The sequence below is a fragment of the Pseudomonas sp. ASL3 genome, assembly GCF_056680425.1.
In genome coordinates this window covers 4600001-4657671 of sequence record NZ_CM155281.1, presented here as the reverse complement: position 1 = coordinate 4657671, position 57671 = coordinate 4600001, and the positions used below count along the sequence as shown (strand labels likewise).

Genomic DNA, 57671 nt, shown 5'->3' with positions numbered 1-57671 from the left:
CAGGTACCGCCAAGCTGATTGAAGCTGCGGGCCTGAAAGTGCGCCGCGTGAACAAGGTGACGGAAGGTCGTCCGCACGTCGTCGACATGATCAAGAATGACGAAGTCACGCTGATCATCAACACCACGGAAGGTCGTCAGTCGATCGCTGACTCCTACTCTATTCGTCGTAATGCCTTGCAGCACAAAATTTACTGCACGACCACCATCGCTGCGGGCGAGGCCATCTGTGAAGCGCTCAAGTTCGGTCCAGAGAAGACTGTGCGTCGCTTGCAGGATCTACATGCAGGATTGAAGGTATGATCAAATATCCAATGACCGTTCAGGGCGCTCGCGCCCTGGAAGAAGAACTGACCCACCTGACAAAGGTGATTCGTCCCAAGCTCAGCCAGGACATCGGCACTGCACGTGAGCTGGGTGACCTCAAGGAAAACGCTGAGTACCATGCCGCTCGTGAGCAGCAGGGCATGGTGGAAGCGCGCGTTCGTGATATCGAGGGCCGACTGCAGAACGCAGTGGTCATCGACGTCAAGACGATTGCGCATACAGGCAAAGTGATTTTCGGCACGACTGTCGAGATTGCTAACGTCGAAACCGATGAGCGCGTGAAGTATCAGATCGTTGGTGAAGACGAAGCTGATATCAAGCAGGGCAAGCTTTCGGTCGGCTCACCCATCGCTCGCGCCTTGATTGCCAAGGAAGAAGGTGATGTGGTTACCGTCAAAACGCCAGGTGGCGTGATCGAGTACGAGATTGTCGAAGTCAGCCACCTTTAACAAGCGTCGCCCGTTTCGTGCGGGCGCCATTATCTGGCAGATCGCTCAAACGCTTTGGGTGGGCGGTCTGGTATTGCTGCATCTGGCAATGTTGACGGTGCTCGAACAAACGGGGCTGGCGCCATTGCTGATCGATGAAGTTGCCAGTCTGTCGGGGGCGTTGCTGGTGGGATTTGCGGCGTTCTGCGTAGCTTTGCAGATGGTGGTCCTGGTACAGGTCGAGCGTCTGTCGAGTCTTTGGCTTGATTTGCGTGGGCAATTGCTATTGATAGCGATGCTGGCTTCAGCGAGCCATTACGTGCTGTATCGCTGGCTACCGGGTGCAATGCGCTGGCAGTTGTTGAGTTATCTGGTGTTGGCGTTGTCCGGGCTTCTGCTGGTCATCCAGCCTGTGCCGGGTGGAAGCGGCAGGGCGCGCGATGCGCGCCCCTGACCGATTTTTTTATACGACAGCGCGGTGTACGTTGGACAGTAGCTTGTTTACCTTGGCATTTTTGCGGTAGATCAACGCCATTTTGCCGATGACTTGCACCAAATCCGCTTTGCCGGCCTTGCACAGTTCTGCAATGGCCCCTAAGCGGCTTTCGCGGTCGAGGATGTTGAGTTTGATTTTAATCAGCTCGTGATCGCTCAATGCGCGTTCAAATTCGGCTAACACACCTTCAGTCAAACCATTGTCAGCCACAATCAATACCGGTTTCAGATGGTGGCCAATAGATTTGTACTGTTTCTTCTGCTCCTGAGTGAGCGGCATAATCTGACCCCTGCGTCTGATCTTGTAAAAAGCGGCGGCCAGTTTACCCGAGCGAGTCCGGGACCGCCCAGTTAATCACGACTCGTTTATTTTTGAGGTGCCCTGTGGCCCGTTCCAAAACAAGCCATAACTGGTTGAGAGAACACTTCGACGACCCCTACGTCAAAATGGCGCAGAAAGATGGGTATCGTTCGCGAGCCAGCTACAAGCTGCTGGAGATCCAGGAAAAGGACAAATTAATCCGCCCTGGCATGACCGTGATCGACCTTGGCGCAGCGCCGGGCGGGTGGTCACAGGTCACCAGCCGTCTGATTGGTGGGCAGGGGCGTCTGATCGCTTCCGACATCCTGGAAATGGACAGTATCCCCGACGTGACCTTCATTCAGGGCGACTTCACCCAGGATGCGGTGCTGACACAAATCCTTGAGGCTGTCGGTAATACTCAAGTAGACCTTGTGATTTCCGATATGGCCCCCAATATGAGTGGTCTGGCAGCAGTGGATATGCCACGCGCCATGTTCCTCTGTGAGTTGGCTCTTGATCTGGCTGGACGGGTTTTACGCCCGGGTGGCGATTTTCTGATCAAGGTCTTCCAGGGCGAAGGTTTCGACGTGTTCCACAAGGACATCCGCAAGCTGTTCGACAAGGTGCAGATGCGCAAGCCTTCGGCTTCTCGTGATCGGTCCCGTGAGCAGTATCTGCTGGGTCGCGGTTTTCGCGGGATTGCAGGCTCTGAAAGCGACGAGCGGCTTTGATGCGAGTCGATAGGTTTTTTTAAATAGTCTTGCCAACGAAGCATAAACGAACATTATGTAGTTAAGGTTTCACAAAGGGTTACAGACGGCACCTGCCACACCTGTAGGTTATGTAGTAGTTTAGGCCGGTGAATATCATGCGAGGCACGCTCCTGCGTGGAGCTTGCTTCAGAGGGTAGCTAATTGAACGATATGGCAAAGAATTTGATCCTGTGGTTGATCATCGCCGCTGTCCTGGTGACAGTGATGAACAACTTCTCCAGCCCAAACGAGCCGCAAACCCTCAACTATTCCGAGTTCATCCAGCAGGTTAAGGATGGCAAGGTCGAGAAGGTTGCCGTCGACGGCTATGTCATCACCGGCAAGCGCGCCGATGGCGACACCTTCAAGACCATTCGTCCGGCGATTCAGGATAATGGCCTGATCGGCGACCTGGTCGACAACCATGTGGTCATCGAAGGCAAGCAACCAGAGCAGCAGAGCATCTGGACTCAGCTGCTGGTCGCAAGCTTCCCGATTCTGGTGATCATCGCTGTCTTCATGTTCTTCATGCGCCAGATGCAAGGCGGTGCCGGTGGTAAAGGTGGGCCGATGAGCTTTGGCAAGAGCAAGGCGCGGCTGCTGTCCGAGGACCAGGTCAAGACTACGCTGGGCGACGTCGCCGGTTGTGATGAAGCCAAGGAAGAGGTGGGTGAGCTCGTCGAGTTCCTCCGCGATCCGGGCAAGTTTCAGCGTCTGGGTGGGCGAATCCCGCGCGGCGTGCTGATGGTGGGCCCGCCAGGTACCGGTAAAACCCTGCTGGCCAAGGCCATTGCGGGTGAAGCCAAGGTACCGTTCTTTACGATTTCCGGTTCCGACTTCGTTGAAATGTTCGTGGGTGTCGGTGCTAGCCGCGTCCGTGACATGTTCGAACAAGCCAAGAAACACGCACCTTGCATCATATTCATCGACGAAATCGATGCCGTCGGTCGCCATCGTGGTGCTGGCATGGGGGGTGGTCACGACGAGCGTGAACAGACTCTCAACCAGTTGCTGGTCGAGATGGATGGCTTCGAAGTGAATGACGGTATCATCGTCATTGCGGCCACCAACCGTCCAGACGTACTCGACCCTGCGCTGCTGCGTCCGGGCCGTTTCGACCGTCAGGTTGTGGTCGGCCTGCCGGATATTCGTGGTCGTGAGCAGATTCTCAAAGTCCATATGCGCAAAGTGCCGATGGGCGAAGACGTCAACCCGGGCGTGATCGCTCGTGGTACGCCGGGCTTCTCCGGTGCTGACCTGGCTAACCTGGTCAACGAGGCTTCTCTGTTCGCTGCTCGCACGGGTAAACGCATCGTCGAGATGAAAGAGTTCGAGCTGGCCAAAGACAAGATCATGATGGGCGCTGAGCGCAAATCCATGGTCATGTCCGAGAAAGAGAAGCAGAACACGGCTTATCACGAAGCGGGTCACGCCATCGTGGGTCGGGTAGTGCCTGAGCACGACCCGGTGTACAAGGTGTCGATCATCCCGCGCGGTCGTGCGCTGGGTGTGACCATGTTCCTGCCTGAAGAAGATCGTTACAGCCTGTCCAAGCGCGCCTTGATCAGCCAGATCTGCTCGCTGTACGGCGGCCGGATCGCCGAAGAGATGACCCTTGGCTTCGACGGTGTGACCACTGGCGCCTCCAACGACATCATGCGTGCAAGTCAAATTGCCCGGAACATGGTGACCAAGTGGGGGTTGTCGGAGAAGCTCGGTCCGCTGATGTATGCCGAAGATGAAGGTGAAATGTTCCTCGGTCGCGGCGGTAGTCAGCATTCCAGTGTGTCTGCTGAAACGGCAAGGCTTATCGATTCGGAAGTTCGCAGCATCATTGACCAGTGCTACGGCACGGCCAAACAGATCCTGACGGACAACCGTGACAAGCTTGATGCCATGGCAGATGCTCTGATGAAGTATGAAACCATCGATGCTGAACAGATCGATGACATCATGGCTGGTCGCGCTCCTCGCGAGCCGCGTGATTGGGCAGGTGGTTCCGGCACTCCGGTTGCACCTCTGGACCCACGTCCAGAAACCCCTATCGGCGGTCCAGCTGCTGAACACTAAGGCCTGACATGACTTCTCCGCTGTGCCCAACCCGGTTGCCTTGCGGCAACCGGGTTCTTGATTTGGCCCATACGCACGTCATGGGCATTCTGAATATCACGCCAGACTCCTTCTCTGATGGCGGTCGTTTCAGCCAGCGTGACGCAGCATTGCGTCACGCCGAGGCGATGGTGGCCGCAGGCGCGACATTGATCGACGTCGGCGGCGAGTCCACCCGGCCCGGCGCGCGCGTGGTTTCTCCTATTGAAGAGCTGGAGCGTGTGGCCCCCATTGTCGAGGCGTTGAACCGGGAACTGGATGTCATCATCTCGGTTGATACCTCTACGCCAGCGGTTATTCGTGAGGCGGCGCGCCTGGGGGCTGGTCTTATCAATGATGTGCGCTCGCTGCGCCGTGAGGGTGCCCTGGACGCCGCGGCAGCTACGGGTTTGCCGGTGTGTCTAATGCACATGCGTGGCGAACCGGGCGATATGCAGGACAATCCGCAGTATCAGGATCTGGTGGGTGAGGTCGGCGCGTTTTTGCTTGAGCGTATGGAACAGTGCGCGGCGGCCGGTATACCTCGAGAGCGTATCGTTCTGGACCCTGGATTTGGGTTTGCTAAAAACCTTCAGCATAACCTGAGCCTGTTCAAGCACATGGAGGCCTTGCATGCGCTTGGCAGGCCGTTGTTGGTGGGTGTCTCGCGCAAGAGCATGATTGGTCAGGTACTTGCGCGTCCGGTTGCCGAGAGGCTTTCTGGTGGTCTGGCTCTGGCGGCCATGGCCGTAATCAAGGGCGCACGAATTCTGCGTGTTCATGATGTTGCCGAAACTGTCGACGTGGTGCGAATGATCGCCGCTGTCGAGTCGGCTGAATAAGAATGATGGAGCATCCATGACTAGAAAATATTTTGGTACCGACGGTATTCGTGGTCGGGTCGGCCAATTCCCGATCACCCCGGATTTCATGCTCAAGCTCGGCTGGGCAGCCGGGATGGCTTTCCGTCGTCTGGGTGCTTGTCGGGTATTGGTCGGTAAAGACACGCGGATCTCTGGCTACATGTTCGAGTCGGCTCTGGAAGCCGGCCTTTCGGCGGCGGGCGCTGACGTCATGCTGTTGGGGCCGATGCCTACCCCGGCCATCGCCTATCTGACGCGGACCTTCCATGCCGAAGCCGGCATTGTGATCAGTGCTTCGCACAATCCTCATCATGACAACGGCATCAAGTTTTTCTCCGGTCAGGGCACCAAGCTGCCTGATGAAGTGGAGAAGATGATCGAAGAGCTGCTCGATGCGCCGATGACGGTGGTCGAGTCCGAGAAGCTCGGAAAGGTGTCGCGTATCAACGACGCTGCCGGGCGTTACATCGAATTCTGTAAAAGCAGTGTTCCGACCAGTACTGACTTCGCCGGCTTGAGGCTGGTCATTGATTGTGCTCATGGCGCCACGTACAAAGTCGCCCCCAATGTTTTTCGTGAGTTGGGTGCGCAGGTGACGGTGCTGTCGGCTCAACCCAACGGCCTGAACATCAATGACGACTGCGGTTCGACCCATATGGGTAACTTGCAGGCTGCGGTACTGGCAGAGCAGGCCGACCTCGGCATCGGCTTCGATGGTGACGGTGATCGGGTGCTGATGGTCGATCACACCGGCGCGATCGTCGATGGTGATGAGCTGTTATTCATCATCGCGCGTGATCTGCAGGAGCGAGGCAAGTTGCAGGGTGGTGTCGTCGGCACGCTGATGACCAATCTTGGCGTTGAGCTGGCGTTCGCTGATTTGAACATCCCGTTCGTGCGGGCCAACGTGGGCGATCGCTACGTGACTGCGGAATTGCTTGAGCGCAATTGGCAGCTCGGTGGTGAGGGTTCAGGTCATCTCGTTTGCTTCCAGCACACGACTACCGGTGATGCGATTATTGCGGCGCTGCAGGTCTTGCTGTCGCTGCGTCGTCGTGACGAAAGCCTGGCTCTGGCGCGGCAAGCATTGCGCAAGTGTCCTCAGGTGCTGGTTAACGTGCGTTTTGCGGGCGGTATTGATCCGGTCGAGCATCCTGCTGTGAAAGAGGCTTGCGAGCGGGTCACCGTCGCTATGGGCGGCCGTGGTCGCGTGCTGCTGCGCAAGTCTGGCACCGAGCCGCTGGTTCGCGTCATGGTCGAAGGTGAGGACGAGGTTCTGGTTCGCGGTTACGCCGATGAGCTGGCAAAACTGGTTACTGAAGTTTGCGCCTGATTTCGGCTTGCCAGTGTTGATGTGGTTGGGTAACATCTGCGCCCACTTTGATCGACGAGGTACAGCATGCGTCGCCTGATGGTAGCTGGTAACTGGAAAATGCACGGTACCCGCGCCAGCGTCGCTGAGCTGATTAAAGGCCTTCGTAATCAGGCCTTGCCAGGCGGTGTTGATGTTGCGGTTTTTCCGCCTTGCTTGTACATCAATGAAGTGGTTGACGGGCTCCAGGGCAAGTCAATCGCTGTAGGTGCGCAGAATTCTGCGGTAGAGCCAATGCAAGGTGCACTGACCGGTGAAATTGCACCGAGTCAACTGGCTGATGCGGGCTGTACCCTGGTGCTGGTAGGGCACTCTGAGCGTCGCCTGATCATGGGCGAGCGTGATGGTGTCCTTAATCGCAAGTTTGCAGCAGCCCAGGCGTGCGGTTTGACGCCGGTGTTGTGTGTAGGGGAAACCCTGGAGCAGCGCGAAGCAGGCAAGACGCTTGAGGTTGTAGGGCGTCAGCTTGGCAGTATCATCGAAGAGCTGGGCGTCGGTGCTTTTGTAAATGCAGTCATCGCTTACGAGCCAGTCTGGGCCATAGGTACCGGGTTGACTGCATCGCCCCAACAGGCGCAGGAAGTGCACGCAGCCATTCGTGCGCAGTTGGCGGCAGAGAATGCTGAAGTCGCGCGCGGTGTGCGGCTTCTTTATGGCGGCAGCGTGAAGGCGGCCAATGCGGCTGAACTGTTCGGCATGCCGGATATCGATGGGGGGCTCATTGGTGGGGCTTCCCTGAATGCAGATGAGTTCGGTGCGATTTGTCGTGCCGCGGGAAACTGAAAAAATGCTGGAAACAGTCGTAGTCGTTTTTCATCTGTTGGGCGCTCTGGGCGTTGTCGCTCTGGTATTGCTGCAGCAGGGTAAAGGTGCGGATGCTGGTGCGTCTTTCGGTGCAGGTGCTTCAAATACTGTGTTCGGAAGCCAAGGTTCCTCTACCTTTCTTAGTAAGTTTACTGCTATACTTGCCGCAGGTTTTTTCATAACCAGCTTAGGGTTAGGTTACTTTGCTAAAGAGAAAGCTCATCAGCTGACTCAAGTAGGTTTGCCTAATCCAGCAGCATTGGAAGTACCACAGCAGAAGCCGGCGGCAAGTGATGTGCCGGTGCTCGAAGCGCAAAAGCCAGCGGTTAATCCTGCTGACGTACCTCAAGCGCCAGAGCAGAAGTAAGACGGGATTGAGCGGTTGATGTTGAGCCGCTAAAGAGTTGTATTGCCGAGGTGGTGGAATTGGTAGACACGCAACCTTGAGGTGGTTGTGCCCATAGGGTGTAGGGGTTCGAGTCCCCTTCTCGGTACCAATTATCAGGACAGCCCGCAGTAGCGGGCTTTCTTGTAGGTGGAGGTTTGATTGACCCTGAAAGGGATCGGTCGTATACTTCCGCCCCAGCTTTGTCGCGGGGTGGAGCAGTCTGGTAGCTCGTCGGGCTCATAACCCGAAGGTCGTTGGTTCAAATCCAGCCCCCGCAACCAGTTTTAGCGGAGCCCCTTTTTAGGGGCTTTTTGTTAGCTGGACAGTTTATAACGCCGCTATTCAACGGCGTTTTCAGGGATGGGCGCTTCGCCCATTTTTTATTTGCATAGCATGCACGAGGGGGTTCAGGTGTCGAGCAAGCTAGAACAGTTGCAGGCCTTGTTGGCCCCGGTGGTCGTGGCCCTTGGCTATGAATGCTGGGGAATTGAGTTTTCGGCTCAAGGTCGCCATTCACTGTTGCGTATTTATATCGATAAAGAAGGCGGCGTTTTGGTGGATGACTGCGCCATAGTCAGCCGTCAAATCAGCGGTGTTCTGGATGTTGAAGATCCGATAGCTGTTGAATACACCCTTGAAGTCTCTTCTCCTGGCATGGAGCGCCCACTGTTCACTCTTGAACAGTTTGCTTTACACGCCGGTGAACAAGTGAAAATAAAGCTGCGCTCGCCCTTCGATGGTCGTCGCAACTTTCAGGGCCTTCTCCGCGGGGTGGAGGAGCAGGATATCGTGGTGCAGGTAGATGATCACGAATACTTGTTGCCGATCGACTTGATCGACAAAGCCAACATTATTCCCAGTTTTGACTGAGACGCGGATCCCGCGGATCCAATGGCTTGCGAAAGGCGAGGCGTACGATGAGCAAAGAAGTACTGCTGGTTGTTGAGTCGGTGTCCAATGAAAAGGGCGTTCCGGCAGGTGTGATTTTTGAAGCGCTTGAGCTGGCTCTTGCCACTGCTACCAAGAAACGTTTCGAAGATGAAGTTGAACTGCGTGTGGAGATCAATCGCCAGACCGGTAACTACGAGACCTTTCGTCGCTGGACAGTGGTCGAAGACGAAGATCTGGACGATCCAGCATTCGAGTTGGCTGTAGATCAGGCCCAGGAGAAACAGCCAGGCGCCGTAGCCGGCGATGTTGTCGAAGTTAAAATCGACTCCATCGAATTCGGTCGGATCGCTGCGCAGACTGCTAAACAGGTCATCGTGCAGAAAGTTCGCGAAGCCGAGCGTGCTCAAGTCGTTGATGCCTACCGCGAGCGTCTGGGTGAAATCATCTCTGGCACCGTTAAAAAGGTTACGCGTGACAATGTCATCGTCGACCTGGGTAACAATGCTGAAGCGTTGCTGGCGCGTGAAGACATCATTTCGCGGGAGACTTTCCGTGTAGGTGTCCGCGTTCGTGCATTGCTCAAAGAAATTCGCACTGAAAACCGTGGCCCTCAGTTGATCCTGTCGCGTACTGCGCCAGAGATGCTGATCGAGCTGTTCCGGATCGAAGTACCGGAAATCTCCGAAGGTCTCATCGAGGTGATGGCTGCCTCTCGTGACCCGGGTTCGCGTGCAAAAATCGCTGTTCGTTCCAAGGACAAACGAATCGATCCGCAAGGCGCTTGTATCGGCATGCGTGGTTCGCGCGTTCAAGCTGTTTCCGGCGAATTGGGCGGCGAGCGTGTGGATATCGTGCTGTGGGACGACAACCCGGCGCAGTTCGTGATCAACGCCATGTCGCCAGCTGAAGTGGCGGCAATTATCGTCGATGAAGATGCCCATGCAATGGACATCGCCGTTGGCGCAGACAACCTGGCTCAGGCCATTGGTCGCGGCGGTCAGAACGTGCGTCTGGCCAGCCAGTTGACTGGTTGGACCCTGAACGTGATGACCGAATCGGACATCCAGGCTAAGCAGCAAGCAGAAACCGGTGACATCCTGCGCAACTTCATCGACGAGCTGGAAGTCGACGAAGATCTGGCACAGGTGCTGGTCGATGAAGGCTTCACCAGCCTGGAAGAGATTGCCTACGTACCGTTGGAAGAAATGCTCAACATCGATGGCTTTGACGAAGATACCGTCAACGAGCTTCGCGCTCGGGCCAAGGATCGTTTGTTGACTAAAGCCATCGCTACTGAGGAAAAGCTGGCAGACGCCCATCCGGCCGAAGACCTGCTCTCGCTTGAGGGTATGGACAAGGATTTGGCGATGGAACTGGCGGTGCGCGGCGTAATTACCCGCGAAGACCTGGCCGAGCAGTCTATTGACGACCTGCTCGACATCGACGGCATTGACGATATTCGTGCCGGCAAGTTGATCATGGCCGCCCGAGCCCATTGGTTCGAGTAAGTAGGCGCGGCCTGAGGAGAGAAGTGCATGACGCAAGTCACGGTGAAAGAACTGGCCACAGTGGTCGACACACCGGTAGAGCGCCTGTTACAGCAGATGCGTGAGGCAGGTCTGCCGCACACCGCCGCCGAGCAAGTTGTGACCGATATAGAGAAACAAGCCCTGTTGACGCATTTGAAAAGCGGTCACAAGGCTAAAGTGGAAGAGCCGCGCAAGATCACTTTGCAGCGCAAAACCACCAGTACCCTGCGCGTTGCTGGCAGCAAAAGCATCAGCGTTGAAGTGCGCAAGAAGAAAGTGTTCGTACAACGCAGCCCGGAAGAAATCGAAGCCGAGCGCAAGCGCGAGCTGGATGAACGTCGTGCTGTAGAAAATGCCGCACGTCAAAAGGCTGAAGAAGAAGCCAAGCGTCGCGCCGAAGAACAGGCGCGTAACCAGCCTGCTGCTGCGCAATCGACTGCTCCTGCTGCCGTTGCCGCTCCTGTTGCTTTTGTCGAACCTGTGCGAGAAGTGCCGGTTGTGGCTGCAGCACCCGTTGCTGACGCACGCAAGAAAGACGAACAGCGCCGTCCGGACAAACCACGCAGCGATGACAACAGTCGTCGTGGCAGTGGTGATGGTGATCGCAAGAACGCTCCGCATCGCGCTTCTGTTAAAGAGAAAGCGCCAGCGCCACGCGTCGCGCCTCGTACTACCGACGAAGAAAGCGACAGCTTCCGTCGTGGTGGTCGCGGCAAGGCCAAGCTGAAAAAGCGCAATGCTCACGGTTTCCAGAGCCCAACCGGCCCTGTAGTCCGCGACGTTGCCATCGGCGAGACTATCACTGTCGGCGAGTTGTCGGCACAGATGTCGGTCAAAGCGGCTGAAGTGATCAAGTTCATGTTCAAGATGGGCACCCCGGTGACCATCAACCAGGTACTGGATCAGGAAACTGCCCAGTTGATCGCCGAAGAGTTGGGCCACAAGGTCAAACTGGTCAGCGACAACGCCCTGGAAGATTCCCTGGCCGAATCGTTGAAGTTCGAAGGTGAAGAGTTCTCTCGTGCTCCAGTCGTGACCGTAATGGGCCACGTTGACCACGGTAAAACCTCGCTGCTCGACTACATCCGTCGCGCCAAGGTTGCAGCTGGCGAAGCCGGTGGCATCACTCAGCACATCGGTGCGTACCACGTTGAAACTGACCGTGGCATGGTGACGTTCCTCGACACCCCTGGTCACGCTGCGTTTACCGCAATGCGTGCTCGTGGTGCCAAGGCGACCGACATCGTGATTCTGGTTGTTGCTGCGGACGACGGCGTCATGCCGCAGACCATCGAAGCTGTTCAACATGCCAAGGCTGCCGGTGTCCCGCTGGTCGTAGCAGTGAACAAAATCGACAAGCCGGGTGCCGATCTCGATCGCATCAGGAGCGAACTGTCTGTTCACGGTGTGACCTCCGAAGAATGGGGCGGCGATACTCCGTTCGTTTCGGTTTCCGCGAAAGTGGGTACCGGCGTTGACGAACTGCTTGAAGCCGTCCTGTTGCAAGCCGAAGTTCTGGAACTGAAAGCGACCCCGTCCGCTCCTGGTCGTGGTGTCGTGGTTGAATCGCGTCTCGACAAAGGTCGTGGTCCGGTTGCAACCGTTCTGGTTCAAGACGGTACGCTGCGCCAAGGCGACATGGTGTTGGTCGGCTCGAACTATGGCCGCATCCGCGCCATGCTCGACGAGAACGGCAAGTCGATCAAGGAAGCCGGTCCTTCCATCCCTGTCGAGATTCTCGGCCTGGACGGTACTCCGGATGCTGGCGATGAGCTGAGCGTACTGACTGACGAGAAGAAAGCCCGTGAAGTGGCTCTGTTCCGTCAGGGCAAGTTCCGCGAAGTCAAACTGGCTCGTGCTCACGCTGGCAAGCTGGAAAACATCTTCGAGAACATGGGTCAGGAAGAGAAGAAGACGCTTAACATCGTCCTCAAATCTGACGTCCGTGGTTCGTTGGAAGCCTTGAATGGCGCTTTGAATGGCCTGGGCAACGACGAAGTGCAAGTGCGCGTGGTCGGCGGCGGTGTCGGTGGTATCACCGAGAGCGACGCCAACCTGGCACTGGCCTCCAACGCTGTACTGTTCGGCTTCAACGTGCGTGCCGATGCCGGCGCTCGCAAGATCGTCGAGCAGGAAGGTCTGGATATGCGTTACTACAACGTAATCTACGACATCATCGAAGACGTCAAGAAAGCCCTCACCGGTATGCTTGGCAGCGACGTCCGGGAGAACATCCTGGGTATCGCTGAAGTCCGCGACGTGTTCCGTTCGCCGAAGTTTGGCGCGATCGCCGGTTGCATGGTTACCGAAGGTGTTGTTCACCGTAACCGTCCAATCCGTGTACTGCGTGAAGACATCGTTATCTTCGAAGGCGAGCTGGAATCCCTGCGCCGCTTCAAGGATGACGCTTCCGAAGTACGTGCCGGCATGGAATGCGGTATCGGCGTGAAGAGCTACAACGACGTTAAAGTCGGTGACAAGATCGAAGTGTTCGAGAAAGTCCAAGTGGCTCGCAGCCTCTAAGTCGCGAGCTGTAAGAGCCATGGCGGGTCGTCGCATGCAAATGCATCACGATCCGTCATGGGCTCTAAACGCAACGCCCGGTCCGGCATTTTGTCAGGCCGGGCGTTTGCCGCTTTCAGACCGTGCGGGTTTCGCCCCAGGTCAGTGACAGGTAGTAATACATGGCAAAAGAATATAGCCGTACCCAACGTATTGGCGATCAGATGCAGCGCGAGCTGGCACAGCTGATCCGCCGTGAAATCAAAGACCCGCGCGTCGGCCTGGTCACCATCACCGCTGTCGACGTCAGCCGTGACGTCGGTCATGCGAAGATTTTCATGACCGTGATGGGCCAGGACAGCGCTGAAGACATCGCGCAGACCATCAAGGTGCTCAACTCGGCGGCAGGTTTCCTGCGCATGCAGCTGGCCCGCGAAATGAAACTGCGCAGTGTGCCGCAGCTGCACTTCCACTACGACGAAAGCGTCGTGCGTGGCGCTCATCTTTCGGCTCTGATCGAGCGTGCGGTGGCCGAGGATGGTAATCACCCGGAAGACGCTCAGTCAGAAAACACGCCAGAAAGCTCTTTGCCAGAAAACAGCAAGGAGTAGCGCGGGTGGCTCAGGTCAAGCGTATACGCCGCAACGTCAGCGGGATCATCCTGCTCGACAAACCGCTGGGCTTTACATCCAACGCGGCCTTGCAGAAGGTGCGTTGGTTGCTCAATGCGGAAAAGGCCGGGCATACCGGCAGCCTCGATCCGCTCGCGACGGGTGTCTTGCCGTTGTGCTTCGGTGAAGCGACAAAGTTTTCCCAGTACTTGCTCGATTCGGACAAGGCGTACGAAACCAAGATGCAATTGGGTAAAACCACCACCACGGCGGACGCCGAAGGTGAAGTTTTACAGACGCGCCCGGTGACCGTTGGTCGTGCCGATATCGAAGCGGTTTTGCCGGCTTTTCGCGGTGAAATCAGTCAGATACCGCCAATGTACTCAGCGCTCAAGCGTGATGGCCAGCCGCTGTACAAGCTGGCCCGAGCGGGGGAAGTGGTGGAGCGTGAACCGCGTTCTGTTACTATTGCGCGCCTGGAATTGCTGGAGTGCGAAGCCGATACAGCGCGCCTGGCGGTTGACTGCAGCAAAGGCACCTATATTCGTACCCTGGTCGAAGATATCGGTGAAAAGCTCGGTTGTGGCGCCTACGTTGCTGAGTTGCGCCGCACCCAGGCCGGACCTTTCAGCCTGGCCCAGACGGTTACGCTGGAAGAGTTGGAGCAGGTACACGCCGACGGCGGCAACGAAGCGGTAGATCGCTTCCTGATGCCATCGGACAGCGGTTTGCTGCACTGGCCGCTGTTGCAGTTCTCGGAACACAGTTCGTTCTACTGGTTGCATGGTCAACCAGTCAGAGCACCGGACGCGCCGCAGTTCGGCATGGTTCGAGTGCAAGATCATGAAGGCCGCTTCATCGGTATCGGTGAAGTGAGTGAAGACGGGCGGATCGCGCCACGTCGATTGATTCGGTCAGAATGATCGAACGAGGGTGGCTGTCAGTAGGCACGGTCACTACTCATTTTAAAATACGAGGGTTTGCCCTCGGCCTATTGAAGCTGTCTCTTCGGAGCGGTTTCCTGAAAAAAGGATTGCCCACATGGCACTCAGCGTTGAAGAAAAAGCTCAAATCGTAACCGACTACCAGCAAGCTGTTGGTGATACTGGTTCTCCAGAAGTGCAAGTTGCACTGCTGACCCACAACATCAACAAACTGCAAGGCCACTTCAAGGCCAACGGTAAAGATCACCACTCGCGTCGTGGTCTGATCCGTATGGTAAACCAGCGTCGCAAGCTGCTGGATTACCTGAAAGGTAAGGACGTTAGCCGTTACAGCGCTCTGATCGCTCGTCTGGGTCTGCGTCGCTAATAACGATGTGCTAGAGGTTGGTTGTTTGTCACGACTCGTCGGGTTTACTCGACGGATCGGGGCAGGCTTCCAGCCTCAAGTTTTATCTGGACGGTCGATGGGTCCGAACCCTGTCACTGCCCAAGAATTCGCAAGAAACCAGTTCCCCAAGAGCCACAAAGAAGGTAGGAAACCGTGAACCCGGTAATCAAGAAATTTCAGTTCGGTCAATCGACCGTCACCCTCGAGACAGGCCGTATCGCCCGTCAAGCTTCCGGCGCAGTATTGGTCACCGTTGACGACGATGTCAGCGTATTAGTGACTGTGGTCGGTGCCAAGCAAGCTGACGCAGGTAAAGGCTTCTTCCCACTTTCCGTTCACTACCAGGAAAAAACCTACGCTGCGGGCAAGATCCCCGGTGGTTTCTTCAAGCGTGAAGGCCGTCCTTCCGAAAAAGAAACCCTGACTTCGCGTCTGATCGACCGTCCGATCCGTCCGTTGTTTCCAGAAGGTTTCATGAACGAAGTGCAGGTTGTCTGCACCGTTCTGTCCACCAGCAAAAAGACTGATCCAGACGTCGCTGCCATGATCGGTACTTCGGCTGCATTGGCGATCTCCGGTATTCCTTTCGACGGCCCTATCGGTGCCGCGCGCGTTGCTTTCCACGAAAGCACCGGCTACCTGTTGAACCCGACTTACGAACAACTCAAGGCTTCGAGCCTGGACATGGTTGTTGCCGGTACTTCGGAAGCCGTATTGATGGTTGAATCGGAAGCCAAAGAGCTGACCGAAGACCAGATGTTGGGCGCTGTTCTGTTCGCTCACGACGAATTCCAGGTTGTGATCCAGGCTATCAAAGAGCTGGCCGCCGAAACCGCCAAGCCTACTTGGGACTGGCAGCCAAAGGCTGAAGCCACCGCTCTGCTGGGTGCTATCCGCTCCGAGTTCGGCGACGCGATTTCCCAGGCTTACACCATCACCGTCAAGCACGAGCGTTATGCCCGTCTGGGTGAATTGCGCGACCAGATCGTTGCCAAGCTGTCCGGTGAAGAAGGCCAGCCGTCTTCGTCCGAAGTCAAAGCTGCTTTCGGCGAAATCGAATACCGCACCGTGCGCGAGAACATCGTCAACGGCAAGCCGCGTATCGATGGCCGTGACACCCGTACCGTACGTCCTCTGAACATCGAAGTCGGTGTTCTGCCGAAGACTCACGGTTCGGCGCTGTTCACCCGTGGCGAGACTCAGGCTCTGGTTGTAGCTACCCTGGGTACCGCGCGTGACGCACAACTGCTCGACACCCTTGAAGGCGAACGCAAAGACCCGTTCATGCTGCACTACAACTTCCCTCCGTTCTCGGTAGGTGAGTGTGGTCGCATGGGTGGCGCTGGTCGTCGCGAAATCGGTCACGGCCGTCTGGCTCGTCGCAGCGTACAGGCCATGCTGCCTGCTGCTGACGTGTTCCCGTACACCATCCGTGTCGTATCGGAAATCACCGAGTCCAACGGCTCCAGCTCCATGGCTTCGGTCTGCGGCGCTTCCCTGGCTCTGATGGACGCTGGTGTTCCGATGAAGGCGCCAGTTGCCGGTATCGCCATGGGTCTGGTTAAAGAAGGCGAGAAGTTCGCCATCCTGACCGACATCCTCGGTGACGAAGATCACCTGGGCGACATGGACTTCAAAGTAGCCGGTACCGCCAAAGGTGTTACCGCGCTGCAGATGGACATCAAGATCAAAGGCATCACCGAAGAAATCATGGAAATCGCTCTGGGCCAAGCCCTGGAAGCGCGCCTGAACATCCTCGGTCAGATGAACAAGATCATTGGCCAGTCGCGTACCGAGCTGTCGGAAAACGCTCCGACCATGATCGCGATGAAAATCGACACCGACAAAATCCGTGATGTCATCGGTAAAGGCGGCGCGACCATCCGTGCGATCTGTGAAGAGACCAAGGCTTCGATCGATATCGAAGACGACGGCACGATCAAGATCTTCGGCGAAACCAAGGAAGCGGCTGAAGCAGCACGTCAGCGCGTTCTGGGTATCACCGCTGAAGCAGAGATCGGCAAGATCTATGTCGGTAAGGTTGAGCGCATCGTCGACTTCGGCGCATTCGTCAACATCCTGCCTGGCAAAGACGGCCTGGTTCACATCTCCATGCTGAGCGATGCACGCGTTGAGAAAGTGACCGACGTTCTGCAAGAAGGTCAGGAAGTTGAAGTTCTGGTATTGGACGTGGACAACCGCGGCCGTATCAAGCTGTCGATCAAAGACGTCGCAGCAGCAAAAGCATCCGGCGTGTAATTCGCCCGATTGCTGAACGCGGAATGAAAGGACCCTTCGGGGTCCTTTTTTATGAGTGCTTTTAAGGGTTTATGCGTTCAGCCAATAATTTAGCTGCGCAAAACATGCATCTTGCATGTGGTGGACAGGGTCGAACGTGCAATCTGCACGAAGCGCAATAGTTCATTAATATCTAACTAATTGTTTTATAAGAATTTTATTGTGTAGCGGCGATTGGCACAGCACTTGCGATATCACCTGTAACCCTGCCGCCATGACACCGGCGCAGATTTTGAGAAAAACAGGAGTGACCCGTATGAATATGAATAAGTTCGCTATTGCCGCTGCTACTGCCACTGCACTGACGTTCACCATGGCCAACGCGGCATTCGCTCAACAATCCACTCAAGCGCCGATGGTTGTTGCTGCTGGCGAAATGACTCAAGTCGAAGGCGCCACCTCTGATACCTGGATCACCAGCAAGGTCAAAGCCGATCTGCTCACTGAAAAAGGCATCCCTGCCACCAAGATCAAGGTAGAAACCAACAAAGGCGTGGTTTCCCTGTCTTCGACCGTCGCTGTGACCGCTGCCCAGAAAAAAATGGCAGTCGATATCGCCACGAAAATCAAAGGCGTTAAAGCAGTTTCGGCCGATGGCCTGAGGTCTGAGTAACGCTTGACCCACGCGCTATGAGTGTTGATAAGCACCCAGCTGGGCACTACGGAAGGTTTCGGCTGACTCATTGAAGGTTCATGCGAAAGACCATAAGGATGTGGTCATTACAGGCCCCCGGCGTTTGAGTCGGGGGCCTGTTCTATTGTGGACACAGGTTTTATTTGAGGAGGTGGGGCGAGGCGCCGCGGTTACTTGCCGCGCTTGCTGTCGATCCCAATCAGACGGCCGCCTTCGAAACGCAGGTATTGATACATGCCGTTATTGGGTCCGTAGATCCACTCGTCGATCTGCACTTCTTCGCGTCTGTTAGCGCTGCGTTTGTAGCCGATAAGGTTTCGAGCTATTGGCTCACCGCATTTCTGCTGCACCTCAAACTCCCGATCACCCACGCTGATCAATTGACTGCCGCAACGCAAGGTGTCGGCCTGCACCTGGCTCGTCAGGCAAGCCAATACCAGTACTACCAAGCCACTCGTTCGCATGGATTATTCACTGTCCAGATGCAGTGGACTGACGACACGGCCATCAGCTTCAGCCTGACCCAGGCTGGCATCGATGAAATACACCCGATCATCAGTCAGGTGGCCTTTGTCGACCAGATAATCCTTGATGCTACTGGCGCGCGCCTGGCCCAGTTGGCGCAGCAACGGCTCGTTGGAGCTCCAGGATTTGATCACCTCTGCACGCATCTTCGCGGCCCGTTCTTCCTTACTCAGATTGGCCCATTCGGCCGGCGGTTGTTGTTTCAGGCGGTCGCGATAGATGCCTTCGAGCATCGGATTTTTTTCGGTTTCCGGTACTTGCAGCAGTGAAGCCTGTGCAGGGACTTTGTCGCCACGGCGCTGCAGAATCTTGTAGTAAGTGCTCTGGTATTCACGATCCAGGCGCTGCTGGGCAATCAATCCCCCGTCACTGCTTTCGGCGGCGGTGCCTTCGATCTCCAGACGTAACGCCGGACGCGCCTTGAGGGCGGCTGAGAGCTTGTCAAGGGAGGATTGGGCGTTACTGCTCAAGTCACTCGAGCCTGGGGCGAACGCCACGCTGCCGAGGTCCTGGGCGTCGCCGCCGCTGATCAAACCACCGATGAATTTGAAGGGCGCTTCAGCCGCGCGCAACACCAAATTGCGGAGCGTCTGCCAGATAATCGGCATCACACTGAATTGCGGGCTGTTCAAGTCGCCGGATACCGGCAGTTCGATGGAAATCTTGCCATCGGTGTCCTTGAGCAAGGCAACGGCCAGACGAATCGGCAAATCGACTGCATTCGGGCTGTCGACTTTTTCACCCAGTTGCAGTTGCTCGATCACCACTTTGTTTTCAGCCTTGAGCTGGCCCTTGGTGATCAGGTAATGCAGATCGAGATTGAGGCGCCCTTTGCGAATGCGAAAGCCTGCAAACTTACCGGAGTAGGGCGTCAGTGTGGTCAGCTCGACGCGTTTGAAGCTGGTGGCGATGTCGAGGCTGGCCAGCGGGTCGAAGGGGTTAAGGCTGCCCTTGATGGTCACCGGTGCATAACGATCGACCTTGCCGTTGATATCGACCGTCGCAGGTTTTGGTTGACGGTTGTCGAGGGTGCCGATTTTGCCGTTGAGCTGCTGAATCGCGGTGGAGAAGTGGGGCGTGAGGCTGAGGTCGGCGAAGTTGGCTGAGCCGTCATTGATATCCACTTCACCGATGCGAATTCCCATCGGTTTTCCACCGTTTGCAGAGGCCTTGCCAGCCGCCGGTTTAGTCGTTGGCTTACTGCTGTCGGCAGATTGCGGAATCAACAGGTCATCGATGTTGGTGGTGCGGTCATCGTTGATGATGAAACGGGCGTACGGCTTTTGCAGATTGACCTTGGCAATCGTCAGGCTGTTGCCGTGCTCGTAGTCCAGCCCTTCGAGTACCAACTGCTGCCACTTGAGGAAGTCGCGCTGCTTGAGGGTGTCGAGGGTATCCAGTTGGTCGACCTGCGCCTTGCCGGTGACGCTGAACGCCAGCGGCTCGGTACTTTTCAGGTTGACCGCCAGATCGCTGCCCAGCATGCCGCTGCGCATTTCAAGGCGGATAAACGGGCTGATATAAGACTGGGCCAGGCGCAGGTCGATGTCTTTGGTGGTGACCTGCAATTTGGCGCTGACCGGGCTTAGATTGACGTCGCCGGCGGCTGTGATATGCCCTTGTTTGCCCAGCCCGGTGTCGAGCTTGAGGCTGAAAGGTGACTGGTTGAGGCTGTCGAAATTCTGCAGATCCAGGTTCAGCGGGCCGATGTCCAGTTTCACCGGCTCCTCGGGTACCCGGTCAGCCAGATGGACCTGATAATCACGCAACTGCACATCACTCAGCAGCACCTGCCACGGTTTACTTGGGGCGATGGGTTGTTGGGCGACTTCAGGCGCATTGCCTGCCGCGGCCGCCGGCGCTTTGATGGCAGCGGCGGGGACCGGTTTTTTCGGCTGGCTGGCGAAGAGCTTCTGCCAGTCAAGCTGGCCATCCGCTTCACGCGCAGCCCAGGTTTCCAGTTTGGTGCTACGGATCTTGCCCACGGTCACCCGTTGTTTGGCCATATCGACCGAGGTCTCGCTCACGTCCAGGCGTTCGAGGCGGACCAGCGGTCGACCATCCGGGGCATTGATCGAGAGGGGCGCAACGCTCAACGACGTATTGGTCAGTTGCAGTTCTGTTCCGTTGGTCAGACTGAACTGGTAGTCGGTGCTTAAGTTCAGAACGCCGTCTTGCAGTACCAACGGCAGTGCATCGCGTACGTAGGGCCACCAGACCTTCATCTTGCCGTCAGTGACTTTGATCTTGCCTACGGAGGCGATGGGAACCAGGCTGATCCGCCCGACCCAATCGAGCTGGCCACCTTCAGGGCCCACCGCGATAAGGGTCATGTCGGCATTGTCTTGGGGCAGGGTGCTGAGGTTTTTCAGTTCGAAATTGAGCTCGTTATAAAGAAACTCGATCGGCTCACTGGGGCGTAGGTCCTGGAAATGGACATACCCGTCGGCCAGTTTGATCTGATCGATACGCAGCGGGAACGGCTTGCTGGGCGGCACATCCTTGGCGGGCTCGCTGGGCGGCAGCTTGAACAACTGCGCCAGGTTCAGCGCGCCGTCCTTGCTGAACAGCAGCTCGGTCTTGGGTTTGTCCAACTCCACAGCGGCCAGATGCAGGGCGCCGGTCCACAGGCTGTCAATCTGCAGCTTGGTGTACAACCGCTCGAAGCCGACCTGTTCTTGACCCGGCGTGCCGATGTTCAGGCCCCACAAGGTGACTTCCAGGCTGTAGGGGTTGAGCTCCAGGCGATCAAGCTTTGCCGGGACCGTGGAGTAGTTGGCCAGTTGTTGATTGACGATACGCAATGCGATGCCGGGCAGAATCAAGAACCCCAGCAAGCTATAAAGTGCGATGACGGTCAGCAAGGCGCCAATAGCGCGTTTCAATCCTTTGGGCATGTGAGGCGTCGTCTCTCTATTGGAGGTGCTTGGAGTATGGCACGCGAATCTAGTTCAGAAAAAATAGCCTCAATACGTGTGGGAGATTTCCTTGGTTGTGAGGGGCTTCAGAGTTGCAAAATCAGCGTTTTGAGTGGTGGTTGTTGATCCTGGGACGGGAAGTCGCTCCCCGGCGTCAGTACCTGCCAGTCGCGCACCGGGCGCCCGGCCTTGGTGGCGCAGCGCAGTACCTGTTCGCGCCAATCATCCATGCTGACCTTCGCCAGATTGTTGCAGCAGATCAGCACGCCGTCGGGGGCGGTGGCGAGCACGGCAGGCTTGAGCAGACTCTGATAGTCGCGCAGCAAATCGACGGTGCCGAATGCACTTTTCGCCCAAGCGGGTGGATCAAGGAACACCAGATCGTATTGCCGTTGTTCCAGGCGCACGTAATCCGGCAGTTTATTCCCGCGACGTGGGGCGATGGGCAGGCCTGCCAGTTGACGGATTGCCGGGAAGTAATCGGATTGCACAAACTTCATGGGCTTCAATTGAGGGTTGAGGAGGCCATTCTCGCGACCGACCGCCAGATTGCCTTCGGCAAAGTCCAGGTTGCACACTTCCCGCGCGCCACCCGCCGCTGCGCTTAAGCCAACCCCACAGGTATAGGAGAACAGGTTCAGCACGCTTTTGCCGGCGCTGTGTTGTTTTATCCAGCCGCGGGTGTTGCGCAAGTCGAGAAACAGCAGCGGATCCTGCCCGGCATGACGCCCGCGTACCCGGTAGTTCAAGCCCCACTCATGGCCGATCAGATCGTCCAGAGCGGCCTCTTCGGCTTTGTATACCGAGTCGTTACGGTCTATGCGCGAGTTGCCTTGAGAGCGGTCGTTGTAGACCAGCAGCGTATCGAGCCCCAGACGAGCATTGACGGCGGCGTGCAGCTCCAGCAACACCTCGCGTTCCAGTGCGTGATGGAAGCTTTGCACCAGTAATTGCGGGCCGTAACGGTCGATGGTCAGGCCGCTGGCGCCTTCCTGGCTGCCATGGAACAGCCGATAGCAATCCGTACCTTGCTGATGCAGCTCGGCGAGCAGTTGCTGACGGTTATCGAGGGCGACGCTTAGCGCCTGATTCAAGGAAGACATGCACAGCGCCTTGGGTTGGAAATGGGCGCGGCAGTTTATCAGTTAAGTGAAAGTGCTTCCCGAGCGATCATAGGTAACGCGCAGTTCAGTTGTAGGAGCTGCCGAAGGCTGCGATCGACCGGGAACCGGTCGCGATCTTTAAATCATTGAAGGTCGTTCCGACCTTATCGCAGCCTTCGGCAGCTCCTACAGGTGTGAATGTTGCAAGTTTGTGATCAGCGCGAAATAGCCAACGCCACACCCTGACCACCACCAATGCACAAGGTCGCCAGGCCTTTTTTCGCATCGCGCTTGATCATCTCGTGCAGCAGGGTCACCAGTATGCGGCAACCTGAGGCGCCAATCGGGTGGCCAAGGGCGATGGCGCCGCCGTTGACGTTGACTTTGCTGGCATCCCAACCCAATTCCTTACCTACCGACAACGCTTGAGCGGCAAAGGCTTCGTTGGCTTCGATCAGGTCGAGTTGCTCCAGCGACCAGCCGGCTTTGGCCAGGCAGCGGCGAGTAGCGCTGACCGGACCAATGCCCATGATCGCCGGGTCGACACCGGCGTTGGCGTAAGCGGCGATGCGTGCGAGAACCGGCAGCCCGAGCTTCTGGGCTTTGGCTGCGCTCATCAGGATCACGGCGGCGGCGCCGTCATTGAGCGACGAAGCGTTGCCAGCGGTGACCGTACCGTCCTTCTTGAACGCAGGTTTGAGTTTGCTCAGGGATTCGGCGGTGGTGCCGGCACGCGGTTGTTCGTCAGTGGCGAACGACAGTGGATCACCTTTGCGTTGCGGGATCAGGATCGGGGTGATTTCGTCGACAAAACGCCCGGCTTCAATGGCCGCAACGGCTTTCTGTTGCGACGCGGCGGCGAAAGTATCTTGTGCTTCGCGGGTGATGCCGTATTTATCCACCAGATTTTCGGCAGTGATGCCCATGTGGTAGTCGTTGAACGCATCCCACAGGCCGTCGCTGATCATGGTGTCGATCAGGGTGCTGTGGCCCATGCGCAGGCCGGTACGTGCGCCGGGCATGACGTAATTGGACAGGCTCATGTTTTCCTGGCCGCCAGCGATGATGACTTCCGCGTCACCGCAACGAATCGCTTGAGTCGCCAAATGCAGTGCCTTCAAGCCCGAGCCGCAGACCTTGTTCAGGGTCATTGCCGGGACTGCGTATGGCAGGCCAGCCTTGATCGCGGCTTGACGGGCAGGGTTCTGCCCGGCTCCAGCGGTCAGCACCTGGCCCATGATCACTTCATCGACTTCGGTGACATCCAGGCCGGTCTGAGCCAGCAATTGGCGAATGACCGCAGCACCAAGATCGACTGCGGAAATATTCGCCAGGGCACCCTGGAATGTACCGACAGCGGTACGGGTGGCGGCAACGATAACGACGTCTTGCATGGCGAAGGTCCTCACTATTATTGGGTTTTGCGGCGGGCCACATTCAGTTGGCCCAATTCGCTGCGGCAGTGGCTATGACAAAGGGGCACATGTTGTCACACATAGCGGCACGGGTTCCAACTGCGAACCGACCAGGCGCATTTTTGTCACGACAGGCCCATCCGTCGGTGGGCGCGCTGGGCTGAGCCGTCGCGCACCGCCCAGCGCAACAATGGCGTGCTGCGTTTGATACCGGCGCGAATCAATGTGCGTTGCAGCGGGCTCTGATACACCTCGAACAGGTCGCAGGCCCAGCTGGGCAACAGGTCGATACCGGCCTTCATCATCAACGCACCGAACGGTTTGGCCAGCCGACTCGGGGCGGGGGCATTCAGTAATAAGCGCAGCACTTCGCGGCTGCGTTCATCGCAGATCAGCTGCGGGCGCATCCGTTCGAGGTAATCACTGATCGCTTGCCGCGAGCGCGGCACATCACGGGCACCGAGCCGTTCGGCGATGGTGGCGACTTCCGCGTAATACGCATCCTGCGCCGCCCCCGACAAACCTGGATTGCGATAACGCAGATGGGCCGCCAGAAAGCTGCTGACCTCGGCCACATGCACCCATGTCAGCAAGTCCGGGTCACTGGCGGCATAGGGCCGCCCATCGGGTGCGGTGCCGGTCACTTGCAGGTGGATGGTGCGCACCTTTTCGATCAACCAGTTGGCGTCCCGGGTCGAGCCGAAGGTGGTGCCGGAAATAAACTGTCCGGTACGACGCAGGCGCCCGAGCATGTCCTGACGAAAGGTCGAATGATCCCAAACCCCGGCCAGTGCCAACGGGTGCAACGCCTGCAGCATCAGCGCGCTGATACCTCCGATCAGCATGCTGCCGAAGTCGGCATGCACTTGCCAGCAGATGGCCTGTGGACCGAACAGGCCGGGATCGCCTTTGGGGTTCTCCAGGTCCAGCTGACCCAAAGACAGCCCGGTCAGGCTCATGACTTGGGTTTCGATACGGCTACGAATGAATTCCATGGGCTCTCACGTTCGGGTCGGGCGCAGGGATGGCTGCGCCCGGTGCTTTTAACGGTTCAGACGCTTATCGATCAGGCCCTCGACCACGCTCGGGTCTGCCAGGGTCGAAGTATCGCCCAGGCTGTCCAGTTCATTGCAGGCAATCTTGCGCAAAATCCGCCGCATGATCTTGCCTGAGCGGGTTTTTGGCAGCGCGGGCGCCCATTGGATCAATTCAGGTTTGGCGAAGCTGCCGATTTCCTTGGTGACGTGAGCCAGGAGTTCCTTCTTCAAGGCTTCATCCGGCTCTACGCCATTCATGGGTGTGACGAATGCATAAATGCCCATGCCTTTGACGTCATGGGGGTAACCGACCACCGCCGCTTCGGCGATGCTATCGTGCAGCACCAGCGCGCTTTCAACTTCAGCGGTACCGATACGGTGCCCGGAAACGTTAAGTACGTCGTCCACACGGCCAGTGATCCAGTAGTCGCCATCTTCGTCGCGGCGGGCACCGTCGCCGGTGAAGTAGTAGCCAGGGTAGGGCTTGAAATAGGTGTCGACCATGCGCTGCTGATCGCCATACACGCTGCGGATCTGCCCCGGCCAGCTGGCCTTGATCGCCAGAATGCCGCTGCCGGCACCGCTGATTTCCTTACCATGTTCGTCCAGCAACACCGGCTGTACGCCGAACAACGGACGCGTCGCGCAGCCTGGCTTGAGATGGCTGGCGCTGACCAGTGGGGAGAGCATGATGCCGCCGGTTTCGGTCTGCCACCAGGTATCGACAATGGGGCAGCGCTCCTTGCCGACTTGATGGAAATACCATTCCCAGGCTTCAGGGTTGATCGGCTCGCCGACGCTGCCGAGCAGGCGCAGACTGTCGCGTGACGTGCTTTGTAGCGGCCCCGGTCCCTCACGCATCAGAGCGCGCAAGGCGGTGGGCGCGGTGTAGAAAATGTTGACCTGATGCTTGTCGATCACCTGCCAGAAGCGCGAAGCATCCGGGTAGTTCGGTACGCCCTCGAAGATCAACGTAGTCGCGCCATTCGCCAACGGGCCGTAGACGATATAACTGTGACCGGTGACCCAGCCGACATCGGCGGTGCACCAGAAAATTTCGCCATCGCGGTAATCGAACACGTGCTTGAAGGTCATCGCCGCTTGAAGCAGATAACCGCCTGTGGTGTGCAACACGCCTTTAGGTTTGCCAGTGCTGCCTGAGGTGTAGAGGATGAACAGCGGGTCTTCAGCGTCCATCGGTTCGGGAGGGCAGTCAGCACTCATGCCACGCACGGCCTCGTGGTACCACATATCGCGGCCTTCGACCCATTCGATATCGCCCTGAGTGCGTTCCACCACCAGTACGGTGTTGACGTCCGGGCAACTTTGCAGCGCCTTGTCGACGTTCTGTTTGAGCGCGATATATTTGCCGCCGCGCACCCCTTCATTGGCAGTGATCACGGTGCGGCAGTCGGCATCGAGAATGCGATCACGCAGCGCATCCGGCGAGAAACCACCAAACACCACCGAGTGCACGGCACCGATCCGGGTGCAGGCGAGCATCGCGTAGGCAGCCTCGGGGATCATCGGCATATAGATGCAGACCCGATCACCTTTTTTCACGCCGCGACTCTTCAATACGTTAGCCAGGCGGGCGACGTTGTTATGCAGTTTTTTGTAGGTGATCTCGGCGGATTCGGATGGGTTGTCACCTTCCCAGAGGATCGCGACCTGATCGCCTCGGTCTTTCAGGTGGCGATCGATGCAGTTGTAGCTGACATTCAATTCGCCGCCCTTGAACCAGCTGGCTTGCCCGGTGCTCAGGTCTGCTTGCTGCACCTGCTGCCAGGGTTTTGACCAGTCCAGAAAGGCCTTGGCCTGCTCGGCCCAGAAAGTGTCAGGTTGCTCCACCGATTGCTGATACATGCGCTGATAGTCGGCGGGGCTTAATTGCGCAGCTTTGCGCACGGCGTCGGCTATGGGGAAGCGGCTGATATCGAACATGAACGGGTCCTTATTCTTGTTGATGCAACAAGTCATAAGGGTGCGCTTTGGTGGTGATGGGTTCAAGTGTGCAAAACCCGCCACCTCTTGCAAGGGGGCGGGTCTGGAGATGCAGCTAAAGACCAATCAGCCGCGGTGACGACCACGGAAATAATTGATCAGGCCCTGAGTGGACGCATCGTCGGCAGGCTCTTCAATGCCGCCTGTGAGGCGCTGGTAGACGCCCTTGCCCAGTTCCTTGCCCAGCTCCACGCCCCATTGGTCGAAGGCGTTGATGCCCCAGATGACGCTCTGGACGAAGACCTTGTGCTCATACATGGCCACCAGCGCGCCAAGACGGCGTGGGCTGATGCGTTCGACCACCAGGGTGTTGCTCGGGCGGTTGCCAGGAATGACCTTGTGCGGCGCGAGTTTCTGGATGTCTTCTTCGGCCATGCCCTTGTCGCGCAGTTCGGCTTCGGCTTCGGCGCGGGTCTTGCCGAGCATCAGCGCCTGGCTTTGCGACAGGCAGTTGGCGTACAGCCACTGGTGGTGGTCGGCTACCGGGTTGAAGCTGACGATCGGCACGATGAAGTCAGCCGGAATCAGCTGGGTGCCTTGGTGTAGCAGCTGGTGGTAAGCGTGCTGACCGTTGCAACCCACGCCGCCCCAGATGACCGGGCCGGTGTCGGTGGAGACCGGCGAACCGTCCTGGCGCACGCTCTTGCCGTTGGATTCCATGTCCAGTTGCTGCAAGTGCTTGGTGATGTTGCGCAGGTAGTGGTCGTACGGCAGGATCGCGTGGCTTTGCGCGCCCCAGAAGTTGCCATACCAGACGCCGAGCAGGGCCAGCAGCACGGGCATGTTCTGTTCGAACGGTGCGCTCTGGAAGTGCTGGTCCATGGTGTAGGCACCGGACAGCAGTTCCTTGAAGTTGGACATGCCGATGGCCAAGGCAATTGGCAGGCCAATGGCCGACCACAGCGAGTAACGACCGCCGACCCAGTCCCACATCGGGAAGATGTTTTCTTCGCGGATCCCGAAGGCCACCGCTGCAGCGTTGTTGCTGGAAACAGCGATGAAGTGGCGATACAGCTCGGCTTCCGAACCACCCTGCGCCAGGTACCAGCTGCGGGCGGCTTGAGCGTTCTTCAGGGTTTCCAGGGTATTGAAGGACTTCGAGGACACAATGAACAGTGTGGTTTCCGCGCGGATTTTCGCCGACAGCTCATGGAACTCACTGCCATCGATGTTGGCCAGGTAGTGGCAGCGCACGCCTTTCTGCGCGTAGGACAACAGCGCTTCGGACACCAGCTCAGGGCCAAGGAAGGAGCCACCGATACCGATATTCACCACGTCGGTGATCGGCTTCTCGGTGTAGCCGCGCCACAAGCCATCGTGAATGCGCCCGACCAACTCGGTGATCTGATTGAGCACCTTGTGCACTTCAGGCATCACGTTGACGCCATTGACCGACAGCTTGTCGCCCACCGGACGGCGCAGCGCCGTATGCAAGGCAGGGCGACCTTCGGAGGCGTTCACCAGTTCGCCGGAGAACAATGCCTTGATCGCGTCCTTCAGGCCTGCTTCGTTCGCCAGATTTACCAGCAAATTACGGGTTTCAGGGGTGATCAGGTTTTTTGAGTAGTCGAGGAACAGCCCGCAACTGCTGAGGGTGAATTGATTGAATCGCTGCGGATCTGCATTGAACGCTTCGCGCATGCTGAAATCCTGCATGGCTTCGCGGTGTTGGTTCAGCGCCTGCCAGGCGGGCAGAGTGGTCACGTCGAGAGGGGTGCGGTAGTACGCCATCGCTGCGGGTTTCCTTGTACTTGAACTGCCTTTTGAGGCACTAAAAAAGCCCGGACGGTGCATGAACAGTCAAAGCTTGATCATTCAGCGTAGTCAGGGAGCCGAACACTAACCCCAGTCTGCTCGCCTGTCTGCGCCTTGTTTGACCTTTGCTCGGTACTATTTCACACATCGGTGGCCGGGCTTTCCAGTGGGTCGATATCTTTTGCTTGTTCCGGGAACGTTCAGGCTACCTGTACCGGTATGGCATTGCTGGTGTGGCTAAGTTCATTGCCAGCGGCCATGTACAGCATGCTCGGCTTGAAATTGAGCAACTCCGCTTCGCTGTAATGAGCATAAGCGCAGATGATAACGCGATCACCGACTTTCGCTTTATGCGCCGCAGCGCCGTTGACCGAGATCATCCGCGACCCTTCTTCGCCACGAATGGCGTAGGTGGTAAAACGCTCGCCATTGTCGACGTTGTAAATCTGGATTTGTTCGTATTCACGAATCCCGGCAAGGTCCAGCCATTCGCCGTCGATGGCGCAAGAGCCTTCGTAGTCGAGTACAGCGTGGGTAACCTCGGCACGGTGCAGCTTGGCCTTGAGCATGATTGCGTGCATTTTTTTATTCCTTGGTCAGGTGCAGATTGTCGATCAATCGGGTTGAGCCCTGATAGGCCGCCGCCAGAATTACCAGGTCGTGATCCTCCGCTGTGGCTGGGCGCAGGGTGGTTGCATCGCGGACTTCCAGATAGTCGGGGCGAAACCCCGCCGCCTTGATCTGTACCAGACCGTCGGCGAGCAAGCGGCTGAAATCGCGCTCGCCGTTGTGAATCGCTTCGGCGATCTGGGTAATCGCACGGTATAGCGCGGGAGCCGCAGCACGTTGCTCGTCGCTGAGGTAGCTGTTGCGCGATGACAGCGCCAGACCATCAGCGGCGCGTACGGTCGGTTCGCCGATGATCTGGATCGGCATGTTCAGGTCACGAACCAGCGCGCGAATCACCGCCAGTTGCTGGTAATCCTTCTGGCCGAAAATCGCCAGGTCCGGCTGGACAATATTGAACAACTTGCTGACCACCGTGGCCACGCCTTCGAAATGACCGGGGCGACTGGCGCCGCACAGCCCTTCAGACAAGTGCGGAACACTGACCCGGGTCTGGTCGTCCATGCCATGGGGGTACATTTCATCGACCGAAGGCGCGAACAACAGATGGCAGCCGGCCTGGAGCAATTTTTCCTGATCGGCGGGCAGTGTTCTCGGGTAGGTCGCCAGGTCTTCGTTCGGGCCGAATTGCAGCGGGTTGACGAAAATGCTTGCCACCACGAAGTCGGTGCGTTGGGCGGCTTTGACCACCAACGCAGAGTGCCCGCTGTGCAGGTTGCCCATGGTCGGCACCAGGCCGATACGTTTGCCTTCACTGCGTGCCCGGGCGACGGCGGCGCGTAATTCGCGTACGGTTTTTACTGTGTTCATGACGAGAATCCGTGTTCGGTTGCCGGGAAGCTCACATCTTTGACTGCGGCGACATAGGCCTGCAATGCCGACTGGATATCAGGCTGGCCGATCATGAAGTTTTTCACGAACTTGGGCACTCGGCCGCTGATGGATAGGCCGAGCATGTCATGCAACACCAGCACCTGACCGTCGGTCGCACTGCCGGCGCCGATCCCGATCACCGGGATTTTTACCGCATGGGTAATTTCCTGAGCCAGTTCGCTCGGTACGCATTCGAGCAGGATCATGGCTGCCCCCGCCTGTTCCAGCGCAATGGCGTCGGCACGCATCTGACGCGCTTGAGCCTCTTGACGGCCCTGCACTTTATAACCACCGAGGATGTTCACCGATTGTGGCGTCAGCCCCATGTGTGCACACACCGGGATGCCCCGCTCGGCCAGCAGCCGGATCGACTCGGCCAGCCAGGCAGCGCCTTCGACCTTGATCATATGCGCACCGGCTTGCATCAATTGCGCGCTGTTGGCAAAGGTCTGTTCGAGGGTCGCATAGGCCATGAAAGGCAGGTCGGCGAGAATCAAGGCCCCCTGATTGCCGCGTTTGACGCAGGCTACGTGGTAAGCCATCTCGGCGTTGGTGACTGGCAGGGTGCTGTCATGACCCTGCAGGACCATGCCCAGAGAGTCACCGACCAGAAGAACTTCGACACCGGCCTGGCTGGCTGCGTGAGCAAAGGTCGCGTCATAGCAGGTCAGCATGGTGATTTTTTCACCTTTCTGCTTGAGACTCTGCAGGGTCGTCAGGGTTGTGTCTGGCATTGAAAAGGTCCTCGTTCACAGGCTGTGCGAGCAACGCGTGATCATCTGAAAAAACAGGCACACCGTCTTAGGCGGTGTTATCCATGGCCTGATTTGCGCCCTTTGTGCCCGGTAGGGTACAGCGGGACGCCTATCTTCGTGAGGAGGGGGCGTGAAGTCAATTACGGGTGTTACCGTTCTGTGTACCTGTTACCTGAGGGGACTGATTTATTTTTTGCGCTCTTTGAAAAATCAATCTGTCCCCGGCCTGGCCAGCGGGGACAGATTGATTTTCGATGAAGCGCTGAAAATAAATCAGTCCCCTCCCTGCTCCCACAGTATTAGAGGCGTTCAAGGCCGATGAAGGGGCAATCTGCCAGCAACTGGCTGAGGGAACGACCATCGGCCAGTTGCAACTGTGGCGCAAGTTCGGCCAGGGGGTACAGGACAAACGGACGAGCGTGCAGGTGATAGTGCGGCACCTTCAGTCGTGGCTCATCAATCAGGCGGTCGCCGAACAGCAGGATGTCCAGGTCAAGCGTGCGTGGACCCCAGCGCTCGTGCCGTTCGCGGCCTTGACCGAGTTCGATGGCTTGCAACGCATCGAGCAGGGTCAAAGGCTCAAGTTCGCTGTTCAGCAGGGCGACCGCGTTGGTAAAGCGCGGCTGGCCAGGAAGCAGCGAATCGCTGGCATAAAACGAAGACACGCCCATCAGTTCGGATTGTGCCAATTGCGCCAAGGCTTTGAGGGCGTTGCGCAGTTGCTCGGCCGGGTCAGCCAGATTGCTTCCCAGACCGATATAGATACGTTCCATGATCAGGCGCGGCCTCTATCAATCACCAGAGGCGCTCGGTGCATCGGCGGCACTGCGTTTGCGTTTGCTGCCAGCGCTGCGACGGCGTTTGCGCGGTGCGGCGCCGGTACCATCAGGCTTGTTACCCAAGTCGCGAATCATGTTGCGCCGTTCGCTGTCGTTGCCTTCCTGGTAGTCGGTCCACCAATCGCCCAGGCCTTCGGTCTCCTCGCCAGCGGTTTCGCGCAGCAGCAGGAAGTCGTAGCCGGCACGAAAGCGCGGGTTGTCGAGCAACAGATCGGCACGCTTGCCGGAGCGACGTGGCAGACGTTCCTGCATATCCCAGATTTCGCGGATCGGCATGGTGAAGCGCTTTGGAATGGCAATGCGCTGGCATTGTTCGGCGATCAGTTCGTGTGCCGCTTCCTGCATGGCCGGGATCGGTGGCATGCCGCGCTCCAGCAGGCGGATCACTTTGGCCGGCAGTGCAGGCCAAAGCAATGCAGCGAACAGGAAAGCTGGTGTGACCGGCTTGTTCTGGGAAATGCGCAGGTCGGTATTGGCCAGTGCTTCGCTGATCAGCGTGTGGGTGTATGTCGGGTTCAATTCCAGAGACTTGGCGCTGGCCGGGAACAGCGGCTCGAACAGTTCGAGATCGACCAGCATTTCGAAGGTGGATTCGGCATAACCGGACAGGAACAGCTTCAGCACTTCTTCGAACAGGCGCGCGGAAGGGATGTCCCGCAGCATCGGCGCTAACTGCCGGATCGGCGTGGCACTGTGTTTTTCAATGCCGAAATCCAGCTTGGCCGCGAAACGCACGGCGCGCAGCATCCGCACCGGATCTTCTTTATAGCGCTGCTCTGGATCGCCAATCAGCCGGATCAAGCGATTGCGAATGTCGTGTACGCCGTTGGCGTAATCGAGAATGCGCTCGCTGACCGGATCGTAATACAGCGCGTTGATGGTGAAGTCGCGGCGTTGGGCGTCTTCTTCAAGGGTGCCGTAAACGTTGTCGCGCAGGATGCGTCCGCTTTCATTGCGAGAAGACTGGTTGCTGTCCTCTTCTTCATCATCTTGCGGGTGGTTGGCGCGAAAGGTCGCGACCTCAATGATTTCCCGACCGAAATGGACGTGAACCAGTTTGAAGCGCCGGCCGATGACGCGGGCATTACGGAATTCGGCGCGCACCTGCTCTGGCGTAGCGCTGGTGGCGACGTCGAAGTCCTTGGGCGTGATGTGCAGCATCAGGTCGCGCACGCAGCCGCCGACCAGATAGGCCTGATAGCCGGCGTTCTGCAGACGCTCGACAATACTGACAGCGTAGCGACTGAACTGGCTGCGTTGCAGCGAATGCTGGCCGCTGTTGAGCACTTCAGGCGTACTGCGTATGTGTTGCGTTTGTTGCGGCCGACGCAGTGGGGAACGGAATGACTGGAACAGCTTCTTCAGCATGGGATGCACTGTTTGAAGGAATATTCGGCCAAAAAAGAAGAATGACCGCATGATGGGCGGGGATTCTAGCATTTAGTCGAGGGATGGTGTAGGAAGCTGCGCACAGGGCTGTATGAGAGGTCGAAGCGTAAGGGGGAGGGACTGACAGAAGCTACTGGGGGAGCCGAAGCTCCCCCAAAGTGTTCGCGCTTTATTTTTATTATTGAGTCGGGCTTTTTGTTTTTGTTAAGTGCCCCATCCACAGGGCTTTTTGCCTGTGAAACCTCCCAATCGGGAGTCAAGAGCAAACGGATTGCTTTGGTCGCTGCGTTGCAATGATCATTCGATCCAACCAGTTCAGGCTCTACCTTAAGGTAGCTTTTTATTATTCTCGGCCTGGTTGTGGGGCAAGCCCCAAATACAACTCCTCTCCAAAAGAATCAGTTAGCTGCGCCTCCGCCGTGTTGTTTTTATTGTGCGTGAGTCGATTCGTCTTATTTTTATTGTCTGTTGCATTGCTTGTTATTGTTCTTGTACAAGACATATAGCAGGACCTGTGCCAACTTTTTAAATCCCTTTAAAACCGGGGGCTGTCGGGGAGTGGCAGTTTTTTGCAGGCATAAAAAAGCCGGGGTTTCGTTACCTTAAACCCCGGCTTTTGTTACGCGATACGTGTGAGGTAACAGTTGTTTGGAAGGCAGGAGCGCCGCGGGCCAGAGCCTCGCGCGCGCCTGGTGGTCTCAGCTTTCGCTGGCAACACTGGTTTTGCGCCGCGGGATGCCCAGGCGCTGACGGCGTTCCCACAGACATTTACGACTGACCCCAAGTTTGCGGGCCAATTCGGTTTCGGTCATGTGGTCCTGATGCTCGAGAACGAAGTGCTGGAAGTAGTCCTCCAGTGACAGGTCTTCAGTGGGCTCGTGGCTGGTAGAGCTGGAAGCGTTCTGCTGCGGGGCCAGGCCGATGAAATCGTCATCATCCAGATCGCTCAGCTCGATATCGATGCCCAGCAGTTCCGCGGAAATTTCCGGGCTCTCACACAGGATCACGGCGCGCTCGACCGCGTTTTCCAGTTCTCGAACGTTCCCTGGCCAAGTGTAATGACGAATGGCCTGCTCGGCATCGGGAGCGAATTTGAGGTCAGTGCGACCCACTTTCGCGCTTTGCCGGGCCAGAAACGAGTGGGCGATTTCATTGACGTCGGGACCCCGTTCGCGCAGAGCCGGTAATTTCAGCGCGATAACGTGCAGACGGTAGTACAAGTCCTCACGGAACTGCCCGATCTTGGCCAGACTCTTGAGATCGCGGTGAGTCGCAGCGATCAGACGCACATCGACCTTTTGCGATTGCACCGAACCGACGCGGCGGATCTCGCCTTCCTGGAGCACGCGCAGCAAACGCGCCTGCGCTTCGAGCGGCAACTCACCGATCTCATCGAGGAACAGGGTGCCGCCGTCAGCCGCTTCGACCAGGCCGGCACGACCCGCGCTGGCACCGGTGAATGCGCCTTTCTCGTGGCCGAACAGCTCGGACTCGATCAGCGATTCCGGGATCGCGGCACAGTTCACCGAAATCATCGGTGCCTTGGCCCGCTTGGATAGATTGTGCAGTGCTCGGGCGACCAGCTCTTTGCCGGTGCCGGACTCGCCCTGGATCAGTACGTTGGAATCGGTCGGCGCGACTTTGCGGATCTTGACGTACAGATCCTGCATCGGCGGGCACGAGCCAATAATGCCGATTTCGCCGTTGCTGTTATCAATCACGCCCTTGTCATTGCCGGCAGGTTTGGACGCCCCTGCACTGAGTTCGGCTTGCAGGCTTTGAATCGATTGCCGGTCACGCAGAATGCGCGCGACGGCCTGGAGCATTTCGTCGTGGTCAAAGGGTTTGGCGATGTAGTCCACCGCGCCCATTTTCATCGAGTCCACGGCTGAACGCAGGCTGGCATAGCTGGTCATGATCAAGACAGGTTTGCCCTGACCCAGTTTGATCAGCTCGGTACCGGGCGCGCCAGGCAGGCGCAGGTCACTGACTATTAAATCAAATGAGGGGATGCTGAAACGTTCCTGTGCCTCCTGCACTGAACCTGCTTCGCTGACCTGGTACTGATTTCGTTCCAGCAGGCGGCGCAGGGCCGAACGGATAATTGTTTCGTCTTCGACGATCAGAATGTGCGGCATTGATTCGATACTCTCGACGGTCTCAGTTCACAGCGGACGTCGCTTCGACATGACGCGGTAGTGTTACCCGGATACGGGTACCGCGTTGGTGCTCGGGGTCGGCCGGGCTGTCGATGGTGATTTGTCCATAATGCTCTTCAACGATGGAATAGACCAGTGCGAGGCCCAGTCCGGTACCTTCCCCCGGATCCTTGGTCGTGAAGAATGGTTCGAACAATCTGTCCATGATTGCTTTGGGGATCCCACTGCCTTCGTCTTCTACGATCAGATCGACAGTGTGTTCGGATACTTCGCTTTTGACCCGTACCGCGCTGCCTGCGGGGGAGGCGTCACGGGCGTTGGTGAGCAGGTTTATCAAGACTTGCGCCAACCTTTGCGGGTCGCCATCGACCCAGTGCTCGGGGTTGCACAGGTTGAAGAACTGCACCTCGTAATTGCGCCGATTCAGCGCCAACAGACCGATGGCATCCTGGGCCACTTCGGCCAGACAAACCGCTTCGTCGGAATGTTGATGACTGCCGGCATGGGCGAAGCTCATCAGTGATTGCACAATGCGCGAAACACGTTTGGTCTGCTCGAGGATCTGGCTGCTGATTTCGGTCAGTTCGCCGTCGTCCTCGCGCTCTTCGCGCAGGTTCTGCGCCAGGCAGGCGATGCCGGTGATCGGGTTGCCGATTTCGTGGGCGACGCCGGCCGCCAGACGGCCAATGCTGGCCAGGCGCTCGGAGTGCACCAGTTTGTCTTCGAGCATTTGGGTGTCAGTCAAATCTTCGACCAGCAATACCAGACCGCTGTTGCCGGGGGCGAGCGGTTCGTCGATGGCGGCTTTGTGCAGGTTCAGCCAGCGCGTCTGACCGTCGAGCCCCAGGCGTTGTTTGTGCAAGTGTTCGTCGGGTAGGTCGATAAAACCCTGCAGCAATTCCTTCCACGGATCGGCGATGGTTTCCAGCCGGGAACCGACCACTCGCTGAGCGGCGATACCGGTCAACTCCTCCATGGCCTTGTTCCACATCAGGATCTCCTGATCCTTGGCCAGTGAGCACACGCCCATGGGCAGCTCTTGCAAGGTCTGGCGGTGATAGCGGCGCAAGGCGTCGAGTTCAGCGGCAAGGCCGGTCAACCGTGAGTGGTAATCCTCAAGACGACTTTCGATGAAGTGAATGTCTTCGGTCACGTAGTTTTCGCTGCCGGATTTATACGGCAGAAAGGTTTCGACCATGTCCTGGGCGACGCTGGGGCCCATCAGCCCTGACAGGTTGGCTTCGATCCGGTCACGCAGGCGGCGCAGGGCATAAGGTCGTCGCTCATCGAAGGGCAGATAAAGATCACGCAGCGCTTGTTCGACTTCTTTTTGTGCGGCTTTGGCGCCCAAGGGTTTGGCCAACTGTGTGGCGAACTCCTGGGGCGAGGCCGCGTGCAATTCGCGCCGTTGCGGGCGACGCACGTTGTCGACGGCGCAGGCTTCAGCGGCGCTGGCCTCTTCCGGGCTGGCATTGCTGAACAGCGAAATCAGGGTGAACATCAGGACGTTGGCGGCCAGCGAGGCGATGGCCGCCATGTGCCAACTGGTGTCGTCGAGCACGTAAATCATGTTCAGCAGCGGGATATAAATGCCCTGCAGATTGCCGATCAACGGCAAGAGCATGCTCACCACCCACACGCAGATCCCGGCCAGCAACCCGGCGATAAAACCGCGACGGTTGGCGGCCGGCCAATACAGGACCGCCAGTACGCCTGGCAAGAACTGCAAGGTGGCGACGAAGGCGACGATACCCAGATTCACCAGATCCTGTTGCTTGCCGAGCAACAGGTAGAACCCGTAGCCAGCCATGATGATCGCGACGATCAGGGCGCGACGGGTCCACTTCAGCCAGCGGTAGATATTACCTTCAGCGGGTGGCTGATACAGCGGTAACACCAGATGGTTGAGTGCCATCCCGGACAGTGCGAGGGTGGTAACGATGATCAGTCCGCTGGCCGCCGATAACCCGCCCACATATGCCAGCAGCGCCAGCGCTTTGTTGTTGGCGGCAATGCCGATGCCCAGGGTGAAGTATTCAGGGCTGGTGGTGGCGCCGAGTTTAAGACCGGCCCACAGAATCAGTGGCACGGCCAGGCTCATCAACAGCAGGAACAGCGGCAACCCCCAACTGGCGCTGACCAACGAGCGCGGGTTGAGGTTTTCGGTGAAGGTCATGTGGTACATGTGCGGCATGACAATCGCCGAGGCGAAGAACACCAGCAACAGCGTGCGCCAAGGGCCTTCTTGCAGCGGCGTGTGCAGGGCAGCCAGGGCGGTCTGATTTTGCAGCAGCCACTGTTCAAGCTGCTGCGGGCCGTCGAACACACCGTACAACGCATACACGCCAACGCCGCCCATCGCGATCAGCTTGATCACAGATTCGAAGGCTATCGCGAACACCAGCCCCTCATGCTTCTCCCGCGTCGCGATATGCCGCGAACCGAAGAAAATGGTGAACAGCGTGATCAAGGCGCAAAAAGCCAGAGCGACGCGATTCTGGATCGGCTCGCGGGTCAGGATACCGATGGAGTCGGCCACCGCCTGAATCTGCAACGCCAATAACGGCAGCACGCCGACCAGCATGAAAATGGTGGTCAACGCACCGGCCCAGGTGCTGCGAAAGCGAAAGGCGAACAAGTCGGCCAGGGATGACAGCTGGTACGTGCGGGTGATCTTGAGAATCGGGTACAGCAACACTGGCGCCAGCAGAAAGGCTCCAGACACGCCGAGATAACTGGAAAGAAAACCGTAGCCGTACTGATAGGCCAGACCGACCGTGCCATAAAAAGCCCAGGCGCTGGCATACACCCCGAGCGACAAGGTGTAGGTCAGTGGGTGACGAATGATCCAGCGCGGGATCAGGCCACGCTCACTGATCCAGGCGACACCGAACAGCACCAGCAAATAGGCGGCACTGATCAAGATCATCTGGGTCAGGCTAAAGCTCATCGGCATCTCGTTGACTCTGCAGGATAAAGGTCACGACGATCAGAATCAGCCAGAGCAAATACGGGCGATACCACGCGCCTGTCGGTTCAATCCACCAGTCCATGATGGCTGGGGAAAAAAGGTATATCCCTACCACCAGGAGCAGGACCAATCGATAGATATACATGCTGGCCTCACTAAAAAGGTGCGGCGATGGTACTGGATGGAGCCCAAGCTGCAAGTGGCGTTTTGATTACCGCTGATACTCGCCTGCGCCGATGGCTCTAACTCAGCTTAACTCAGCCTCGGCCAGGCTTCGCACGCGTGGAATTAAGGTCGCATCCCAGTGCTGAATTCCCCAATCAAGCAACTCTCGGGGACTCGCATATTCAAGCTCATCGCTGACGGGTTGGCCCAGTGCGCGCAGGGCTCGCAGCAGGAGCGGGGTGGCTTGATCGCTCGGCAGCGGCGGTGAGCGATACGACTTGCCCAACTTGTGGCCGTCAGGCTGGATGATCAGTGGCACATGCAGATAGCGAGGTTGCGGCAGACCGAGCAGTTCCTGCAAGTAAAGCTGGCGGGGCGTGGAGTCGAGCAGATCGGCACCGCGCACGATATCGGTCACATCTTGCCAGGCATCATCGATCACTACGGCCAGTTGATAAGCGTACAGCCCATCTCGGCGACGAATGATGAAATCGCCGACGTCGCGTCCCAGATGCTGGGCAAACGTACCCTGCACACGGTCTTCAAAGCGATATTCCAACTCTGGCACGCGAATGCGTATCGCCGCGTTTTCAGGGGCATGCCCGGCATTGCGGCACAACCCCGGGTAAACGCCGTGACAGTCTTCCAGTTGCTTGCGCGAGCAGGTGCAGGCGTAGGCCAGGCCCTGGCTGAACCAGCGATTCACCACCTGTGCATAAGCCTCATGCCGCTGGCTTTGATTGATCAGCTCGCCGTCCCACTCGAAGCCGTAGCTTTCCAGGGTCTGCAGAATCGCCCCCTGTGCGCCGGCGACTTCGCGCGGTGGGTCAAGATCTTCCATGCGCATCAACCATTGCCCGCTCACCGCGCGCGCGTCGAGATACGAGGCCAGGGCCGCGACCAATGAGCCGAAGTGCAGGTAACCGCTGGGGGTTGGCGCAAAGCGCCCGATATAGGAGGGGGATTTCATGGGGGCGATGTTACTGGAACTCTTTGATCCCGATCTACTGGAAATCAATTGCGCCAGAAACAACAAGGGGCGCCTGAGCGCCCCCTCTGCAGGTCATTTACCGACCTGTTTTTCCTTGATTTCCGCCAAGGTTTTGCAATCGATGCAAAGGTCGGCGGTAGGGCGGGCTTCGAGTCGGCGGATACCGATTTCTACGCCGCAGGATTCGCACCAGCCATACTCATTGTCACCGATCAGTTCCAATGTCTTGTCGATTTTCTTGATCAACTTGCGCTCACGATCTCGAGCGCGAAGTTCCAGGTTGAATTCCTCTTCCTGGCTTGCACGGTCTGCCGGATCGGGGAAGTTGGCCGCTTCGTCCTTCATGTGATCCATGGTCCGATCGACCTCTTGCATCAGCTGCAACTTCCACTTATTGAGGATGCTGATGAAGTGGGCGCGCATGGGGTCGCTCATGTACTCCTCACCCTTACTTATTGCGTAAGGTTCGAAGTCGCGGACTAGCTGGCTGCTTTGCTGCTTTTCTTGGGTGGGCATGAATGGACCGCCTCTCACTCTTCTATCCATTGCGCAGGATTGATCGATCACCGACACCTGCCGGCCCTGCGGCTGCAAGCGGGCGAACTTACCAGATCGAATCGGAGTGCGCTACTCCCGGTTATCGAGCGTATTGCTGCCGTTCGCCTTTCAAGGCCGTGGCGCTTGAGCATGGTGTGTAAAAACACGTTTGAAAAGATGATTTTAGTACCCAGCAAGAGCGCTCGGCAGTTTTATTTTGATCTGAGCGCTGAATCGCTTAATAGTCCGCACGTCATTAAACAGACTCTTGAGCGGGTGGTTGGGTAGAATCAGGCGATTAGTATTTTGACTCTCTTTATCCGAAGGAAGGCTCATGGCTCAGCCCTACAGTGCGCGCAGTCGCGCTATCGAACCTTTTCATGTGATGGCCTTGCTGGCGCGTGCGAATGAACTGCAGGCGGCGGGCCACGATGTCATCCATCTGGAGATCGGTGAGCCGGATTTCACTACAGCTGAGCCGATCATCGCAGCAGGTCAGGCGGCATTGGCGGCTGGCAAAACCCGCTACACCGCGGCCCGAGGCTTGCCCGAATTGCGTGAAGCCATCGCCGGCTTCTACGCCCAGCGCTATCAGGTCACTGTCGATCCGCAACGGATTCTCGTGACCCCTGGTGGCTCTGGCGCGTTGCTGCTCGCCAGCAGTCTGCTGGTCGATCCCGGCAAACACTGGCTGTTGGCTGATCCGGGTTACCCGTGCAACCGGCATTTCCTCAGGCTGGTTGAAGGGGCGGCGCAACTGGTACCGGTAGGACCGGATGTTCGTTACCAACTGACGCCGGATCTGGTGGCGCGGCACTGGGATCAGGACAGCGTCGGCGCGTTGGTCGCATCGCCTGCCAACCCGACCGGCACTTTGCTGCAACGTGATGAGCTGGCGGCCCTGTCAGCGGCGCTGAAAGCGCGTAATGGCCATTTGGTGGTTGACGAGATCTATCACGGGCTGACTTACGGCTGCGATGCGGCCAGCGTGCTTGAAGTCGATGACGATGCGTTCGTCCTTAACAGCTTTTCCAAATACTTCGGCATGACCGGCTGGCGCCTGGGCTGGCTGGTCGCGCCGGAAGATGCCGTGGCGGATCTGGAAAAACTCGCGCAAAACCTCTACATCAGTGCACCGAGCATGGCTCAGTACGCAGCTCTGGCCTGTTTCGAGCCGCAGACCCTGGCGATTCTCGAAGAGCGGCGTGCCGAGTTCGGGCGTCGGCGTGATTTCCTGTTACCGGCCTTGCGCGAATTGGGTTTCGGCATCGCGGTGGAGCCGGAAGGCGCTTTTTATCTATACGCGGACATCAGCGCTTTTGGCGGTGATGCCTTTGCGTTCTGCCGGCATTTTCTGGAAACCGAGCACGTCGCGATAACCCCGGGACTGGACTTTGGCCGTTTTCAGGCCGGCCATCACGTGCGGTTTGCCTACACCCAGAGCCTGCCGCGCCTGCAGGAAGCGGTAGAGCGGATTGCCTGTGGCTTGCGGAGTTGGCAGGGCTGATGCGTTTTTCTCCTGAGCTTGAACACGGCCGTCTGTTGATTCGCTACAAGCGCTTTCTCGCCGACATTGAAACCGACAGCGGCGAAAAACTGACCATTCACTGCCCCAATACCGGTTCGATGTTCAATTGCATGGCGCCGGGCGGGCGTGTCTGGTTCAGTCGTTCAAACGATCCCAAACGCAAGCTGCCGGGCACTTGGGAAATCAGCGAAACCCCACAAGGACGCTTTGCTTGCGTCAACACCGGTCGGGCGAACAACGTGGTGGAGGAGGCCTTGCGCGCCGGGGTGATCAGCGAGCTGAACGGCTTTACCGCGCTCAAGCGCGAAGTGGCTTATGGACAGGAAAACAGTCGGGTTGATTTCCGTCTGGACTACCCGAGCGGGCCGGCCTTCGTGGAAGTCAAAAGCGTGACCCTGGGTTTTGACGACTCGCCGATTGCGGCCTTTCCTGATGCCGTGACCCAGCGGGGTGCGCGTCATCTACGCGAGTTGGCGAGTCTGGCTCGAGAGGGCGTGCGCGCAGTGCTGTTGTATTGTGTCAACCTGACCGGGATTGACGCGGTGCGCCCGGCCGAAGAGATCGACCCGGCTTACGCAGCGGCCTTGCGTGACGCCATTGCGGCAGGTGTCGAGGTGCTGGCCTATGGCGTGCAACTGACCCCGGAAGAGGTCCGTATCGACCGTCGGCTTGAGGTGCATTTGGCGCAGTGAGGGCAGTTGTCTCACGGAACCTGGTCGGTGCGGGGCGGACTGACCCAGATCCCGCTCGGGTCTTCGCGACAGGCAATCGCGCTCAATGATTGCCCGGCGCAAGGCCCGGCCACACATTCTCCGCTTTCAATGAGAAACAGCGCGCCATGGGTCGCGCACTGGATCAGGCTCCCGCTCGCATCCAGAAATTGATCCGCCTGCCACTCCAATGGCACACCGCGATGCGGGCAGCGGTTGCGATAAACGAAGACTTGCCCGTCCCGGCGTACCGCCACTAGTTTGAGTCCATCCAGGTCAAAGCCTCGACTTTGGGCTTCGGTCAGAGACTCTGCGTCGCAGAGAAATTTCATGGTTGGCTCCCATCGCCAATAAGTCCGGCCAGCCCTCTAGTCACCCGTAAAGTGATCGAGCTTGATGCGTAAGTGCAAATGGTTATCAAATGCCTCTCTTGTTCAGAGCGCGGTAGTGTCGCAGCTCCGGTATTCACTGGACAGCCCGGCCGTCATTCTGCAGTCTGAACCGCTCAACGCGGTCTGCGGTCTGCGGTCTGCGGCCTGGAGGTGTTGGTACAACATCACCCGACGCGTGGGTATGCTCTGATCATCGCCCGATAAAAGGCAGGCTCTATGCGTCGTTTGCTCTCGATAGTGGTGCTGACGGTGGTACTGGGTGCGCTGAACGCTTGCCAAGCGACACCTCCGTTGCGGAATATACCGGCTTGGCAAAGCCCTCTTGGGCATGAGCATGTGGATTTAGGCATGATTCGTGATTTAAACAGTGGGCGGAAACTGACAGCGCAGCAACTGGCGGAACGTTTGGCGCAGGCCTCACGGGTTCTGGTGGGCGAACAGCACGACAACCCGGACCACCACGCTTTGCAGCTATGGCTCTTGCAGGTGCTGGCTGATCGGCGCGCGCAAGGCAGCCTGCTGCTGGAAATGCTCAACCCGGACCAGCAGGCGAAGGTTGATGCGCTTCAGGCGGACTTCAAAAAGTCGAATGCCCCCGCTGATCTGCCGGCCGCTCTGGCGTGGCAAAAGGGTTGGGACTGGGCGTTATACGGTCCGATCGTGCGGTATGCCCTGGGGCAGCCCTATCCGTTGTTGTCGGCGAACCTGGACCCCGACGAAATCATGGCGATCTACACGCAACCACCGTTGTTGACTGGCGCGCATTCGACCGCCCCTGCGGTGCGTGAGCAATTGCTGGATCAGATTCGCGAATCCCATTGTGGCTTGATGCCGGAAGAGCACATGCCGGCGATGCTCGCGGTCCAGCAGCAACGAGACCGGCGTATGGCCCAACGGGTGCTCGCAGCTCCTGTGCCCGCGCTGCTGTTTGCCGGCACTTACCATGTGCGCAAGGACATCGGCGTGCCCACACATCTTCTTGATCTGGGCGCCGGCGAGGGCACCGTTGTGCTGCTGTTGGCGCAAGTCGGTGCGCAGGTGGCGCCAGGCTCTGCCGACTACGTGTGGTACACCGCAGCTTTACCTGAGCAGGATTACTGCGCGCAATGGCGTGATCAGCCTAAAAAGCCTTGATCAAAGCCGTCGCCGCCCGCGTTCCCGCGTATTGATTCGGATTTGTCTTTTAGTTCTGTAGTCCCGTTCCCTGTTCAGGGGGCGATCAAGTCTGGAGCATCGGTCTCGTTTATTGTCCCGGCTGGTATGAAAGGGACTGAACAGGATGAAAGAAATGACTTCGCAAGAGGAGCAACTGGCTCGTCAAATGATCGGATTGCTGGATCTGACCTCACTCAACTTCGATGACAACGAAGAGCGCATCATCGGCCTTTGCCAGCGAGCTGTGACGCCCTTGGGAGCCGCGGCGGCGGTGTGCGTCTATCCGCGCTTCGTGCAGTTGGCGCGCCGCACCTTGAATGACCTGCACGCGGATAACGTGCATGTCGCCTCCGTCGTCAACTATCCGTATGGAGGGTCGAACATCCAGTCAGCCATTGCTGAAACCAGGGTTGCCCTGGTCTCCGGTGCCGATGAGATCGATCTGATGTACCCGTACCGCACGCTGCTCACCGGTGATCGGCAAGCGGCGATGGATCTGGTGGCGGCCTGCAAAGCGACCTGCGGTGAACGGGCGATACTCAAGGTCATTCTGGAAACAGGTGAATTGAAAGACCCACAGATCATCCGCAAGGCCTGCATGGACGTCATAGCGGCGGGCGCGGATTTCATCGAGACCAGTTCCGGCAAAGTCAGCGTCAATGCCACGCCACAAGCTGCGCGGATCATTTTGGAGGTGATTGCCGATGTGGGCGGACAGGCTGGTTTCAAGGCGACGGGAGGGATTCGTACCTTTGAGGATGCGCGGATTTATCTCGACCTGGCACGAGCACGCTTCGGCCCTTGTTGGGTCAACGTCAACCGCGTGCGGCTGGGCGCTTCAAGTGTGCTCGATGACTTGCTGACCCGCTTGGGCGTGCTGGCGCCGGGGCGCTAGTGGTGTGGGTTGCCGGGTCTTTTTCACAGGCAAAAAAAGACCCGGCAAAAAGCCGGGTCAATAACCGTGATAAGCCTGATGAGGAGATAATCTGAGGTTCCGAACCAGTGGTCTGTCAAATCATCGACCGGTCTCGCGACCAGCTGGCGATAATCATAACGATTCTCATTTGTATGTCAGCGCCTGCTTTCAAACTATTTTCAACTGCCGGATCCGGTGCTCGAATTTAGTGTCTCTGGCGCGACGAAAGCGCGTCCAACTGCTTGTTCAGAGCTTCTTTGCGCTCGACCGGGATGTCATTCCAATGCATGTCCAGTAGCGCTCCTTCAATGGCATAGAGCAGCACTTTCGACGCCCGAAAACCTCGAGTGCGTACCGCCCTGTAAGCATCCACCGCACCCAGTCGACGTAAATCCGAGGCGCTGTGGATACCCACGGCATGTAGCCATTGGGCAGAGGTCTTGCCGAGGTTTTTCAAATGTTGCAGTTCATCGTTCATCATGCCTCCTTGCGATGGCTGAGCACTGCACTGCGTTTGCCTTGTTGGCAAATCTGAAAGGAGTGTAGCGGGCAGCGGGAAAAAGCGGGGGGCTACTGATTTCGTAGGTGAAACCGCACATAAGCAGGCGTCGCTCATGGAGGATTCAAACCAGGCGGGGAGGGCGCGTCGCAGATCTGTCGAGGGCGTGAATGCCGAGCGACCAAGCCCGCACAGAGCGTGCGGGGCTGAACTATTTATCGATCATTTGGTTCTGTAGCGCAGCCGGGTGCCGAAATTGACTGACATCAGAATTTCATCCGCCGTCAGCTCCACGGGGAAGAATGCCCCGGAGATCTGTGCTTGGCCAAGGCTGGCGCCTTCCATTGCGGTGTGGCGCAAGTCCAGACCTCGCAGGTCCGCCGCACGGAAATACGCGTCCGTGAAGTCAATACCAGTGGCATCCAGTTGACGTAGATCCAACCCGCGGAAATCACCGCCGATAAGATCGATGGTGCCGGTTTTGGGTTTCTCTTGATTGAAGCCAGTGATGTTTTCGTGGTGCAGAAGAGCATACAGCGGGGAGTCGAGCTGCTTGGGCTGGCTCATTGGGCGCCTCCTGTTGGAATCATGACGCCATTATAGTGCCACTATTTTTGAACCGTGAAGCGTTAACTGCTTCACGGTTCAAACAATCGCTTACAGGCCCGGCAAACGCTGACGGATATTGGCCACCAGACTGTCCAGATCGCCGCTGTTATTGGTCTCTACGCGTTTGCTGCGCAGAATCTCATCAGCGCCCAGCGCTTCACGATTGGCTTGCTGCGCTTCGATCACTTGCATGGTTGCGTCGGACGGATCGATATTCTGCGCCTGACGTTGCGCCAACCAGCCTGCGATCACGGCGTGTGGAGCGTTGCAGTCGAGGATCAGGAACGGCGCACCAGAGGCTTCGGCAACCTTTGCGGCGGCGTCACGCTGTTCGCGCTTGAGATAGGTCGCATCGATTACCACCGGGAAGCCTGCGCGCAATACGCTGTCGGCCAGTTGATGCAGATGGGTGTAAGTGGCGACGCTGGCGTCAGCGCTATAGAGGCCACCGTTCTCACTGTTCTCACCGAAAAGGCGTTTGCGTTCGACATCCGAGCGCAAACGAATAGCGCCAAGCGCTTCCACCAGACGCATGGCTACGTGGCTTTTGCCCACGGCTGAAACGCCGTGGGTGATCACCAGAAAACGCGATGGGATGGCGCTGTAGCTTTCCGCCAGATTGGCGTAATTGCGATATTGACGCAGGGTGCTGGCACGCTGCACCGGATCGGCGTCAGCTGGCAGGCTGAACAGCGCAACTTTGGCGCGAACCAGTGCGCGATAAGCTTTGTAGAAATTCAGCAGTTCCAGGCCCTGATAGTCGCCGGTCAGCTCCAGATACTGGCTGATGAAGCGGCGTGACAAGGATTTCAGCCCACGGTCTTCCAGGTCCATTGCGAGGAACGCGATGTCGGCATAGACATCGGTGAACCGGAAGGGCTCGTTGAACTCGATGCAGTCGAAAATCACGACCTTGCCGTCGATCAGTGTGGCGTTGCCCAAATGGATGTCGCCGTGGCATTCGCGAATGAAACCATCTGCCTTGCGCTGGGCGAACAGACCTTTAAGCCGTTCGAAGCTGGATTGTGCCCAGGCTTGCAAGGCTTCCAATTGCTGCAAATCGGCCTTGTCGCTGATCAGCGGGCGGATTTGTTCGAAGTTTTGCAGGACCGGCGCCATCACACTGTCAGGCGTGCCTTGTGCATGTTCCAGTGGAACGTGTGGGGCGCTGATGTGGAACTCGGCAATCTGTTTGGCCATCTCGTCGATATGCGACGTGGTCAATTCGCCATTGGCCTGCAAGGTGCTGAGCAGCTGGCTTTGCGGGAATTGGCGCATCTTCAGTGCGTACTCGATTACTTCACCATCGCCGCCCAATTGCGGCGCCTCGGCACTACCGGTAATCGGCAAAACGTCGAGATACAAATCGTTAGTCAGGCGTTGGTTCAAACGCAGCTCTTCGCCACAAAAGTGTTCGCGTGCCGGCAGGGTGGTGAAATCGAGGAAACCGAAATTCATCGGCTTCTTGATTTTGTAGGCGTAGGGGCCGGTGAGCAGCACCCACGAGATATGCGTCTCAATGACCTGAAAACTGTCGACCGGGTGCGGATAGAGGGCCGGGTTTTGCAGGGCGGCAATCAGGGATTGGCTCACAGGCGATCCTTTAAGGGGTTGAAAATCGAGGCGGCCATTATGGCGGCTGATGGCTGTGCTGCAAACCGCCAGAAGGGTGTCTGCCGATGAGCGATAAAGTGCGTATAATCCGCCGCCATGACTCGTACCCGCACTCCTCGTACTCCCCCAAAACGCGCCTCTGGCGGTCTTCGCACCTGGTTTGGCTGGGCTTTGAAGCTCGGACTGGTCGGCCTGGTGGTGTTGGCTGGCTTTGCGGTTTATCTCGATGCCGTGGTCCAGGAAAAGTTTTCTGGCAAGCGCTGGACGATTCCGGCCAAGGTTTATGCGCGCCCGCTGGAGCTGTTCGTCGGACAAAAACTTTCTCAGGTAGATTTCCTGACGGAGCTCGATGCCTTGGGGTATCGCCGTGAAAGCGTGGCCAACGGTCCCGGTGCGGCAGCGGTGAGTGGTACCAGCGTCGATCTCAATACCCGCGGCTTCCAGTTCTATGAAGGGACAGACCCTGCGCAGAAAGTGCATGTGCGTTTTTCCGGCGATTATGTGGCGGAATTGTCGGCGACCAATGGTTCGAAATTGTCGGTCGCACGTCTTGAACCCCTGTTGATCGGCGGACTTTACCCGGCGAATCTCGAAGATCGCATCTTGATCAAGCTCGATCAGGCACCGCCTTATTTGCTTGATACGCTGGTCACGGTCGAAGACCGGGACTTCTATCACCACTTCGGCGTGTCGCCCAAGTCGATTGCTCGGGCGTTCTGGGTCAATGCGTCTGCCGGACAGATGCGCCAGGGTGGCAGTACGCTGACGCAGCAGTTGGTCAAGAACTTCTACCTGACCAGCGAACGCAGCCTTAGTCGTAAACTGACCGAGGCCATGATGGCAATGCTGCTGGAGGTGCACTACAGCAAACAGGAAATTCTCGAGGCGTACCTCAACGAGGTTTTCCTCGGCCAGGACGGACAACGCGCGGTGCATGGTTTCGGTCTCGCCAGCCAGTATTTCTTCAGTCAGCCGCTGTCCGAACTGAAGTTGCATCAGGTGGCGCTGCTGGTTGGCCTGGTCAAGGGGCCATCCTATTACAACCCGCGGCGTAACCCTGAACGCGCAATGGAGCGCCGCAATCTGGTGCTCGATCTTCTGGAACAGCAAGGCGTGGCGACGCCGGAAGTCGTCGCTGCGGCCAAAAAGATGCCGCTGGGCGTGACCAAGACCGGCAGTCTGGCGGACAGCTCGTTCCCCGGCTTCCTTGATCTGGTCAAGCGTCAGTTACGTGAAGACTACCGTAACGAAGACTTGACCGAAGAAGGGCTGCGCATCTTCACCAGTTTCGATCCAATCCTGCAGGTGAAGTCTGAAGCAGCGGTCAGCGAGACGTTCAAGAAGCTGGCCGGTCGCAAGGGTGGCGAGGATGTGGAAGCGGCGATGGTCGTGACCAACCCGGAAACCGGCGAAGTCCAGGCTTTGGTCGGTAGCCGCCAAGCCGGGTATGCCGGGTTCAACCGGGCGATCGATGCCGTACGTCCGATCGGATCTCTGGTCAAGCCAGCCATCTACCTCACGGCCCTCGAGCGTCCAAAGCAGTACACCCTGACCAGTTGGGTGGCCGATGAGCCGTTCTCGGTCAAAGGCGCCGATGGTCAGGTGTGGACACCTCAGAACTACGACCGCAAATCCCACGGGAACATTTTCCTGTACCAAGGGCTGGCGCATTCCTACAACTTATCCACGGCGAAGCTGGGGCTTGAGCTGGGTGTGCCGAATGTGTTCAAGACCCTGGCGAAGTTGGGCGTGACCCGCGAATGGCCAGCGTATCCGTCGATGTTGCTGGGTGCGGGCGGACTCAGTCCGATGGAAGTGGCGACCATGTACCAAACCATCGCCAATGGTGGCTTCAATACGCCGATGCGCGGTATCCGCAGCGTACTGACCGCCGAGGGCGAACCGCTCAAGCGTTATCCGTTCCAGATTCAGCAGCGCTTCGATCCGGGCTCGATTTACCTGGTACAAAATGCGATGCAGCGCGTCATGCGCGAAGGTACTGGCAAGTCGGTTTATAGCCAACTGCCGAGTTCACTGAATCTGGCGGGTAAAACCGGCACCAGTAACGATTCGCGTGACAGCTGGTTCGCGGGTTTCAGTCAGGATTTGCTGGCTGTTGTCTGGGTAGGCCGCGACGATAACGGCAAGACACCGTTCACCGGTGCCACCGGCGCGTTGCAGATATGGACCAGCTTCATGCGCAAGGCCGACCCACTTCCGTTGGATACGCCGATGCCGGACAATGTGGTTCAGGTCTGGATCAATGCCAGTACTGGTCAAGGTTCCGATTCGACCTGCCCGAACGCGGTCCAGATGCCGTATATTCGCGGCAGCGAACCGGCACCCGGCACAGCATGTGGCGGTACCCCGGCACCGGCTGATTCTGTGATGGATTGGGTCAAGGGCTGGTTGAACTAAGCAAAGAGGATGTGAAGTGAATAAGTGGTGGATTCCTGCTTTAACGGCTCTGGCTTTGCTTAATGGTTGTGCCAGCGTGCAGCGTGGCTCAATTCCGGTGGAGGATTCCGGTAGCAAGGTTTCTAACAGTGAGCGTCTCCAGAGCAAATCTAAAAATGCTTATCGGCCGAACACTGCTCAGCAACCGCAGGTCGTTCCGCAAGATTCCGGCGTGACGGTGATGGTGCCTGGAGGCGGCAGCTCGGCTCCGATTCAGAGTTACCCGGCGCCGACTGGGGCACCTCAATTCAATACCAGTCCGATCGATACGTCGCCGATCAACACGGCGCCGATCAATTCTGTACCGATGAATAGCGCTCCCATGAACTCTGCGCCGATGAATACTGACAGTTACAACGCTCCAGCGCCGGTAATGCCGAGTGGTATTCCAAGTGGCGGCGGCTTGTCTGCGGACGAAGAGCTCGATGGTCCGGTCCTGTCATTGCTTACGACCGCTCAGCAGCAGCAGTCCAGCGGCGACCTCAATGGTGCGTCGTCGAGCCTGGAGCGCGCCCAGCGCGTGGCGCCGCGTGAGCCACAAGTGCTTTATCGTCTGGCGCAAGTGCGTCTGGCTCAGGGCGATGCGGCACAAGCCGAACAACTCGCTCGTCGTGCTCTGACTTACGCCAATGGTCGGCCAAGTCTGCAGACCAGCCTGTGGGGTTTGATCGCCCAATCGCGTGAAAAACAGGGCGATGCGGCAGGCGCGGCACTGGCGCGGCAAAGAGCCGGGGCCAGCTCCTGATGGATAAACGCTTTCCTCAAGTGGCTGAGCAACTGCTGCTGATCGAGCGTGAATTGCGTGTGCAGGGTTGGTGGAGTGAGTCGCCACCCAGCGCGCAGGACTTGGCCAGTCGTGAGCCGTTTTGTGTTGATACGCTGGCGTTCGATCAGTGGTTACAGTGGGTTTTTCTGCCGCGGATGAAAGTCATCCTCGAGCAGAATCTGCCACTGCCCAATGCATCAGGCATTCTGGAAATGGCCGAGATGGTCTACGCGAGCCGCCAGCATGAGGCCCGTTTTCTTCAGCAACTGCTGGCTCAGTTCGACCGATTGATTACCGAGGCCACTTAAGAGACGCTGGCGCCCGGCGTCTCTATTGGCAGTTGTCCTTAATGGTTTTTTCGGTTTCGGCAATGCGCGCTTGGCGCTCCTCCTCGGTCAAGCGCCTCACTTCCCCCTTCACTTCCTCGTGTATGCGCGGATTGTTCTGATACTGGGCGAGATTGGTCCTCACGTCTTCGCAATATTTCGCGCGTTTGGCCTCTTGATCCGCAATCAGTATTTTGACTTTGGCGTTTATCGCCTTCTGGTTGCCTTGTGCGTTACCTTTCGGCGGAGATATCGCGGGCGATGGTGGCGATGGTGGCGCCTGCTGGACACTTATCTGTTGCGCTGACTGGCCTGTGGGCGGCTGCGCATCAAAATGAGTCTGACCTTGGGCGTCGACCCATTTGTAGATCTGGCCGGCCTGGCTGGCGGGGCTCAATGAGAGCAGCAGAGCGGCCGCTAAAATCCTGCAACGCATGGTGCTTCCTTTAATGGCTGTGCACCCGGCAACCTACCATAAGTGTGTCGCTGGAGCCGTCATCCAGTGATTTTTCATGCAGTTAGTCAGAAGAAAGCGCACGGATGACTTGACTTAGCGAGGTCGAATCACAACAATCCAAAGTTCGCTGTAGACGGACTGCCAGAAGCAGGCCATCTCGGTAGATCATGAGGCGCACATCCGCGTCGACCTGTAACACCCGCAACGCGTTACCTCGCGCTGGGTGGGAAAGCCCCGCAACACTTTGGGGACCTCCCAATACTTGCTCAGTCAGTGCTGACGTAGTCGGCGACCACCGTCGCTCATGCTCTGCTAGCAGTAAACCTATTAAGACCCGTCCCTTTGGTGGGCGGTATTCTGGCGTTTTAGAGGTGGACAACGTGGAGCTTTTATCTGGCGGGGAAATGATCGTCCGCTTTTTGCGTGACGAAGGCGTCAAGTATATCTATGGGTACCCGGGTGGTGCCGCATTGCATATCTACGATGCGCTGTTCAAAGAGCCGGCTGTTCAACATATTCTTGTTCGTCATGAGCAGGCTGCCACGCATATGGCCGACGGCTATGCGCGGGCGACCGGCAAGGCTGGCGTCGTACTGGTGACCTCCGGTCCTGGCGCGACCAACGTCATTACCGGTATCGCCACGGCGTACATGGACTCGATCCCGATGGTGATCCTGACCGCTCAGGTGCCAAGCAATATGGTCGGTACCGATGCATTCCAGGAAACCGACATGATCGGTATCTCCCGGCCGATCGTGAAGCACAGCTTCATGATCAAGCACGCGTCGGAAATCCCTGAAGTGCTGAAAAAAGCCTTCTATCTGGCGCAGTCCGGCCGGCCTGGTCCGGTCGTGGTCGATATCCCGAAAGATATGACCAACCCGGCCGAGAAGTTCGAATACGTCTTTCCGAAAAAAGCCAAGCTGCGTTCCTACAGCCCGGCGGTTCGTGGTCACTCGGGCCAGATCCGCAAAGCCGTGGAAATGCTGTTGGCGGCCAAGCGGCCGATCATTTATGCCGGTGGCGGCGTCATTCTGGGTAACGGCTCCGCACCGTTGACCGAGCTGGCGCAACTGCTGAACGTGCCGGTCACCAATACCTTGATGGGCCTTGGCGCTTATCCGGGCACCGATCGCCAGTTCCTCGGCATGCTCGGTATGCACGGTAGCTACACCGCCAACCTGGCCATGCACCATGCCGACGTGATCCTGGCAGTCGGGGCGCGTTTCGATGACCGTGTGATCAACGGCCCGGCGAAGTTCTGCCCGACCGCCAAGATTATCCACATCGATATCGACCCGGCTTCGATCTCCAAAACCATCAAGGCCGACGTACCAATCGTAGGTCCGGTGGAAAGCGTGTTGACCGAGATGGTCGCCACCCTCAAGGACATCGGCGAAACCCCTAACAAGGAATCGGTCGCCAGTTGGTGGAAGCAGGTCGAAGAATGGCGCGGTGGTCGCGACATGTTCCCTTACAATAAGGGTGACGGCAGCATCATCAAACCGCAGACCGTGATCGAGACGCTCAGCGAAGTCACTCATGGCGACGCGTTCGTCACCTCCGACGTGGGTCAGCACCAGATGTTCGCGGCGCAGTACTACCGCTTCAACAAGCCGAATCGCTGGATCAACTCCGGTGGTCTGGGCACGATGGGCTTCGGTTTCCCGGCAGCCATGGGCGTCAAGCTCAGCTTCCCGGATGCGGACGTCGCTTGTGTGACCGGTGAAGGCAGCATCCAGATGAACATTCAGGAGCTGTCGACCTGCCTGCAGCATGATCTGCCGGTGAAGATCATCCTGCTCAACAATGGCGTGCTCGGCATGGTTCGTCAGTGGCAGGACATGAGCTACGGTGCGCGTCACTCGCATTCCTACATGGAATCGTTGCCGGACTTCGTCAAACTGGCTGAAGCCTACGGTCACGTCGGTATGCGCATCACCGATCTGAAAGATTTGAAGCCGATGATGGAGCAAGCGTTCGCCATGAAGGATCGCCTGGTGTTCATCGACATCAAGGTCGACGCCAGCGAGCACGTCTATCCCATGCAGATCAAAGACGGCGCCATGCGCGATATGTGGCTGAGCAAGACGGAGCGGACCTAACATGCGGCACATCATTTCCCTACTGCTGGAAAACGAACCGGGTGCATTGTCGCGGGTTGTAGGTCTGTTCTCGCAACGTAACTACAACATCGAAAGCCTGACGGTGGCGCCGACCGAAGACCCGACCTTGTCGCGTCTGACGCTGACCACGGTCGGACACGACGAAGTCATCGAGCAGATCACCAAAAACCTCAATAAACTGATTGAGGTGGTCAAACTGGTCGATTTGTCCGAAAGCGCACACATCGAACGCGAACTGATGCTGGTCAAGGTCAAGGCCACGGGTGCCCAGCGCGCCGAGATCAAGCGCACCACGGATATTTTCCGTGGGCAGATCGTTGACGTAACCAGTAGCGTCTTTACCGTGCAACTGGCAGGGACAAGCGACAAACTGGACAGCTTCATTCAGGCCATTGGCACTTCTGCCATCCTGGAAACAGTACGCAGTGGCGTGACGGGTATTGCCCGTGGCGACAAAGTGCTGAGCATCTAACTCATTTTGACAATGGCCTGAACGGCCAAGATAACAGGGGAATTTCATGAAAGTTTATTACGATAAAGACTGCGACCTTTCGATCATCCAAGGCAAGAAAGTGGCCATCATCGGTTACGGTTCTCAAGGTCACGCTCAAGCGTGCAACCTGAAAGACTCCGGCGTAGATGTCACTGTTGGTCTGCGCAAGGGTTCGGCTACTGTCGCCAAGGCTGAAGCTCATGGCTTGAAAGTAACTGACGTTGCTTCCGCTGTGGCCGCTGCTGACCTGGTCATGATCCTGACTCCGGATGAATTCCAGTCCCAGCTGTACAAGAACGAAGTCGAGCCTAACCTGAAGCAGGGCGCAACCCTGGCCTTCTCCCACGGCTTTGCGATCCACTACAACCAGGTTGTACCTCGCGCTGACCTCGACGTGATCATGATCGCGCCAAAAGCACCGGGCCACACTGTGCGCTCCGAGTTCGTCAAAGGCGCTGGTATCCCTGATCTGATCGCTATCTATCAGGATGCATCCGGCAACGCCAAAAACGTTGCGCTGTCCTACGCTTCGGGCGTTGGCGGCGGCCGTACCGGTATCATCGAAACCACGTTCAAAGACGAAACCGAAACCGACCTGTTTGGCGAACAAGCCGTACTGTGCGGCGGTACCGTTGAACTGGTCAAAGCTGGCTTCGAAACCCTGGTTGAAGCAGGCTACGCGCCAGAAATGGCTTACTTCGAGTGCTTGCACGAATTGAAGTTGATCGTTGACCTCATGTACGAAGGCGGTATCGCCAACATGAACTACTCGATCTCCAACAATGCTGAATACGGCGAATACGTGACTGGCCCGGAAGTCATCAACGCCGAATCGCGTCAGGCCATGCGCAATGCCCTGAAACGCATTCAGGACGGTGAGTACGCCAAGATGTTCATCAGCGAAGGTGCTACTGGCTATCCTTCGATGACTGCCAAGCGTCGTAACAACGCTAACCACGGCATCGAAATCATCGGTGAAAAACTGCGTTCCATGATGCCTTGGATTGCAGCGAACAAGATCGTCGACAAAACCAAGAACTGATTTCAGCTTCTAAGGTTTTTGTTGTAGGAAAACGCGGCTTCGGCCGCGTTTTTTCGTTATGGCAGCACGCTTCTGGTATAAAGCTGCATCGTTTGATAACGAACCCTCGTTGCAAACATCTGTCGAAACTCTCCACCCCGTTGCAAGGTATTGTCCATGAGCGAACGTCCCGAAGAGCCAAACCAGGCCTCTGACGCCGAAAGCCTGCTACCGATCGATGAGCATATTGAAGAAGGGCATGATGCCGAGGGACGCAAAGTCCGGCATCGCGGTATCTACCTGCTGCCTAATCTGTTCACCACCGCGAATCTCTTTGCTGGCTTTTACTCGATCATCAGCTCGATGAGTGCTCAGAGTGCGTTGAGTGCGGGAGACCCGGTGGGGGCGAGCAAGTATTTTGCTTTCGCTGCGATCGCTATTTTCGTCGCCATGGTGCTTGACGGTCTTGATGGTCGCGTCGCACGCATGACCAACACTCAGAGCGCTTTCGGTGCCGAGTACGATTCGCTGTCCGACATGGTCGCTTTTGGCGTCGCGCCGGCCTTATTGGCGTTCGGCTGGGCATTGGGTGATATGGGTAAGGTCGGCTGGATGGTTGCCTTCATCTATGTTGCAGGCGCGGCACTGCGTCTCGCCCGCTTCAATACTCAGGTAGGCACGGCCGACAAACGCTACTTCATTGGTCTGGCCAGTCCGGCTGCGGCGGGCGTTGTGGCAGGAACCGTCTGGGCTTTCAGTGACTACGGCATCCAGGGTTCGAAAATGTCGTTCCTGGTCGCCTTGCTGGTTGCGGCCGCAGGCATGCTGATGGTCAGCAATATCAAGTACAACAGCTTCAAGGAGCTGGATCTCAAGGGGCGCGTGCCCTTTGTTGCCATCCTTGCTGTTGTGTTGGTATTCGCGGTCGTCTTCAGTGATCCGCCGCGTATTTTGCTGCTGATTTTCCTCGCATATGCGGCTTCCGGGCCGGTGCAATACCTGTTGCTGCTGCGTCGTCACAAATCGGCCGAGTGATGTAATTTCCCCCATACTGCGCAGTCTATTGGTGCACTAGTCCCCATAGCTGCGGAGTCTTCATGTTAATCAAGCTGCCTTCGGCATCCGGCTGCAAAGAGTCGGATGTCACGCCTGAGTCCTTTTATCTCTCCCGTCGTGCACTGCTCGGCAGCTCTCTTGCCAGTCTGGCCGTCAGCGCTCTGCCGCGCTGGGCCAGTGCCGCTGATCCTTCGCCTTATACTGATGTTGAACACGGTGCGGCACCTGCCTGGTTCACAGAAAAACTGCCCGATACGAAATGGCAGGCGGTCATCGTCAAGGGTGAAGCGATCACACCGTTCAAGGATGCGACCCACTACAACAACTTTTATGAGTTCGGGACCGACAAGGGTGATCCTGCGCAAAATGCAGGCGCTTTTAAAACCGAGCCGTGGAGTGTGGTGATCGATGGTGAGGTTGGAAAGCCGGGGCGTTATGCACTCGAAGACTTCATGAAGCCCTATCAACTGGAAGAGCGGATCTATCGACTGCGCTGTGTCGAAGCCTGGTCGATGGTCATCCCCTGGATGGGCTTTCCTATTTCGGCGTTGCTTAAACAAGTGGAGCCGACGGCCAAGGCAAAATACATCCGCTTTGAAACGCTTCAGGACCCCAAGTCGATGCCGGGTCAGCGTTCCAGTTTTGCTCTGATCGATTGGCCTTATGTAGAGGGGCTGCGTCTGGATGAGGCGATGAATCCCTTGGCGATTCTCGCGGTGGGGATGTACGGGCGGGAGTTGGCCAATCAGAACGGCGCACCGTTGCGCCTGGTGGTGCCGTGGAAGTACGGCTTTAAAAGCGTGAAGTCCATTGTGCGGATCAGTCTGGTCAGCGAACAGCCGAAAACCACCTGGCAGAGTATTGCGGTGAGCGAGTACGGTTTTTACGCCAACGTGAACCCCACTGTGGATCATCCGCGCTGGACACAAGCGCATGAGCGTCGTCTGCCCAGTGGGCTGTTCAGTCCGCACATTCGGCAGACGGAGATGTTCAATGGGTACGGGGAGGAGGTTGCCTCCTTATATACCGGTCTGGACCTGCGGAAGAACTACTGATGCGTTATCCATTCTGGCGCGTTGGCGTGTTTCTCGCGGCGTGCGTTGCGCCCATCTTGTGGTTGTATCAGGCCTGGATTTTTGCCTTGGGGCCTGATCCCGGCAAGGTCCTTGTCGATCGTCTCGGGCTCGCTACCTTGATTCTGCTTCTGATCACCTTGGCGATGACCCCTTTGCAGAAGTTGAGCGGATGGCCGGGCTGGATTGCGGTCCGTCGGCAGCTGGGGTTGTGGTGTTTTGCTTATGTAGTCCTGCACGTGGGCGCTTATGCGGTGTTCATCCTGGGATTGGATTGGTCCCAATTGGGTGTAGAGCTGGTCAAGCGGCCCTATATCATCGTTGGCAGTCTGGCATTTCTTTGTCTGTTGTCGTTGGCTGTTACCTCGAATCGCTACAGTCAGCGTCGATTGGGTGCGCGCTGGAAGAAGCTTCACCGTCTGGTTTACGTGATTCTTGGGCTGGGATTGTTGCACATGCTTTGGATCGTTCGGGCTGACCTTAAAGAGTGGTCTCTCTATGCGGCGATCGGGGCGGTGCTATTAACCCTGCGAATCCCGGCCATTGCGCGGCGGATTCCACGTCTAAAGGCTCAAAAAGTACTTTCTGTAACAAAAGCCTGAATTAACCCTTGACGTAAGTTTCGTTGCGCCTATAATTCGCCCCACTTCCGGAGCAGATGAAGCGGAAAACTCCTTGGTAATCAAAGAGTTAGTCGAAGTAAAGGGCGAGGAAGAGCTTCGATCAAGTAGATCGGAAGCGGTGAAAAAGGTGGTTGACAGTGGTTTGAAACGCTGTAGAATTCGCCTCCCGC

52 protein-coding genes and 2 tRNA genes (1 of these 54 cut by a window edge) are annotated in these 57671 nt (G+C 57.6%); 32 read left to right on the top strand and 22 right to left on the bottom strand.

The window, feature by feature from the left end; all coding sequences use genetic code 11:
• The 3 genes in view from carB to AC1MEE_RS21615 are tightly spaced (at most 28 nt apart) and all read left to right on the top strand, a layout consistent with a single transcriptional unit that may run on beyond the window.
• Nucleotides 1-302, top strand: partial view of a carbamoyl-phosphate synthase large subunit gene (gene carB, locus AC1MEE_RS21625; protein WP_480411586.1) — the end only. 2920 nt of this gene lie to the left of the window's left edge; the window shows 302 of its 3222 coding nt (coding positions 2921-3222); the start codon falls outside the window, past its left edge; it ends in the stop codon at nt 300-302.
• A complete protein-coding gene (gene greA, locus AC1MEE_RS21620) occupies nt 299-775 on the top strand; it encodes a transcription elongation factor GreA (RefSeq protein WP_480411585.1) in 477 nt (158 codons plus the stop codon). The genes carB and greA overlap by 4 nt, the downstream gene beginning before the upstream one ends.
• A gap of 28 nt (nt 776-803) precedes the next feature.
• Nucleotides 804-1208, top strand: coding sequence for an MFS transporter (locus AC1MEE_RS21615; RefSeq protein ID WP_480416295.1), 405 nt, complete (start codon nt 804-806; stop codon nt 1206-1208).
• A gap of 9 nt (nt 1209-1217) precedes the next feature.
• On the opposite strand, the gene AC1MEE_RS21610 is transcribed toward AC1MEE_RS21615, so the two are convergent.
• Nucleotides 1218-1529, bottom strand: a complete 312-nt coding sequence (locus AC1MEE_RS21610; RefSeq protein WP_480411584.1) for a YhbY family RNA-binding protein — start codon at nt 1527-1529, stop codon at nt 1218-1220.
• Nucleotides 1530-1633: 104 nt separating this feature from the next.
• Between AC1MEE_RS21610 and rlmE the strand changes: the two genes are divergently transcribed.
• From rlmE to AC1MEE_RS21530, 16 genes are all read left to right on the top strand, one after another.
• The gene (rlmE, locus tag AC1MEE_RS21605) at nt 1634-2284 is read left to right on the top strand and encodes a 23S rRNA (uridine(2552)-2'-O)-methyltransferase RlmE (RefSeq protein ID WP_480411583.1); all 651 of its coding nucleotides are present in this window, start codon (nt 1634-1636) and stop codon (nt 2282-2284) included.
• Nucleotides 2285-2476: 192 nt separating this feature from the next.
• Nucleotides 2477-4375, top strand: a complete 1899-nt coding sequence (gene ftsH, locus AC1MEE_RS21600; protein WP_480411582.1) for an ATP-dependent zinc metalloprotease FtsH — start codon at nt 2477-2479, stop codon at nt 4373-4375.
• A gap of 8 nt (nt 4376-4383) precedes the next feature.
• The gene (folP, locus tag AC1MEE_RS21595; RefSeq protein ID WP_480411581.1) at nt 4384-5235 is read left to right on the top strand and encodes a dihydropteroate synthase; all 852 of its coding nucleotides are present in this window, start codon (nt 4384-4386) and stop codon (nt 5233-5235) included.
• 16 nt (nt 5236-5251) lie between these two features.
• A complete protein-coding gene (gene glmM / locus AC1MEE_RS21590) occupies nt 5252-6589 on the top strand; it encodes a phosphoglucosamine mutase (protein WP_480411580.1) in 1338 nt (445 codons plus the stop codon).
• A gap of 66 nt (nt 6590-6655) precedes the next feature.
• A complete protein-coding gene (gene tpiA / locus AC1MEE_RS21585; RefSeq protein ID WP_480411579.1) occupies nt 6656-7411 on the top strand; it encodes a triose-phosphate isomerase in 756 nt (251 codons plus the stop codon).
• 4 nt (nt 7412-7415) lie between these two features.
• Nucleotides 7416-7799 carry a preprotein translocase subunit SecG gene (gene secG / locus AC1MEE_RS21580; RefSeq protein WP_480411578.1) on the top strand — a complete coding sequence of 128 codons (384 nt, stop codon included), beginning with the start codon at nt 7416-7418 and terminating at the stop codon, nt 7797-7799.
• 44 nt (nt 7800-7843) lie between these two features.
• Nucleotides 7844-7929 (top strand) — tRNA-Leu (locus AC1MEE_RS21575).
• A 95-nt stretch (nt 7930-8024) separates the two neighbouring features.
• Nucleotides 8025-8101 (top strand) — tRNA-Met (locus AC1MEE_RS21570).
• Between the two features lie 130 nt (nt 8102-8231).
• Entirely contained in the window at nt 8232-8690 is a 459-nt protein-coding gene (gene rimP / locus AC1MEE_RS21565; RefSeq protein WP_480416294.1) for a ribosome maturation factor RimP, read from the top strand.
• 47 nt (nt 8691-8737) lie between these two features.
• Nucleotides 8738-10219, top strand: coding sequence for a transcription termination factor NusA (gene nusA / locus AC1MEE_RS21560; protein ID WP_480411577.1), 1482 nt, complete (start codon nt 8738-8740; stop codon nt 10217-10219).
• 27 nt (nt 10220-10246) lie between these two features.
• Nucleotides 10247-12763: a translation initiation factor IF-2 gene (gene infB / locus AC1MEE_RS21555; protein WP_480411576.1), complete on the top strand. Its 2517-nt coding sequence runs from the start codon at nt 10247-10249 to the stop codon at nt 12761-12763.
• Nucleotides 12764-12924: 161 nt separating this feature from the next.
• Nucleotides 12925-13353: a 30S ribosome-binding factor RbfA gene (rbfA, locus tag AC1MEE_RS21550; protein WP_480411575.1), complete on the top strand. Its 429-nt coding sequence runs from the start codon at nt 12925-12927 to the stop codon at nt 13351-13353.
• A 5-nt stretch (nt 13354-13358) separates the two neighbouring features.
• The gene (gene truB, locus AC1MEE_RS21545) at nt 13359-14276 is read left to right on the top strand and encodes a tRNA pseudouridine(55) synthase TruB (protein ID WP_480411574.1); all 918 of its coding nucleotides are present in this window, start codon (nt 13359-13361) and stop codon (nt 14274-14276) included.
• A 118-nt stretch (nt 14277-14394) separates the two neighbouring features.
• Nucleotides 14395-14664, top strand: coding sequence for a 30S ribosomal protein S15 (gene rpsO, locus AC1MEE_RS21540; protein ID WP_397449884.1), 270 nt, complete (start codon nt 14395-14397; stop codon nt 14662-14664).
• A 174-nt stretch (nt 14665-14838) separates the two neighbouring features.
• The gene (pnp, locus tag AC1MEE_RS21535; protein WP_480411573.1) at nt 14839-16944 is read left to right on the top strand and encodes a polyribonucleotide nucleotidyltransferase; all 2106 of its coding nucleotides are present in this window, start codon (nt 14839-14841) and stop codon (nt 16942-16944) included.
• Between the two features lie 301 nt (nt 16945-17245).
• The gene (locus AC1MEE_RS21530) at nt 17246-17596 is read left to right on the top strand and encodes a BON domain-containing protein (RefSeq protein WP_480416293.1); all 351 of its coding nucleotides are present in this window, start codon (nt 17246-17248) and stop codon (nt 17594-17596) included.
• A gap of 191 nt (nt 17597-17787) precedes the next feature.
• On the opposite strand, the gene AC1MEE_RS21525 is transcribed toward AC1MEE_RS21530, so the two are convergent.
• From AC1MEE_RS21525 to dksA, 16 genes are all read right to left on the bottom strand, one after another.
• The gene (locus tag AC1MEE_RS21525) at nt 17788-18081 is read right to left on the bottom strand and encodes a DUF2845 domain-containing protein (protein WP_480411572.1); all 294 of its coding nucleotides are present in this window, start codon (nt 18079-18081) and stop codon (nt 17788-17790) included.
• 3 nt (nt 18082-18084) lie between these two features.
• Nucleotides 18085-21039, bottom strand: coding sequence for a DUF748 domain-containing protein (locus AC1MEE_RS21520; RefSeq protein WP_480411571.1), 2955 nt, complete (start codon nt 21037-21039; stop codon nt 18085-18087).
• A 107-nt stretch (nt 21040-21146) separates the two neighbouring features.
• Nucleotides 21147-22163 carry a class I SAM-dependent rRNA methyltransferase gene (locus AC1MEE_RS21515; protein ID WP_480411570.1) on the bottom strand — a complete coding sequence of 339 codons (1017 nt, stop codon included), beginning with the start codon at nt 22161-22163 and terminating at the stop codon, nt 21147-21149.
• A 215-nt stretch (nt 22164-22378) separates the two neighbouring features.
• Nucleotides 22379-23557 (bottom strand): acetyl-CoA C-acetyltransferase, encoded by a 1179-nt coding sequence (locus AC1MEE_RS21510; RefSeq protein WP_480411569.1) that lies wholly within the window; start codon nt 23555-23557, stop codon nt 22379-22381.
• Between the two features lie 146 nt (nt 23558-23703).
• Nucleotides 23704-24573 (bottom strand): oxygenase MpaB family protein, encoded by an 870-nt coding sequence (locus AC1MEE_RS21505; protein ID WP_480411568.1) that lies wholly within the window; start codon nt 24571-24573, stop codon nt 23704-23706.
• 48 nt (nt 24574-24621) lie between these two features.
• Nucleotides 24622-26559: an acetate--CoA ligase gene (acs, locus tag AC1MEE_RS21500; RefSeq protein ID WP_480411567.1), complete on the bottom strand. Its 1938-nt coding sequence runs from the start codon at nt 26557-26559 to the stop codon at nt 24622-24624.
• Nucleotides 26560-26685: 126 nt separating this feature from the next.
• The gene (gene pgi / locus AC1MEE_RS21495) at nt 26686-28350 is read right to left on the bottom strand and encodes a glucose-6-phosphate isomerase (RefSeq protein WP_480411566.1); all 1665 of its coding nucleotides are present in this window, start codon (nt 28348-28350) and stop codon (nt 26686-26688) included.
• A 224-nt stretch (nt 28351-28574) separates the two neighbouring features.
• Nucleotides 28575-28955: an aspartate 1-decarboxylase gene (panD, locus tag AC1MEE_RS21490; RefSeq protein WP_480411565.1), complete on the bottom strand. Its 381-nt coding sequence runs from the start codon at nt 28953-28955 to the stop codon at nt 28575-28577.
• 4 nt (nt 28956-28959) lie between these two features.
• Nucleotides 28960-29811, bottom strand: coding sequence for a pantoate--beta-alanine ligase (gene panC / locus AC1MEE_RS21485; protein ID WP_480411564.1), 852 nt, complete (start codon nt 29809-29811; stop codon nt 28960-28962).
• A complete protein-coding gene (panB, locus tag AC1MEE_RS21480; RefSeq protein ID WP_480411563.1) occupies nt 29808-30608 on the bottom strand; it encodes a 3-methyl-2-oxobutanoate hydroxymethyltransferase in 801 nt (266 codons plus the stop codon). The genes panC and panB overlap by 4 nt, the downstream gene beginning before the upstream one ends.
• A gap of 320 nt (nt 30609-30928) precedes the next feature.
• Nucleotides 30929-31402, bottom strand: a complete 474-nt coding sequence (folK, locus tag AC1MEE_RS21475; protein WP_480411562.1) for a 2-amino-4-hydroxy-6-hydroxymethyldihydropteridine diphosphokinase — start codon at nt 31400-31402, stop codon at nt 30929-30931.
• Between the two features lie 18 nt (nt 31403-31420).
• Nucleotides 31421-32836 (bottom strand): polynucleotide adenylyltransferase PcnB, encoded by a 1416-nt coding sequence (locus tag AC1MEE_RS21470; protein WP_480411561.1) that lies wholly within the window; start codon nt 32834-32836, stop codon nt 31421-31423.
• 719 nt (nt 32837-33555) lie between these two features.
• Entirely contained in the window at nt 33556-34995 is a 1440-nt protein-coding gene (locus AC1MEE_RS21465; RefSeq protein WP_480411560.1) for a sigma-54-dependent transcriptional regulator, read from the bottom strand.
• A gap of 22 nt (nt 34996-35017) precedes the next feature.
• Entirely contained in the window at nt 35018-37972 is a 2955-nt protein-coding gene (locus AC1MEE_RS21460) for a sensor histidine kinase (protein ID WP_480411559.1), read from the bottom strand.
• Between the two features lie 262 nt (nt 37973-38234).
• Nucleotides 38235-39122, bottom strand: a complete 888-nt coding sequence (gene gluQRS / locus AC1MEE_RS21455) for a tRNA glutamyl-Q(34) synthetase GluQRS (protein ID WP_480411558.1) — start codon at nt 39120-39122, stop codon at nt 38235-38237.
• Nucleotides 39123-39215: 93 nt separating this feature from the next.
• Nucleotides 39216-39659 (bottom strand): RNA polymerase-binding protein DksA, encoded by a 444-nt coding sequence (dksA, locus tag AC1MEE_RS21450; protein ID WP_480411557.1) that lies wholly within the window; start codon nt 39657-39659, stop codon nt 39216-39218.
• 355 nt (nt 39660-40014) lie between these two features.
• Here dksA and AC1MEE_RS21445 point away from each other — a divergent pair, with 355 nt between their 5' ends.
• The gene (locus AC1MEE_RS21445) at nt 40015-41187 is read left to right on the top strand and encodes a pyridoxal phosphate-dependent aminotransferase (RefSeq protein WP_480411556.1); all 1173 of its coding nucleotides are present in this window, start codon (nt 40015-40017) and stop codon (nt 41185-41187) included.
• Nucleotides 41187-41900: a DNA/RNA nuclease SfsA gene (gene sfsA / locus AC1MEE_RS21440; RefSeq protein WP_480411555.1), complete on the top strand. Its 714-nt coding sequence runs from the start codon at nt 41187-41189 to the stop codon at nt 41898-41900. Before AC1MEE_RS21445 ends, sfsA begins: the two co-directional genes overlap by 1 nt.
• A gap of 11 nt (nt 41901-41911) precedes the next feature.
• On the opposite strand, the gene AC1MEE_RS21435 is transcribed toward sfsA, so the two are convergent.
• Nucleotides 41912-42250, bottom strand: coding sequence for a Rieske (2Fe-2S) protein (locus AC1MEE_RS21435; RefSeq protein WP_480411554.1), 339 nt, complete (start codon nt 42248-42250; stop codon nt 41912-41914).
• Nucleotides 42251-42526: 276 nt separating this feature from the next.
• Between AC1MEE_RS21435 and AC1MEE_RS21430 the strand changes: the two genes are divergently transcribed.
• Both AC1MEE_RS21430 and deoC read left to right on the top strand, forming a co-directional pair.
• The gene (locus AC1MEE_RS21430; protein WP_480411553.1) at nt 42527-43444 is read left to right on the top strand and encodes a ChaN family lipoprotein; all 918 of its coding nucleotides are present in this window, start codon (nt 42527-42529) and stop codon (nt 43442-43444) included.
• Between the two features lie 145 nt (nt 43445-43589).
• Nucleotides 43590-44360, top strand: coding sequence for a deoxyribose-phosphate aldolase (gene deoC, locus AC1MEE_RS21425; RefSeq protein WP_480411552.1), 771 nt, complete (start codon nt 43590-43592; stop codon nt 44358-44360).
• 226 nt (nt 44361-44586) lie between these two features.
• On the opposite strand, the gene AC1MEE_RS21420 is transcribed toward deoC, so the two are convergent.
• The 3 genes from AC1MEE_RS21420 to AC1MEE_RS21410 form a co-directional block, all read right to left on the bottom strand.
• The gene (locus AC1MEE_RS21420; RefSeq protein WP_480411551.1) at nt 44587-44859 is read right to left on the bottom strand and encodes a TfoX/Sxy family protein; all 273 of its coding nucleotides are present in this window, start codon (nt 44857-44859) and stop codon (nt 44587-44589) included.
• 243 nt (nt 44860-45102) lie between these two features.
• Nucleotides 45103-45447: a pentapeptide repeat-containing protein gene (locus AC1MEE_RS21415; RefSeq protein WP_480411550.1), complete on the bottom strand. Its 345-nt coding sequence runs from the start codon at nt 45445-45447 to the stop codon at nt 45103-45105.
• 90 nt (nt 45448-45537) lie between these two features.
• Nucleotides 45538-47082, bottom strand: coding sequence for a bifunctional aminoglycoside phosphotransferase/ATP-binding protein (locus AC1MEE_RS21410; RefSeq protein WP_480411549.1), 1545 nt, complete (start codon nt 47080-47082; stop codon nt 45538-45540).
• A 117-nt stretch (nt 47083-47199) separates the two neighbouring features.
• On the opposite strand from AC1MEE_RS21410, the gene mrcB reads away from it, so the two are divergent.
• Genes mrcB through AC1MEE_RS21395 form a run of 3 tightly spaced genes read left to right on the top strand, consistent with a single transcriptional unit; the run spans nt 47200 to nt 50634 of the window.
• Complete coding sequence (gene mrcB, locus AC1MEE_RS21405) at nt 47200-49521, top strand: penicillin-binding protein 1B (protein ID WP_480411548.1); 2322 nt, start codon at nt 47200-47202, stop codon at nt 49519-49521.
• A gap of 16 nt (nt 49522-49537) precedes the next feature.
• On the top strand, nt 49538-50305 hold the full coding sequence (locus AC1MEE_RS21400; protein WP_480411547.1) for a tetratricopeptide repeat protein: 768 nt from the start codon (nt 49538-49540) through the stop codon (nt 50303-50305).
• Nucleotides 50305-50634 (top strand): YqcC family protein, encoded by a 330-nt coding sequence (locus AC1MEE_RS21395; RefSeq protein ID WP_480411546.1) that lies wholly within the window; start codon nt 50305-50307, stop codon nt 50632-50634. Before AC1MEE_RS21400 ends, AC1MEE_RS21395 begins: the two co-directional genes overlap by 1 nt.
• 22 nt (nt 50635-50656) lie before the next feature.
• Here the strand turns inward: AC1MEE_RS21395 and AC1MEE_RS21390 are convergent, their stop codons facing one another.
• Nucleotides 50657-51088: a DUF4124 domain-containing protein gene (locus AC1MEE_RS21390; RefSeq protein WP_480411545.1), complete on the bottom strand. Its 432-nt coding sequence runs from the start codon at nt 51086-51088 to the stop codon at nt 50657-50659.
• A 401-nt stretch (nt 51089-51489) separates the two neighbouring features.
• Between AC1MEE_RS21390 and AC1MEE_RS21385 the strand changes: the two genes are divergently transcribed.
• The 6 genes from AC1MEE_RS21385 (at nt 51490) to msrQ (ending at nt 57480) form a co-directional block, all read left to right on the top strand.
• Complete coding sequence (locus AC1MEE_RS21385) at nt 51490-53214, top strand: acetolactate synthase 3 large subunit (RefSeq protein WP_480411544.1); 1725 nt, start codon at nt 51490-51492, stop codon at nt 53212-53214.
• A gap of 1 nt (nt 53215) precedes the next feature.
• Nucleotides 53216-53707 (top strand): acetolactate synthase small subunit, encoded by a 492-nt coding sequence (gene ilvN, locus AC1MEE_RS21380; protein WP_480411543.1) that lies wholly within the window; start codon nt 53216-53218, stop codon nt 53705-53707.
• 46 nt (nt 53708-53753) lie between these two features.
• Nucleotides 53754-54770 (top strand): ketol-acid reductoisomerase, encoded by a 1017-nt coding sequence (gene ilvC, locus AC1MEE_RS21375; protein WP_480411542.1) that lies wholly within the window; start codon nt 53754-53756, stop codon nt 54768-54770.
• A 156-nt stretch (nt 54771-54926) separates the two neighbouring features.
• Entirely contained in the window at nt 54927-55784 is an 858-nt protein-coding gene (gene pssA / locus AC1MEE_RS21370) for a CDP-diacylglycerol--serine O-phosphatidyltransferase (protein WP_480411541.1), read from the top strand.
• Between the two features lie 62 nt (nt 55785-55846).
• Nucleotides 55847-56860: a protein-methionine-sulfoxide reductase catalytic subunit MsrP gene (gene msrP / locus AC1MEE_RS21365; protein ID WP_480411540.1), complete on the top strand. Its 1014-nt coding sequence runs from the start codon at nt 55847-55849 to the stop codon at nt 56858-56860.
• Nucleotides 56860-57480 (top strand): protein-methionine-sulfoxide reductase heme-binding subunit MsrQ, encoded by a 621-nt coding sequence (gene msrQ, locus AC1MEE_RS21360; RefSeq protein WP_480411539.1) that lies wholly within the window; start codon nt 56860-56862, stop codon nt 57478-57480. Before msrP ends, msrQ begins: the two co-directional genes overlap by 1 nt.
• Nucleotides 57481-57671: the final 191 nt, after the last annotated feature.

Bases quoted from the DNA above. Each gene is read 5' to 3' on its own strand.
- AC1MEE_RS21465 (WP_480411560.1), bottom strand. From the start codon at position 34,995: ATGCCGCACATTCTGATCGTCGAAGACGAAACAATTATCCGTTCGGCC.
- AC1MEE_RS21505 (WP_480411568.1), bottom strand. From the start codon at position 24,573: ATGGAATTCATTCGTAGCCGTATCGAAACCCAAGTCATGAGCCTGACC.
- acs (WP_480411567.1), bottom strand. From the start codon at position 26,559: ATGTTCGATATCAGCCGCTTCCCCATAGCCGACGCCGTGCGCAAAGCT.
- AC1MEE_RS21470 (WP_480411561.1), bottom strand. From the start codon at position 32,836: ATGCTGAAGAAGCTGTTCCAGTCATTCCGTTCCCCACTGCGTCGGCCG.
- panB (WP_480411563.1), bottom strand. From the start codon at position 30,608: ATGCCAGACACAACCCTGACGACCCTGCAGAGTCTCAAGCAGAAAGGT.
- folK (WP_480411562.1), bottom strand. From the start codon at position 31,402: ATGGAACGTATCTATATCGGTCTGGGAAGCAATCTGGCTGACCCGGCC.
- ftsH (WP_480411582.1), top strand. From the start codon at position 2,477: ATGGCAAAGAATTTGATCCTGTGGTTGATCATCGCCGCTGTCCTGGTG.
- pssA (WP_480411541.1), top strand. From the start codon at position 54,927: ATGAGCGAACGTCCCGAAGAGCCAAACCAGGCCTCTGACGCCGAAAGC.
- tpiA (WP_480411579.1), top strand. From the start codon at position 6,656: ATGCGTCGCCTGATGGTAGCTGGTAACTGGAAAATGCACGGTACCCGC.
- greA (WP_480411585.1), top strand. From the start codon at position 299: ATGATCAAATATCCAATGACCGTTCAGGGCGCTCGCGCCCTGGAAGAA.
- gluQRS (WP_480411558.1), bottom strand. From the start codon at position 39,122: ATGAAATCCCCCTCCTATATCGGGCGCTTTGCGCCAACCCCCAGCGGT.
- infB (WP_480411576.1), top strand. From the start codon at position 10,247: ATGACGCAAGTCACGGTGAAAGAACTGGCCACAGTGGTCGACACACCG.
- AC1MEE_RS21525 (WP_480411572.1), bottom strand. From the start codon at position 18,081: ATGCGAACGAGTGGCTTGGTAGTACTGGTATTGGCTTGCCTGACGAGC.
- ilvN (WP_480411543.1), top strand. From the start codon at position 53,216: ATGCGGCACATCATTTCCCTACTGCTGGAAAACGAACCGGGTGCATTG.
- AC1MEE_RS21390 (WP_480411545.1), bottom strand. From the start codon at position 51,088: ATGCGTTGCAGGATTTTAGCGGCCGCTCTGCTGCTCTCATTGAGCCCC.
- dksA (WP_480411557.1), bottom strand. From the start codon at position 39,659: ATGCCCACCCAAGAAAAGCAGCAAAGCAGCCAGCTAGTCCGCGACTTC.
- ilvC (WP_480411542.1), top strand. From the start codon at position 53,754: ATGAAAGTTTATTACGATAAAGACTGCGACCTTTCGATCATCCAAGGC.
- glmM (WP_480411580.1), top strand. From the start codon at position 5,252: ATGACTAGAAAATATTTTGGTACCGACGGTATTCGTGGTCGGGTCGGC.
- nusA (WP_480411577.1), top strand. From the start codon at position 8,738: ATGAGCAAAGAAGTACTGCTGGTTGTTGAGTCGGTGTCCAATGAAAAG.
- sfsA (WP_480411555.1), top strand. From the start codon at position 41,187: ATGCGTTTTTCTCCTGAGCTTGAACACGGCCGTCTGTTGATTCGCTAC.
- AC1MEE_RS21530 (WP_480416293.1), top strand. From the start codon at position 17,246: ATGAATAAGTTCGCTATTGCCGCTGCTACTGCCACTGCACTGACGTTC.
- secG (WP_480411578.1), top strand. From the start codon at position 7,416: ATGCTGGAAACAGTCGTAGTCGTTTTTCATCTGTTGGGCGCTCTGGGC.
- AC1MEE_RS21610 (WP_480411584.1), bottom strand. From the start codon at position 1,529: ATGCCGCTCACTCAGGAGCAGAAGAAACAGTACAAATCTATTGGCCAC.
- AC1MEE_RS21415 (WP_480411550.1), bottom strand. From the start codon at position 45,447: ATGAGCCAGCCCAAGCAGCTCGACTCCCCGCTGTATGCTCTTCTGCAC.
- AC1MEE_RS21460 (WP_480411559.1), bottom strand. From the start codon at position 37,972: ATGCCGATGAGCTTTAGCCTGACCCAGATGATCTTGATCAGTGCCGCC.
- AC1MEE_RS21435 (WP_480411554.1), bottom strand. From the start codon at position 42,250: ATGAAATTTCTCTGCGACGCAGAGTCTCTGACCGAAGCCCAAAGTCGA.
- rpsO (WP_397449884.1), top strand. From the start codon at position 14,395: ATGGCACTCAGCGTTGAAGAAAAAGCTCAAATCGTAACCGACTACCAG.
- AC1MEE_RS21445 (WP_480411556.1), top strand. From the start codon at position 40,015: ATGGCTCAGCCCTACAGTGCGCGCAGTCGCGCTATCGAACCTTTTCAT.
- AC1MEE_RS21510 (WP_480411569.1), bottom strand. From the start codon at position 23,557: ATGCAAGACGTCGTTATCGTTGCCGCCACCCGTACCGCTGTCGGTACA.
- panC (WP_480411564.1), bottom strand. From the start codon at position 29,811: ATGAACACAGTAAAAACCGTACGCGAATTACGCGCCGCCGTCGCCCGG.
- AC1MEE_RS21420 (WP_480411551.1), bottom strand. From the start codon at position 44,859: ATGAACGATGAACTGCAACATTTGAAAAACCTCGGCAAGACCTCTGCC.
- AC1MEE_RS21395 (WP_480411546.1), top strand. From the start codon at position 50,305: ATGGATAAACGCTTTCCTCAAGTGGCTGAGCAACTGCTGCTGATCGAG.
- pgi (WP_480411566.1), bottom strand. From the start codon at position 28,350: ATGGCGTACTACCGCACCCCTCTCGACGTGACCACTCTGCCCGCCTGG.
- msrP (WP_480411540.1), top strand. From the start codon at position 55,847: ATGTTAATCAAGCTGCCTTCGGCATCCGGCTGCAAAGAGTCGGATGTC.
- folP (WP_480411581.1), top strand. From the start codon at position 4,384: ATGACTTCTCCGCTGTGCCCAACCCGGTTGCCTTGCGGCAACCGGGTT.
- AC1MEE_RS21515 (WP_480411570.1), bottom strand. From the start codon at position 22,163: ATGTCTTCCTTGAATCAGGCGCTAAGCGTCGCCCTCGATAACCGTCAG.
- mrcB (WP_480411548.1), top strand. From the start codon at position 47,200: ATGACTCGTACCCGCACTCCTCGTACTCCCCCAAAACGCGCCTCTGGC.
- panD (WP_480411565.1), bottom strand. From the start codon at position 28,955: ATGCACGCAATCATGCTCAAGGCCAAGCTGCACCGTGCCGAGGTTACC.
- deoC (WP_480411552.1), top strand. From the start codon at position 43,590: ATGAAAGAAATGACTTCGCAAGAGGAGCAACTGGCTCGTCAAATGATC.
- rbfA (WP_480411575.1), top strand. From the start codon at position 12,925: ATGGCAAAAGAATATAGCCGTACCCAACGTATTGGCGATCAGATGCAG.
- AC1MEE_RS21520 (WP_480411571.1), bottom strand. From the start codon at position 21,039: ATGCCCAAAGGATTGAAACGCGCTATTGGCGCCTTGCTGACCGTCATC.
- AC1MEE_RS21430 (WP_480411553.1), top strand. From the start codon at position 42,527: ATGCGTCGTTTGCTCTCGATAGTGGTGCTGACGGTGGTACTGGGTGCG.
- msrQ (WP_480411539.1), top strand. From the start codon at position 56,860: ATGCGTTATCCATTCTGGCGCGTTGGCGTGTTTCTCGCGGCGTGCGTT.